This is a genomic window from Meiothermus hypogaeus, assembly GCF_003574035.1.
GTDB classification, from domain to species: domain Bacteria; phylum Deinococcota; class Deinococci; order Deinococcales; family Thermaceae; genus Meiothermus; species Meiothermus hypogaeus.
The window spans coordinates 1-53,928 of sequence record NZ_QWKY01000006.1 but is presented as its reverse complement, the minus strand read 5'-3'; the positions used below and the strand labels follow the sequence as shown (position 1 = coordinate 53,928).

The window sequence follows — 53,928 nt, the reverse complement described above, 5'->3', positions numbered from 1 at the left end:
CCATCTCGATGGCCTGCACGTGGTGGGGGATCATCCCCTGTAGGAAGGCCCGCTCCGGGCTGACGGGGGCCTGCGGGGCCTGCGTCGCGTTGCCCGTGGCGGGGTTTTGCATCATGCCGCCCGGGGCGGGGGCCTGCGTCATCCCCTGCATCATCCCGCCCGCCCCTTGGTCCGGCATCATGCCGCCCATGCCCTGGGTCATCGCGCGCTGAGCGGCCAGGTTGGTGCCCCCCAGGGCGACCAGCAGCGCCTTCATCTGGGTGATCTCGCGCTCCTGGTCGCGGATGATGGCGTTGGCCCAGCCGCGGATCTGCGCGTCCTGGGTCTTGCCCAGCACGTCGCGGGCCATCGTTACCGCCGCGCGGTGGTGGGGGACCATCATCGAGAGGAACGCTTGCTCGAAGGGGGCTCCCTCGAGCATCATCAGCCCCGAGCCCATCATGCCCTGCATCATCTGCATCATCTGCATCATCTGGGCCATCGGCATCTGAGCCGCCCCGCCGGGCATCGGAAGCGCCTGCGATTGGGTGGTGTTTTGCGTCGCAGGAGCCGTCTCAGGGTGGTGTGGGTCGGTCTGTGCCAGCGAGAAGCTGGCCAGGGCGGTGACTGCGAAGAGGGCTAGCTGTCGTTTCATTCCTATCACCTCGAGGCCGAGTGTAGCGGGTTGTTGTAAAGCCCTTGTAAACCCCCTAGGGGTATTTGTCCCTTGACAGGTGCTGAACAGCGGCACTGCTGGAGCATGGCCGATACCGACTTCGAAAAAGCGGTCACCTGGGCCGAAAACCCCGAGGAGCCCACCCCCCACCGCGTCCCCCCCGGCCGGGTGAGTTCCCCGCTGCCCGGTGCCGAACTGGCCGGATCCGGTACAAGATCTCCACCGAACGCGTTGGGGAGGGCGACGGTGGCGAGGACCTGCCCGCCATCGGCACCCAGGACTCGCACGCTCCGAACGACGCTGTTTTCCACGCGAGGGGTGACGGCGAGGTTTTGGGCCCGGAACAACCCCGGTAGCATCGGAGCCGACCAGAGGGTAGTGGGCGTAAAACGGAAACAGGGCGGGTTTTCCCTGGGTTCACCTTCGCGCTACAAGCCTCTCTTGGTCTTGTGCCGCCGTTGGCTAGGTGGCCCGGCTGGGTTTACCCCGGCCCCGGTGACCCGGGGAGACACGGCCGTCGCGGCCCACGCTCGCTCCCTCGCGCGGTTCGGGACGGTCGGCCTGGGCTAGGGGTCGCGAGGAGGCCAGGTTGGGGTGGCGGCGGAGGCGCTCTTCCAGCGAGGGGTCGTCACAAGCAATCGCCTCGAGGGCCTCGCCAGGGGTGTTCGGGTTGCGCAGCAGCGCCAGATGCAGCGGGCTTTCCTTGCTCTGGGCCAGCCGCCAGAGCAGGTGGGGAGGGGTGCTGGGGTTAAGGGCCACCTTCCTCCGCACACCCGGCTCAGGGTCGTGGACCAGCAGGGCCAGCACCTCGGCAGGGGTGTTGGGGTTCGCGGCCAGTGCCTGGCGGACGTCCAGGTCGCCGTCGAAGGCTAGCCCTTTCAATAGCTCGGCGGGAGTGCAGGGGTTAAAGGCCACCGCCAGCCGTCCGGCCCAGTTGCCCACCAAGGTGACCAGGGTAGAGGCGGGGGTGGACGGATTGCGAGCTACTGCCAGCCGTACTTCCTGTTCGAGGTCATGAGCCAGCCACTCCAACAAGGCCGTGGGGGTGCGGGGGCTCTCGGCCAGGGCCAGGCGGAACCGGGGGTCTGCGAGCAGGTCCGTCCATAGCCGCTCGAGCCCGGTCAAGGCGGCCTCGAGGGCCTCCAGATAGGCCCGGACCTGGCCGACCCGACCCCCGGCCCCCGCCCGCAGCTCCAGCAGCCGCTGGTAGTCTTCGATCAGGAAGCGTAACCCGCTCACCCCGCCCTCCCTCGCCGCCTATGGTTGCTCTCCTTTTGCCTCGGGCACCGCCTCAACGCCGGGCACGTAGCGGCGATGTGCGTAGCGGTTCATGAGCAGGCAGCCCACAAGCAGGACAAACGCGCCGATCAGCGCCAGATGAGGCCGGTGCTCCAGCACGGTGAAAAAGGCCGCTGCCGCCAGGAACCCGAGCAGCACCCAACTGCCGGGTCGCCGTAGCCAGCTCCGCCGACCGCCCGGGGTCATGGTCTGCTCCTCTCCCGTAGCCCGAGGCGGGCTCGGGCATCCGCCCGCAAAACGCGCACCAGTACGGCAACGCTGAAGGTAAAAATCAGGGCCAGCAGCACGCTCGTCGTGGCAATTCCTGCCGAGCCATGACCCTGGAAAAAAGCCGCGATGTAGCGTCCCAACAGCCCACCCGACAGCACAGCGGCAAAGAAGAACAGCCAGAAAACCTTGACCACGTGGGTCATACCTACCTCCGGTGGATCACTCCAGGTGTGCCGTACCTGGGGCAAACTTGGCGTAGAAGCCCAGGGCGACCATCGCCAGAGCCAGAAGAGCGTAGACGATCAGGAAGGCTATACGGCGTGAGGGGTGCAGGTAAGGGCTTCGGTCCAGCAACGGCACCAGGGCCAGGGCGATGAACAAGGCGGCGCTGGCCCACACCAGGCCGCGCAGGCCGATCCAGTTCTCCAGCGCAAACAGCGAAAGGAAGGGCCACCAGGGTCTGGTGATCTCCACCCCCTCTACCGGAGCCGGGCCAAGCTGGGCGGGTAGGGTGACCGACAGGAAGACCAGGACGCCCAAGCCCACCAGCGCATAGGCCCCCACCACGCCCATGTGCTGGAGGAAGGTGGCGTGGGTGGGCTCGCTCGAGGTCTTGCGGGTGGTGGCCTCGCGGTGGGCGAAGGCGTTGGGGGCCAGCCCGTGCAGCTTGATGAGCAGGAAGTGGGCCGTTAGCAGCAGCACCAGCAGTGCGGGCAGAACCGAGACATGGGCGGTGAAGACGCGGGTCAGGAGAGGGATGCGCTCGGCGAACTGGGGTGAGAAAAAGGTGCCGATGCCCCCCAGCAGTTGGGCGGCCTCGACGTTATGCTCCAGGGCTTCGATGGCTTCTTGGTCCCATTTCAGCACGGTGCCGGTGAACACGAAGCCCACCGTCACAGCCAGCAGTCCCACCCCCACCAGCCAGTTGGCCTCGCGGGGGCGTTTGAAGCCCCCGGTAAAGAGCACCCGCAGCATGTGCAGGAGCACCGTGACCATCACCACGTTAGCGGCCCAGTAGTGCAGGTTGCGCATGAAGAAACCGCCCGGAGCCTCGCGGAGGATGGACTGCATGGAAGCCCGTACGTGCTCGGGCATGGGATCATAGAACTGGGACAGCCAGATGCCGCTGAGCACCAGCACCACGAAGCCCACCAGGCTGACCCCACCCAGGGAGTACCAGATGCCCTGGGCATGCTCGGGCACGTCGTATTTGAGGGCGGAAATGCCCAGCCGTTCGTCCAGGGCTTGCCAAAAGCCTCTAGGGGCGTTGCTTGGAAGAACCGCCATGGCCTAGGTCTCCTTTCGCACCGGATGGACAGAACTGCGCCCCAGGGCGTAAGCGCCCAGGAACACCAGCACCCATCCGGTCGCGAAGGCCCAGTAGATGCCGGGGCCGAGGCGGACCTCGACAGCTTTGCTCCCCTCGACGGCTCCGGGGTCATCGCCCACCGCCTTGGCAACGAGCGGAGGAACGGCCTGGGGAACGCCCGCCTCGAGCGCCTTCTGGGCGAGTTCCAGGGCCTTCACGTCCAGCCCTTCTGGCTTTTCCAAGGCATCCTTGAGCCGGTCCAGGGCCATCTCGAGGTTGGGGGGTTCGGCTTGCAGGAAGCCCGTTGCCGACCGGGCCAGCTCCTCGCCGCTCATCTTTGCCTCGTCGGGAGAGTCGGCGAGGGCTAAGCCAGCCAGCAAAGCCAGGACTGCCATCCAGGCCCGCGCTCGTGTTAGCATGACTCACCTCCTTCTAAGATTCGACCTGTGCTTAGGAATTGAAGCCGCTGGTGGCTAATCTTTGTTCCTTAGCCCACGGCCCACCCCACTCTAAGTGGGGTGGAGCAATACGTCCTTTCATAAGCGCACTCAGCAACAGCGATTTGTTGGTGGATTCCAGGCTGGCGAGGCCAGAATATACCAAGGCTGTTAAGCTCGTGTAAAGCGGCTTCATCAGCCCGTGGAACTGCCAGGCGTGTTTTTACAGCGACGTGACCGGGTAGGGTGGGTCAATCTGCTCCCGGCAACGGTCGAGCGCTGGGCGTGGCTAAGGAGCGCTACGCCAGAGGCGAGATCAGCAGGGAAGAGGTTGGCGGGCTAAGAGGCTGTTCCCGCCGTTCACCTACAGCCCGGTAGGGTGGGGATAGGGCACGGCGCGGGTTTCAGGTTTTTACGTGCAGCAAGGACATCAGGGACTCGAGGGTCTGCTGCCGGGGCTTCTGGGGGGCTTGCTGCAGGCAGGTTCGCAGCCCTTCCCGTACCAGCAGCTCTTCAACGCGGTACAAGGCCCCGCGCAGGGCCCGCACCTGTTGGATCAGCTCCGAGGGAGACGCCCCGCTGGTCACCATCCGCCGCACCCCGGCCAGATGACCCTGCACGCTGTCGAGTCGGTTGAGGAGCTGGGGCTGGAGTTCTTCCATGGCAGCCCCTTCAGTGCGGGTGATTGTGGTGATGGACGTGGTCATTGCCTCGTACATACCTTTCCGGATCCGCATCAAAGGCCTTCTTGCAGCCGATACCGCAGAAGTAGTAGGTCTGGCCCTGATACACCGACTTCCCTGCAGCTTTCTCGGGGTCCACCATCATCCCACAGACCGGGTCCCGTACCTCCTGTGCCATAAACTTCACTCCTCTCCTCAGCTCCAGGCGCCGGGGCAATCGGCCGGGCAGGGGGTTGGCCAGCACCACCAGGGCTCGCCGCCGATGATCTTCAGGGTCTCCCGGGCAGGCCGGGTCTCCCTCACCTCCGCCCGGAAGAAGCGGGTGCCGTCGTTCACCGCCCCCGCCACCGCCGCGGCCAGTTGCTCCGGCTCGACCCGCTTGGGGTCAAAGGCGACCAGGGCTGCCCTTTCCCACAAGAACACCTCGGCCAGCCACACCCCGTCCAGGCTCAGTAGGGCGTTGTGTACGTGGGCGGCGCAGTTGCTGCAGCCCAGCCCGAAGAGGCTCAGATAAGCGCTGCTTCCCTTGAGAAGGGCTTGCAGGTCGAACGGCTTGTGCCGCCGCTCGACGTGTCCGAAGGGTTCGGGGTGTAAAACCATGCCTTGCCTCCGCTAACTCGTCACCACTACCTTGCCGCGCAGCATCCCCATCTGACACTGGAAGGGGATTTCGCCGGCTTGCTGGGGGGTGAACTCCAGCGTCACCGTCTCGCCCTCGGGCAGCTTGGCCGACCGGCCCAGCGTGTCGAAAACGACCATCTCGCTGCACAGGGCCGACTCCCGCCGGGTGAAGTGCAGCCGCACCGCCTTGCCCTTCTTGACCACGATCACGTCGGGGTCGTAGCCGCCTTTGACGGTAATGTTGATCTCCTGTACCCCTGCCACCTCGGTCACGGCCACCCCCTCCTTCTTGTAGAGCCAGAAGTACCAGACGATCCAGGCGACGAGCGCCAGCCCTAAGAGATTGACCAAGGTCAACATAGTTCCCTCCTGTTAAGCCCGCGTAAAGCTCCTGGCCCTGAAAAAGCGCAGGCGGTTGGCGTTGGAGACCACGGTGACGCTGGAGATGGCCATGGCCGCTCCGGCCAGGATGGGGGAGAGCAGGATGCCGAAGAAGGGGAAGAGGATGCCGGCGGCGACCGGGATGCCCAGCACGTTGTAGACGAAGGCCCCGAAGAGGCTCTGCTTGGCGTTTTGCATGGTGGCCTTGGAGACTTCGATGGCGTAGGCCACCCCTTTCAGGCTCCCGCCGATCAGGGTGACGTCGGCGGCCTCGATGGCCACGTCGGTGCCGGTGCCGATGGCGAAGCCCACGTCGGCCTCGACCAGGGCGGGGGCGTCGTTGATCCCGTCGCCCACCATCCCCACCTTCTTGCCCTCGGCCTTGAGGGCGTGCACCTGGTTGGCCTTCTCTTCCGGCAGCACCTCGGCCAGCACCCGCTCGATGCCGACCTGGCGGGCGATCGAGCGGGCGGTGCGCTCGTTATCCCCGGTGAGCATAACCACCTCGAGGCCCATCTGCCGCATCACCCGGATGGCCTCGACGGAGTCCTCCTTGAGGGTGTCGGCTACGGCGACCACCCCGGCGGCCTGGCCGTCCACCGCCACGTACATGGCGGTCTTGCCCTCGCCCTGGAGCCGCCCTACAGCCTCAGCCAGGCTCGTGGTGTCCACTTTTTCCCGCTCCATCAGCTTGCGGTTGCCCACCAGCACGCGCTTTCCATCCACGGCCGCCTCCACCCCGTGCCCGGGAACGGCCTTGAAGGCGCCGGGCTCCAGGGGTTCCAGCCCCCTGGCCTGGGCCCCCTTGACGATGGCCTGGGCCAGGGGGTGCTCGGAGGGCCGGTCCGCGCTGGCAGCCAGGTGGATCAGGGTCTTCTCGTCAAAACCGGGCGCGGGAAGCGCGTCGGTGAGCTCGGGCTTGCCCTTGGTGATGGTGCCGGTCTTGTCCAGCACCACGGTCTTGAGGGCGCTGGCGGTCTGCAGGGCCTCCCCGTTGCGGATGAGCACCCCGTGCTCGGCGGCCTTGCCCAGACCCGCCACCAGCGACAGCGGCACCGCCATGCCCACCGCGCAGGGGCAGGCGATGATCAGCACGGTCACCGCCGTCACCACCGCGTAGGCCAGGGCCGGGCTGGGGCCGAAGTTGAGCCAGGCCAGGAAGGTCAGGACGGCGATGATCATCACCGCAGGGACGAAGTAGCCCGAGACCACGTCCACCAGCCGGGCGATGGGGGCCTTGGAGCCCATCGCGTCCTGCACCATCTTGATGATCTGGGCGAGCGCGGTGTCCTTGCCCACCTTGGTGGCCCTGAACTTGAAGCTTCCGGTGGTGTTGACCGTGGCCCCGATCACCTCGTCGCCGGGCTGCTTGTCCACCGGCAGGCTCTCGCCCGTGACCATGCTCTCGTCGAGCGCGGACTGTCCCTCGATAATCACCCCGTCCACGGGGATCTTCTCGCCGGGGCGCACCACCACGACGTCACCCACCTCGACCTCCTCGACCGGGATCTCCAGTTCGCGCCCCTCGCGCAGTACCCGGGCGGTCCTGGCCTGCAGGCCGATCAGCTTCCTGATGGCCTGGCTGGTCTGTCCCTTAGCCCGCACCTCCAGGGCCTGCCCCAGCACCACCAGTGCCGTTACCACCGCGGTCACGTCGTAGAAGGGCTCGGCGGTGCCCGCGGGGAAGAGCCTCGGGAAGGTCAGCGCCGCCGTGGAGTAAAGCCAGGCCGCGCCGGTGCCCAGGGCGATGAGGGTGTTCATGTCGGCGGCGTGGTGGCGGAAGGCCGAGGCGGCCCCGGTGAAGAACTGCCGTCCGGAGTAGAACATCACCGGCAGGGTCACGAGCCCCGACAGCACCCACAACAGCCAGATGACCCCCTCGGAGATCGCTGAGGAGAAGAGGTAGGGGGCGTAGAGCCAGCTCACGTTGGGGTAAGCTACCAGCACGGTCGGGACTGAGACCGCGGCGGCGAACCAGAACTTGGCCATCAGGCTCTTGTACTCCCGGGCGTGGGCTTGAGCCTCCTCGTCGGGGGCCGGGGGCTGCTCGAGGGGGTGGGCGGTCTGGTAGCCGACAGATTCCACCGCGGCCTGGATCGACCTGAAATCGGCGGTACCTGGAACGTACTCGACCGTGGCCACCCCGGTGGCCGGGTTGACGCTGGCGTCCAGCACCCCGGGCACGGCCCGCAGGACGTCTTCGATGCGGGCCACGCAGCTCGCACAGTGCATCCCGGCGATGTGGGCCCTGAGCTCGGCCCGGCCCACCGAGTAGCCCGCGCGTTCTACGGCCTCGACCACACCGGCCACGCTGATGGCGCCGGGGTTGTAGGTGAGGTGCGCCTCCTGGCGGGCCAGGTTGACCTGCACCGCCTCGATGCCCGCGACCTGTCTTAGAGCGTGCGACAGGGCTCGCGCCCGCGCGGTGTCCTTCACCTGCGGCAGGGGCAAGCAAAGCGAAGCGGCACCAGGCCCAGGTGGTTGCTTGTTCCGGGTCACCTCCATGACGTTGACCTCCTGTGGCGATCATAGCCCACCCCACCTGGGGTGGGTATAGGACAAAAGCCCTGGCCGGGAGCGGGCCTTGCTGGGGGCAGGGCCCCCAACCTTCGCGAGCCGAGGCTTTACCGGAGCTTAACGCGCCGGGGCTAGCCTGGCACTCAGAGGTGGCCGCGATGACGTGGAACTGGGGACATGGCATGGGGGCAGGGATGTGGCTTTGGGGCTTGCTCGAGCTGGCTGTCCTGGGGTTGCTGGTCTACGCCTTGGTGCGGCTGATCGGTCCGAAGGATAAACCGCAAGACCGTGCGCTTTCGGTCCTGCGCGAGCGGTACGCGCGCGGGGAGATTGACGGCAGCACCTATGAGCAAATGCGGCGGGAGTTAAGCGGGTAGCGAGTCGCCCGGAGCGAGGGTTTAGAGAGCGAACTGCCGCTAGCCCCTCAGCTCGCTTGCGAGGCACGAGACATGGCGAACGTGTTGATTGTGGATGATGACCCGGCGATCCAGCAGATCCTGCGGGCCTATCTCAGCCACGAGGGTTACGGACTGCTCGAGGCCGGCGACGGCCAAGAGGCCCTGGATAAAGCCTCGCAAGCCGACCTGGTGGTGCTTGACCTGATGCTGCCCAAGCGTTCGGGCTGGGAGGTGGCCCAGATCCTCCGGCGGCAATTCCCCAGCCTGCCCATCCTGATGCTCACCGCGCGCAATGAAGAGCAAGAACGCATTCAAGGCCTGGACCTGGGGGCCGACGACTACGTGACCAAGCCCTTCAGCCCGCGCGAGGTGGTGGCGCGGGTGCGGGCCCTGCTGCGGCGCAGCGGGCTCAAGGACGAGCTGGTCTTCGGCGACCTCAGGATTCGCGTGCGCGAGCACGCCGCCTACCTGAAGGGCGAGGCCCTGCCGCTGTCCAAGCTCGAGTACGACCTCCTCCTGACCCTGGCGCACTATCCTGGCATGGTCTGGAGCCGGGAACGGCTGATGGAGCGGGTCTGGGGGAGCGATTTCCCGGGGGTGGACCGGGTGGTGGACGTGCACATCGCGGGCTTGCGCAAGAAGCTGGCGGAGGACAGTGACAATCCCCGCTACATCGAAACCGTCCGGGGGGTAGGCTATCGCTTCCGGGAAGTGACCCCTGAGGAGTCACCCTGAGGTTTTAACAAGCCCGGGGCGCAAAGTGGCTGAAGCTGTGTCCTACGAAGCCAGGCGCATTGTGTACAGCTGAGGAGGGGGATCCATGCGGGTCGTGCCCAGAGGGCTTTTCGCGCGGCTGCTGGCGGCCAATCTGGTGGTGGCGGGGGTGGCGACCACGGTGATGCTGGTGGTGGCCGATCTGCTCAGCCCGGCGTTCTACCGGGGGCATCTCGAGCACATGATCGAGGTCATGGGGCCCATGGGTCTTAGCCTGCGGGCCGACCTCGAGGGCGGCCTGCACGACACCCTGACCCGGGCCCTGTTGGCCGCCTTTCCCATCGCCTTGGCGCTCTCCGCGCTCCTGGCGTACCTGCTCGTCGGCCGTATCAGCCAGACGGTCAATCTGCTGGTTCGTGGGGCCCAGGAGATCGCCAGGGGCCACTACAAGCTACGCCTCAGGGAAACGGGAGAGGACGAGCTGTCCGAACTGGCGCGGCAGTTTAACCGGCTCTCCCAGGCCCTCGAGCAGGTTGAGCAGCGCCGGATCGAGCTCATCGGCAGCGTGGCCCATGAGTTGCGAACCCCCCTGGCGGCGCTACAGGGCTACAGCGAGGCCCTCGCCGACGGGGTGTTGCCGCCTGAAGTAGCCGCCCAGAGCATCGCCCGCGAGGTTCGGGCGATGGGACGGCTGGTAGAGGATTTGTCGCTGGTCTCGAGGGTTGAAGCAGGTGCGGTGGTGGTTCATCCCGAGCCTCTGTCGCCACAGGTCATCTTGAACGAGGCCCGCGAACGGCTGGCCCCAGCCTTTAGCGAGAAGGGCCTGACCCTTGAGCTGGAGGTCGGCGCCGACTTACCCAAGGTTCAGGCCGACCCGGAGCGGCTGCATCAGGTGCTTTCCAACCTGCTCTCCAACGCCCTGCGCTACACACCGGAGGGCGGCCGGGTGATCCTGGGGGCGACACTCAAGCCTGAAGGGGTCTGCTTCTTCGTCCGTGACACCGGGAGAGGGATCGCGCCCGAGCACCAGGAGCGGATCTTCGAGCGCTTTTACCGGATCGACCCCGCCAGAAGCCGCAAGGATGGGGGGACGGGGGTGGGTTTGACCGTGGCTAAGGGTTTGGTGGAAGCCATGGGAGGACAGATGAGCCTGCACAGCGAAGTCGGCGTCGGCAGTGTGTTCTGGTTCAGCCTGCCGGCGGCGAAGGGGACTGCAAGGACGGGTTAGCCGAGGCGGCGGGCCAACGACTCGATGGCCTTGAGGCCCGTTCCGAAACGGGCGATCACCTCTCGGTGGCGCTCGAGTTCGCCGTAGGGCAGGTAGCGCACGTGCAGCCGAGCCACCTGCTGGAAAGCGGGGCGGCTGAGTTGGTCGCGTACCTCCTTCTCGCGGGCATCGGGGGCCACCAGGTAGAGTCCTTGAACTGCCTGGTCGGGCGCACCCAGGGCCAGATCCAGCATCCGCACGATGCCAGAGTAGATCGAGGTGCTGTGTTCGACCTCGAATGCCGCGACCACCCGCGCCCCCTCCGGCTCGAGCCACAACACGTCGATCAATCGCACCGCATCGGCCCCGGGCATACCGGCAACCGAAGCGGGAAGGCTGTCGATACAACCATCGCTCAGCTTGCCTCCGGCGTACTCACGGCTACGATCGTTGGCGGCGACCCACACCGCAAACCCCAGCGCTCGCCCCAGGTCACGCAGCCAGCCCTGCACCTCGGTATGGGTGCGGTCACTCTCCCGGGCCTCGGTCTGTGCCCTGGCTTCCTCCCGCGCCCGGGCCAGATCGGCTTCCCATGCCTGTATGGCGGATGGATCATCGGTGGGTGGTGGGGCGTACCGCCCCGAACCGATGTCGAACAGCAGCCCGGCCAGCGCTCCGAGGTCGTTGGAGAGCAGGGCGCGATGCTCCTGGTTGAAGCGCACGATCCCTGAACGCATGGCCAGGTACTCGTCCCAGCGCCCCAACTTGACCTTGGTGCCCATCAGCGCGTTGTACCCCTTGACTATCGCGGTGTTGAAGGGTGGTGTGTGAGTCGGATGGAGGAAATACATCAGGTTGGCTACGGCAGGCCCCAGACCCTTGATGCTTTGGGCATCCAGCTGGTGTACGGCCGCGATAAGCTCGGCCTCGGTATGACAGCAGACACAGGTGTCCAGGAAGCGCCCGAAAGCAAGCTGGTTTTCGCGGTTCTCGTAGATGTCGGGGATACGCAGCTTGGGCTTCCACAACAACGCATGGTCGGCCCCCTTGAACATCTGGCGCTGCTCGGCGATGGAGTGCACCACGGTCTCGAGGCTCGAACCCCTGTACTGGTTGCCGAAAGTATCCCGCTCGATCTCCTGTACCACCTGCTGCAACCCACGTCGGATGGAGCGGAAATTCTTCAGCCGCTCCTCCCACAAGAACCAGGTGCGGTAGGTGCCGCCGGGGTCGTTTTTCCACCGCGAGATAAGGGTTTGAACCGGGGTCATGGACAGAGTCTAAGGGAAGCCACCCAGGCCGCAGCGCCCAGATGCACCAATCGCCAATTCCCCTTTGTCACCAGACACGCAACCCCGACCAGAGGGCGTAAAGGGGGTGCTCGCGATCCGAGTGCATAGCACCCCCTTTTTTCACACCTCGGGGGTCCAGATCAAGTAGCACACGAAGGAAGTTGTTAGAGACTGTCCGAAAACCCTCCCGGGCGATATAGTTGCTTATGGAGTCTAGAGAAAGCCGCTACCCGACTGATCTTTCGGACAAGGAATGGGCGGTGCTAGCGCCGCTGATGCCGCAGCCTTCGCCCTCTCCCGGCCGCCCCAGAGAACATAGCTGGCGGGAAATCCTCAATGGCATCTTCTACATCACGCGTGGAGGCTGTTCCTGGCGCAGGTTAGCCGCACAGCGGCTATGGCCTACGGCCACCCCCTGCATGATGCCGAGTGACCTGCCGCACTGGAAAACGGTGTACCACTACTTTCGCTTGTGGCGCAGGAGTGGTTTTCTCGAACGCGTTCACGCCACTTTGCGGGAGAAGACCCGGCTGAAGATGGGTCGGGAAGCTGAACCCAGCGCGGGGAGTGTGGACAGTCAGAGTGTGAAGACCGGTGAAAAGGGGGGATACGCGGTTATGACGCTGCGAAAAAGGTGAAAGGCCGCAAGAGGCACCTGCTGGTGGACACCCAAGGGCTGGTATTGAAGGTCAAGGTGTTGCCCGCTAACCTCACCGATGCCCAAGGAGGCCAGGTCGTATTACAAGCGGCCCGGGCTGCGTTCAAGCGCCTAACTCACCTGTTTATCGACGGCGGCTACAAACGCCAGTTCGAAGACTGGGTCAAAGAAACCCTGGGCTGGACGCTACAGGTCATGCAAAGACCCGATGCTAACTTTAGGGGTATCTGGTGGCCGGAGGGCGTACCCATGCCCCCCGATCTGATCGAGGAGCTTGGCAAAAAGACCCGAGGCCGTCGCTCTTTCGTAGTCATCCCCCGCCGCTGGGTAGTGGAGCGTACTTTCGCCTGGCTCAGCTTCAACCGCAGGCTCAACCGGGACTACGAGCTTCTGCCCGAAACCACGGAAACCTTCATCTACGTCGCAATGATCCGTCTTATGGCTAGAAGATTGGCTTCCTAGAGCCTTCTCAGACAGTCTCTTAGGCTCCCTGGATCTCCGGGTGCAGGGACTCAAGCTGGAGGTAGTCGCACAAGAACGCGCTCTTCCGCACTGCCCAGGTTTGGTCTGGGCGCGGTAGGTGGGGTAGAGCCCTGCCCGCACCCCTCCCTCGAGGGTGTGGAGGAGAGCTGCGAGGGCGATCAGGGCGCTGGGGGTGTGAGCCCTGAGCCCGCCGTTCGCGTTGTGCTACCTTATTGATATGGCCGTCTCAACACCCACCGTCCCTGATCCGGCAGTCTGCGAGGTCAAGGTCGTCCACGCCGAGGCCGTGGCCCGGGCCCGTCAGGGGATGCCCGCCCCAGGGGCCATCGCCGGAGCCTCCGAGCTGCTTAAGGCCGTCGCCGACCCCACCCGCATGCGCATCCTCTCGGCGCTGTGGTCGGTCGAGGAGTTGTGCGTGTGCGACATCGCGGCGGTGGTAGGCATGAGCGAGTCGGCAGTGTCGCATCAGTTGCGTTTCCTGCGCTCCATCAACCTAGTAACCTTCCGCAAGGAGGGGCGGCAAGCCTTCTACCGCCTCGTAGACGCCCACGTTACCTCGATCCTACGGTGCGCCCTCGAGCACGCCGCCGAGTAGGGCGTAGCACCGACCTGGCCAAGGACACCGGAGGGCCGCCACTCGGCGGCCCTCGTGTTCTCCTTCCGCGTCTATTGTTGAACAGTTGCTCATATGTTATCCTCGGGGCAGTGGTTGAATGATCGTTCATGTGTTGAATGGTTATTCCCGACAGGAGGCCCGATGAACCCCAACCCCCGCCGAACCGCCCCCGCCCCCGTGCAGGACCCCGCCCCGGAGGCCCCCGAACTGTGCTACCTCGTCGAGGGCATGGACTGCGCCGACTGCGCCAACAAGATCGAGGCCCTGGTGAACCGCACCCCCGGAGCGTCTAACCCCCGCGTGGCCTTCACCACGCAGGTGCTGCGGCTCAACCTGGACGAGTCGGTCACGCCGAGGGAAAGCCTGGAGGCCAGGATACGCTCCCTGGGCTATAAGCCCACCCTGCGGGTCCCGGACGGTACCAAAAGCCATACCCACCCGGAAGAGGCCGCCCATCACCCTGACCGGGGTGAGGCTAGGGCCCAGGACGGCGAACGCGTCCACGAGCTGGAGGACAAGCCCTGGCACGCCACCCGCCAAGGGCGCGAGGTGATCACTACCGGCGTATTGCTGGTGGCGGCCCTCGTCTTCGGCTTTATCGAGCCGCAGCTTTCACGCTGGGGCTACATCGCTGCCACCCTGATCGGGGTCTGGCCGCTGGCCCGCAAGGCCTGGGCCGGGGTGAGGCTGGGCAACCCCTTCAGCATCAACACCCTGGTCACCATCGCCGCCATCGGCGCGGTCGTGATCGACGAGGCCCCCGAGGCCGCGGTGGTGGTCTTCCTGTTCGCGGTGGGCGAACTGCTGGAAGGCATCGCTGCCGGAAGGGCCAGGGCAGGGATCAAAGCCCTGGCCGCCTTGGCCCCCAAGACCGCTTTCCTCCTCGAGGGGGAAGGGGAGGACATCCGCACCCGCGAGGTCCCCGCCAGCAGCCTGCGGGTCGGGCAGGTGGTGCAGGTGCGCCCGGGCGGGCGGGTCCCCGCCGACGGCACCATCCTGAGCGGGTTCTCGGCCCTGGACGACTCGCCGGTGACCGGAGAATCGGTCCCGGTCAGCAAGGGCCCCGGTGACAGCGTGTTTGCTGGCTCCATCAACACCGACGGGGTGCTCACCGTGCGGGTGGACAAGGACCCCTCCGACAACACCATTGCCCGCATCATCCACCTCGTCGAGGAGGCCCAGGGGTCCAAAGCCCCCACCGCCCGCTTCATCGACCGCTTCAGCCGCTACTACACCCCTGGGGTCCTGGCGATCGCGACCTTGATCGCGGTGGTGCCCCCCCTGTTCCTGGGCGGAGCCTGGCACGAGTGGCTCTACAAGGCGCTGGCGCTGCTGCTCATCGGCTGCCCCTGCGCGCTGGTGCTCTCGGTGCCGGTGGCCATCACCTCGGCCATCTCGGCGGGGGCGCGGCGGGGCCTGCTGATCAAGGGGGGCGCGGTGCTGGAGACCCTCGCCCGCGTCCGCACCGTCGCCTTCGACAAGACCGGCACCCTCACCGAGGGGCGGCCCCGGGTGACCGATGTGGTTGCTCTGGAAGGCTCCGAGGCCGAACTGCTGGGCCTCGCCGCTGCGGTCGAACAGGGCTCCTCCCACCCCCTGGCCAAAGCCATCGTGGAGAAGGCCGACGAGGTGGGGGCCACGCTGCCCCCTTCCAGCGACCAGCAGGCTGTCCAGGGCAAGGGGGCACAAGCCATGGTGCAGGGCCGAACCCTGGTGGTCGGCTCGCCCAGGTACGCAGCCGAGCTCGCTCCCCTGGCCGCAGAGGTGGCCGGGCAGATCGAGGCGATGGAGCTCCAGGGCAAGACCGTGGTGCTGCTCCTGGACCCTCCTGCCTTGCTGGGCTTGATCGCCATCCGCGATGAGCCCCGTCCCGATGCGCGGGAGGCCTTGAGCCAACTCAAGCAGCTGGGCGTGGAGGGTGTGATGCTCACCGGGGACAACGCCCGCACCGGCCAGGCCATCGCCGAGGGGCTGGGCCTGGAGGTGCGGGCCGAGCTGATGCCGGAGGACAAGCTCCGCATCATCGGCGAGCTCAGGCGAGCGGAGAAGGGGAATCAGAAGGTGGCGATGGTGGGCGACGGCATCAACGACGCGCCCGCCCTGGCCCAGGCCGACGTGGGCATCGCCATGGGAGGGGGCACCGACGTGGCCCTCGAGACCGCCGACGCCGCGCTGCTCAGGAACTCCGTAACGGGCGTGAGCGACCTGATCCGGCTCTCGCGGGGCACGATGCGGGTCGTGGCGCAGAACATCGCCTTCGCGCTGGGCCTGAAGGCGGTGTTCCTGGCCACCACCCTGCTGGGCGTCACCGGGCTGTGGCCCGCCATTTTGGCCGACACCGGGGCCACCGCGCTGGTCACGCTGAATTCACTGCGGCTGCTGCGCTTCCGGTGATCCTGATGGCCGGCTTTGCACCATGCTTCCGGCGCCGCCCCCGACTGGTCGGGCCCCGGGCGCGGGCGGCCCGCGGGGAGGGGGGCGAATGAGCCGCGGCACGCGCTGGCTCCCGCTGGTCCTGGTGGGGCTGTGGGTGGGCCTGGACTTTGCCCTCAAGGGGTGGTCGCTGGGCCACCTCGAGCCCGGCCACCCCCAGCCGCTAGCCCCCGGGGTGCTCTCGCTGGCGCTGGGCTTCAACCCCGGCGCGGCCTGGGGGCTGCTGTCGGGCCAGACTGGGTTGCTGGTGCTGGTCCGGCTGGGGGTGGGGCTGGCCCTGCTGGGCTACCTGGCCTGGAAGGCCCCGCCCCCAGCCGCCGGCGTGGCGCTCTCGCTGATCGCGGGCGGGGCCTTGGGCAACGGGCTGGACCAGCTGGTCGACGGCACGGTGGTGGACATGCTCTACTCGCACACCCTGTCCGTGCTGACCCGGTCCCTCTATGGGCAGGACTACCCGGTCTTTAACCTGGCCGACGTGTGGCTGGTCTCGGGGGTTGTCCTGCTCTTGGTCCCGCGGGCGCGTCCTGTACGCTGGAAGGAGGATCGGCATGGGCGGTAGCCCTGGCGCTAAACCCGTTGGCCCCCGTTCGCTCCGTCCTCGATGCCACGCTCCTCGTTGCCGTGCTGGCCCTGGTGGCGGTGGCGGCGGTACTCTGGAAACGGGTTGGGCGCGGGAGGTAGGCGCATGAGCCGGGGCCACGAGCACGGCAAGGCCGCCCGTGAGGTGCCCGAAGCCCGGCTGCGCTGGGCTTTAGCCCTGACCGGGGGTTATCTGCTGGCCGAGGTGGTGGGCGGGCTGGTCTTCGGCAGCCTGGCGCTCCTGTCCGACGCCGCCCACATGTTCACCGACGTGATGGGGCTGCTGATCGCGCTCCTGGCGATCCGGCTAGGCCAGCGGCCGGCGGACCCGAAGCGCACCTTCGGCTACCGCCGCCTCGAGATCCTGGCGGCGGCCGTGAACGCCGCGGTGCTGTTCGTCGTGGCCTTTTACATCCTCCTCGAGGCCTACCAGCGCCTGCGCGAGCCCGCCGAGGTGCAGAGCCTGCCCATGCTCCTGGTTGCCGTCGGCGGTCTGGCGGTGAACCTGATCGCGGCCCGCCTCCTGATGGGCGGGAGCCGGGAGAGCCTCAACGTGCGGGGAGCCTACCTCGAGGTGCTCTCCGACCTGCTGGGTTCGGTGGCGGTGATCGCCGGGGCGGTGGTGATCTTCTTCACCGGCTGGGGCTGGGTGGACCCGCTGCTGGGGGCGCTGATCGGTCTGTGGGTGCTGCCCCGCACCTGGGTGCTGCTCTCGGCCAGCGTGAACGTCCTGCTCGAGGGGGTGCCCGAGGGGGCGGACCTTTTAAAGCTGCAGGCCGAGCTGGAGGCGCTGCCCGGCGTGCAAGAGGCCCACGACCTGCACGTCTGGGCCACGACCGGCGGGGAGCACAACCTCTCGGTGCACTTGGTGATGGACACCCCAGACGTCAACGTGATCCCCCTGGCCCGGGCGGTGGCCGAGGGCCACGGGATCGGGCACGTCACGGTGCAGCTGGAGACCCCGGCCCTGCGCGCGGCCGAGGAGCACGCCCACCCGCGCTGGGAGTAACCCTAGGAGGTAAAGGGGGTGCTCGAAAATGCGCTTTCGAACGGCGGCATCACCGCCGGCGGGGATCTACGGAATACGGATACCTCACCGTGGGGGCCTTTGCGGAAACTTAACACACCGCCGCTACCCTTGTCTTCGTGCCCTTTTGTGCCTCCGGAGGTAAGCATGTTCATGCGAGTGTGGATGCTGCTGTTGCTGGGGGGTTTGTCACTGGCCCATCCCTTTCCGGCTCAAACTGCACAGACTCAAGGCGGTCGCTGGGGTCTGCTAAGCCCACAGGGGCTTGAGCGCCAACTCGCGGACAAGGATTTCGTCCTGATCAACACCCATATCCCCTATGAGGGGGAAATTCCCGGCACGGACCTTTTCATCCCCTTCGACCTCATCGCTAAGGCCAGCAATCTGCCCAAGGACAAAAACGCCGAGATCGTGGTCTATTGCCGGTCTGGGCGGATGAGTGCGCTATCGGCACAGGCCCTGGTCAGGCTGGGCTATACCAACGTGAGGGAGCTCAAGGGGGGTTTTGAAGCCTGGAAAGCGGCAGGTTTTGCCCTTTTGATCAAGCCTCGCTAGCGGGTGTGTCATGCCAGATGCTCTACAGATCGGTCCCTTCCTGATCGCCACGGTGCGGCTGGTGCTCTTGACCGGGCTACTGGTGGCTTCCTGGTGGGCTGCACGGGTGGCCAGACGGGCGGGGCTGGATGTCAATTGGGTGACGAACACAGCCGGTAACCTGGCCATAGCCGGTTTGTTGGGGGCGCGGCTGGGGTTTGTGTTGCTCAACTGGGATGGCTACCAGGCCAACCCGATTACCGCACTGTATATCTGGCAGCCGGGGTATCTACCCTGGGCCGGGGCGATGGGGGGGATGGCCTATGGGCTGTGGGCCCTGTCGCGCCGTGTACAGCCTGAGCGCTTAGCCTACGCCCGACCGCTGCTGATGGGCTTCGCGGTGGGTGGTGCCTGGTTTGCCCTGGGGTACGGGAGCATGGGGCTGCGACTGGGGGATGGGGCTGCTGTCAAAATCGGCGACCAGGTTCCGGAGATACGGCTGATGAACCTCGGGGGCCAGCCGGTCACGCTCTGGAGCCTCAGGGGTAAAGCGGTGGTGCTCAACTTCTGGGCCACCTGGTGTCCCCCTTGCCGCCGCGAGATGCCGCTGCTGGACAGCGTGCAGGCCGAGTTCAAAGATAGAGGGCTGGTCGTCGTGGGGGTGAATCTGAACGAAGCCCCCCAGACGGTCGCGGCCTACACCCGACAGGTGGGGGTGAGCTATCCCATCTGGCGGGATGCCCCTGTGGGTCAGAGCGGCTTTGACCGCACCTCCGCGCTCTATGCCCGTTTTGGCGGGGTGGGGTTACCCACTACCCTGTTCATCGCTCCTGACGGCACCCTGCGCGGCCGGCTGATCGGTGAACTCAACCGAGGGGCTTTGCTCAGTAACGTACGGGCCGTCTTGCCCTAGACCCGCGGAGGCTCCCTTGTTCACGTTATTGCTTGAGCGTTCGCCGGTTCGGTGGCGCGCCCACCTGGTCTACCGCCCGCCCACGGACGGTCCCACTCAGCCCCAGACCCGACCGGTCCACTGGCTGTTCAGACTTTCAGACCCAGCCACACCTGCGAGGTCGGGGGCTGTACAAGGCCGCCCTGCGCTATCTGGCCGGCCTTGCCCTGAGCAGCCCGCCCACCGGCGGCATTTACATCGACACCTACGCTGCCAACCTGGCCTCGAGGCGGGGCATCCTGTCGGTGGGCTTCCAGCCTTGCGGGGTTGCCCGCACCTATATCGCCGGGGTGCCCAAGCTGCGGTGGTGGAAGTGGGGGTACTGGCAGGCCGGTCGACCACATCCGGGGCTTCCACCCAGGGACTTTACACGCATTTAACACAAACTGGGTACCGTGCGGGCACGCGGGATGGTGGCCGCGGGCCGAGGTCGGGTCGATGGGGAAACGGGTCAAAACCTCCTGGTGGATCGCCGGTCTTGGGGCACTCCTGCTGGCCGGGTTGGTGGGGCTGCTGGCGCGCTCGACCGTACCCCGCCTGCCCGGAATGCCCATCACGGGCGGGATACCCATGGGCACGGCGGCGAGCGGGGCCGGCAGCCCCAAGGGGAGGATGGCCGGCATGACCATGCCCCTGGCCCCGGTGGCCACGCGAGACGCCCACTCCCTGGTACTTTTGCCTACTGGGGAGATACTCTTCGGGCACCACGACGGCATCCAGCGCTTCGACGGGGATAAGCAGGGCTGGCTTAACGTGGTGCAGCGCAGCGGCTGGGATGCCATGAATCTGGCCTGGGATGGCAGGCGGCTAATTGTAGCTGGCCATGAAGTCTATGCCGTGAGCGACGATCTCAGGACATACCGTGACCGCCGTCCGAGTGGGCTCGGCGGCATGGACATTCACGGCTACGCGATAAGCCCTGTTGACCCTCAGCGGCATTACCTTTGGGAAGCCCGCAGCGGTCTGTACGTCAGCCAGGACGGGGGTCTGAACTGGAGAGCGGCCGGGGGGGTAGGGCTGTCCCGGTGGGTTCACGTGCTGGCGGTCGCGAGGGACGGTAGCGTCTACGCCGGAGGCGTGGGGGCAGGGCTCTACCGCAGCCTGGATGGCGGCGGGCATTTTGAGCCCGCCGGGGCGCCCGAGGCCGACGTCTTCGCGCTGGGCGTGGACGGGGGCGGCAAGCTCTATGTCGGCGGACGGCAGGGGTTGTATGCCCAGGGTCCCGAGGGATGGCAACGCCTGGAGCCCGCCTCCGTGATCGCGCTGGCGGCGAGCCCCGACGAGGCTGGATACATCGTATGGATGGACGATCAGGGCCAGGTTTGGCAACGATGAGCACCTGGCACGTGGAGCGACGTATGGCAAAGAATCCGAGCAACCGAAAGGCCTTGACGTCAAGCACCCGGCGTGGTGCGAGGTACACCTCCAAATCTAAAGCCTTTCCCTGGACTGCAGTACTCCTCACCGCCCTGGCCGCCCTGGGGGTCGGCTGGGCCGGCTGGTCGTGGTGGCAGGGGCGGCAGGTGGGGGGCGACTTCGCCCGGTTGGCCGAGCAGGGCAAACCCCAGCTCGGCAGGGTGATCGAGCGCCCTGACGCGGGGCGTTTGCACGCGGCGCTGGGACAGCCGCTGGGCTTCAGGGACGATCCGCCGACCTCGGGCACCCACTGGCCGAGCTGGACCAGCGCCGGTTTCTACACCGCTGCCGAACCTAAAGAGAAGCTGGTGCACTCGATGGAACACGGGAACGTGGTGATCTACTACGACCAACCCGGCGACGAGGCCCTGCGCACCCTTAGGGCCTGGGCAGGGCGGTTCCGGGGTCAGTGGGACGGCTTGGTGGTGGTCCGTAAGGCCGGGATTGGGCGCGGTATCGAGCTCACCGCCTGGAACAGGCTGCTGCGCCTGGAGGGGTGGGACGCCGCGGCGGCAGCGGCGTTTGTGGACGCCTACCGTGGCCGGGGGCCGGAAAACCCGGTGAGGTGACGTGAGCGCTCGAGCCGGCGGGCGGCTGGGTGTGATGGTGGGTTTGGCCGTTCTGCCCGCCTCCGGTTCCCGGCTCTCCGGGTAGCCTCACATTTTCTACGGCTGGGCCAGCCTGCTTTCCCCTGGCTTTCAGGGCCGCTCAGGCGCAAGAGTGAGGTACAGGTACGTACGGGCATGTGCCGAAGTGGACGCCGGGCCAGTTTGTTTGCAGGTGGTGGGCTGGCGCTAGCCGGGCTCTACGATACGCTGGTGTGCTGGTTCAAGGAAGGGAACAAGGACAACAGGAGAATATGCGCTTCTGGGCCGGAATCCTGGTGGTCGTTCTGTTGGGTGGGCTGTTCTGGTGGGGTCTGCGCCGCGGCCCCTCCCCTCGGCCCTGCCCTCTCAGGTCGCCCAGGGGAACAACCTGCCCCGGACTTCATCATGCCCACCCTGAAGCCCTACCGGGCGGAGGAGGGGGATCGCCTCACCCTCTCCAGGCTGGTGGGCCCAAGCCCGTCGCGCTCAACTTCCGGGCCAGTTGGTGCCCCTCCTGCCGCCGTGAAGCGCCGATGCTCGAGGCAGCCTGGCGCAGGTACAAGGACCGGGTGCTGTTCGTGGGAATCAACTTCGTTGCGCCTACTTGAAGGCGGGCAGCCCAGCAGGGTCACGCCAAGCTCTGCCGGGTGTCCTCGCCGGGCTTGTTGAGGATGGTGGTGACGTGGAACTTGGCGGTGCGCTCGGCAACGCCCGGATCATCGTGCGCGATCGGTTTTGCTGAGCCTGGCAGGGTCGGAGCGTGCAACCGCTACCCGTCGGGGAACTTGACCATCGGGGGGGAGGATGGGGGAACTTGACCATCGGGGGGGTGAAGCCGGGGTCGCGGCTGGATCGAGCGGCCCTGCTCCTCCTGTCTGCCGGTCGTCAAGCGCCATGCGGCAAAGGTGCATGCTCCACCCGGGCGGGATGGCCGAACCGCGTGGCTTGCGCCTGGAGGGTGCGCAGGCGGGTTAGCCACTAGCTTTACGCAGATTTAACATGGGGTCTTTACACTACACGCTGTAGTGTAAAAGGGGGTCCCCGCCATGAATCACTTTCTCGTCGACGTTCTTCCCTGGGAGCAGCAAGTCTGGATCGTCCCCCCGGAGCAGCTTTCGCTCAGCCAGTACGTGCGCTACCGCTGGTGGAAAGCCCGCACTTTCCGGAGCTCGCTCAAGCTCTCCCGGCCTCAGTGGTACGGCTTCTTGAGCCATGAAGGCCGGTGGGTGAGCATGCTGGAAATCGTCCACCGCCCGGCGAAGGTCGGGGTGGAGGACGTGCGGCTGGGCTTGGTAGGGGCGGTGACCACTCTCCCGCAAGCGAGGGGCAAAGGCTACGCCTCCGTGCTGCTGCGGGAGAGCGTCGGGTTCATCGGCGACCGGCTTAAGTGCGATTTCGCCTGGTTGATGTGCGCGGAGGATCTGGTCCCCTTCTATGAACGCCTGGGCTGGCAGCGCGTGCAAGGGCCGTTTTACTTCCAGCAGCCCGGCGGCAGAGTGCAGGGCGAGTTGGCGGCAATGGCGTTCGCCTGTCAGGGCAGGTCCTGGCCGGAAGGGGAGCTCGACCTGTGCGGCCTGCCCCTCTAGCAGCTCTGACCCGGGCCGTGGGGTAACCAGTCCCGCAGATGCCACTCCAGAGGCGCGGCGTGCAGCAGGAGTGGTACGAGAGACAGTGCCGCCAGGATGAGCGCGCTTTTCACCACAGCCGCCCGCCAGGAGCGCCCCTCAAAAAGAGGCGCCGGTTGCCCCAAGACGGCCTGCACCCGTAGAGCCAGGCTCGAGCCTAGAATTTCAGCATTCGGGGCCGACTCTGCATGGGCATGCCGTGCGAGGCGCAACAAGGCCAAGGCCACCACGTCACCGCCCACCACCGCCGCCGCCCGGTCGGCGTCGAGCTCTTCCCGTAACCACCAGGCCCGCTGCAGGAGCGGTGCGACGGGCAGGAATGCCGTGGCGGCGGTCAGACCGGCCACCCACAGGCCACGTTTGACCGAGCGGCGTATCAGATGGTACCGCTCGTGCAGCAGGACAGCTTTGAGCTCCTCGCGGGGCAGCAGCTCGACCAGACCCCGGCTCACCACCACCTCGGAGAGCTGGGTGAAGGCGAACACGTCGGGCCGGTCCACGTATACCACCCGCCTCAAGCCCAGGCTCTGCGCGAGCTCGCTGAGATCGGGAGGCTGGGCGGTCCCGCTGACCTCACGGCGCAGCGAGGCCAGCAGAGCCCACCTCGTGACCAGCTCGCGCAGCATCCGGAAAGCCGCGAGAGCCCCTGGACCCAGCGCGGCCAGCAGAACCAGCCCGACGGCCGCCTCTCCTGCCCGGAGGGCGAACCAGCAGTCCCCGAGCCAGTCCAAGGCCCCACTCATGCCCGGGTGACCGCTGGTGCCTGCCACCAGCAGCAACGGCGCCCCCAGCAGCAGCAGCAAGGTGAGCAGGCTGGCCTCGATGGCGCGACCCATAGGCTCACGAGCCTTCCCGTTTGCGCCGCAGTAGGGCCTCGAGCTCGGCGATGCGCCGGGGATCCTCGCGCTCGAGCGCAGCGACGAACTGGGCCACCGCGTAGTCCCCGAAATCGCGCACCAGACCTACCACAACGTCGTGGGTCAACCCCTCTACGAAGGCTTCCCTGGACAGGGCCGCTCCGTAGACCGAGCGCCTCCCACCCGGTTGGCGGCGGGTCACCAGCCCTTTGGCGACCAGGCGACTGAGCACCGTCATCACCGTGTTGAAGGCTAGCCGCTGCGGCAACAAGGCCTTCTGCACCTCCGCGATCGTCTGGGGCCCATGCTTCCACAGCACTTCCATCACCGCCGCCTCGAGGCCGCCCAGGACCCGCTGCAACCCCTGCTCGTTGAGGTGGAACGAGCGCACCTCGCCCATAGGCTCAGTGTACCTGTCGGAGGACAGGTTTTACATGGTCGTGACTGCCTTAGCTGCACTCCGTGTGCGCGTTCGGGCCAATCAAGGTCTTGAAACCTCGTCAAAGTACCGTGGGCACTGCGTAGCGGGTGACGGGTAGCTAAATGCCCACTTCAAGGACGCTCGAGGCCTGCTCGGTAGAGGTGATGGCCGCAACCTTAGCCTGGCCGCGGAGGGCTTTACGGAAACTTAACCGTAAAACCTTAACTTGACAGGCATGGTCAGAATCCTGCCATCCCTTGGCATCGCAGCGCTCCTGTCCAGCGGCCTCGCCCTGGGCCAGAGCAAGCAGCCTGACCCCCTCAGCATCGAGGCCCTGCGTGCCCGCAGTTACCCGGGCAGCGCCATCACCGTCGAGCGTACCCTCACCTCGGGCGCGAACTACCGGCGCTACATCGCCTCCTACCGTTCCGACGGCCTGAAGATTTTCGCCCTCTTGACCGTACCCTCGGGCACCAAGCCGAAGAGCGGCTGGCCCGCCGTCGTGTTTAACCACGGTTACATCCCGCCCGAACAGTACCGCACCACCCAGCGCTACGAGGCGTACGTGGACGCACTGGCCAGGGCGGGCTATGTCGTGTTCAAGCCGGATTACCGGGGGCACGGCAATTCCGAGGGCCAGGCCGAGGGAGCCTACTGGTTTCCGGGCTACACCATCGACGTGCTCAACGCAGTCTCCTCGCTGGCGAAGCTTAAGGAAGTCGATGCCGGGCGTCTGGGCATGTGGGGACACTCGATGGGTGGCTACCTCACCCTGCGGGCCATGGTCGTCGACAAGCGCATCAAGGCCGGGGTGATCTGGGCGGGAGTGGTGGCACCCTACACTGACCTCGTCAACAATTGGCGGCGACCGTACATGGGTGGGCAACCCTCAACTCGGGTACAGCAGCGCAGGCGGGAGATCTTCGATCGCTTCGGCACTCCCGAGCAGAACCCCGGGTTCTGGAACGCTATTTCGGCCAACAGCTACCTGGCAGAAGGCATGGCGCCGATCCAGCTTCATCATAGCCCTGCCGATACCCACGTCCCCTACGCCTTTTCGCAGACCTTGGCGCGGCAACTCAAGGCGGCCGGGCAGCCGTATGAGTTCTATAGCTACGCCGGAGACGACCACAACCTGAGCAAGAACTTCGCCCAGGCCATGCGGCGCTCGGTGGCGTTCTTCGACCGCTACCTGAAAGGGGGATCGTGAACCGGCGGATCGTGCACCTCCTGTTGCCCGTGCTTCTGTCCACGGCCGGGGCCGTGCCCGGGGCGGTGCGGCTGGAAGGCGTTCGCCACGAGTACCAACGCCTCAACAACTGCGGCCCCGTCACGATCGGGATGGCCCTGAGCTTCTGGGGGAGCAAGCTGACGCAGTACCAGTCCGCTCCTGTGTTGAAGCCCAACCGGGCCGACAAGAACGTCTCGCCCGATGAGCTGGCAGCTTATGCCCGCAGCCAGGGCTACGCCGTGCACGGGGGCGCAGCCGGCGATTTGGCGTTGATCAGGCGGCTGGTGGCAGCGGGTTACCCGGTAATCGCCCAGACCTGGTTCGTCAGCGACCAAGGCGGCATGGGTCACTACCGTCTGATTACCGGCTACGACGAACGAGGGGGCTATTTGTGGGCCTACGACTCCTACAACGGCCCCAACATACGCCTCGAGTACACGGAGTTTGACAGCCTGTGGCAGGTGTACAACCGCACCTATCTAGTGGTTTATCCCAAAAGCCGTGAGGGGGAAGTGCGCAAGTTGCTGGGTGATCGGGTGAACGCGGGATGGGAAGACCAGCACGCCCGGGCGGTAGCCCTCCAGGAAACCCGGACCCAGCCCCGTAACGCCTTCGCCTGGTTCAACCTGGGCACCAGCCTGCTTAAGCTGGGCGACGCCGTGGGGGCTGCCCAAGCCTACGACCAAGCCCGCGGCCTGCCGGTCAACCGGGCCTATGACCCCGACCGGCCCGGCGGGATGCTGGGTAATTGGCCTTGGCGTACCCTGTGGTACCAGTTTGGTCCCCTGGAGGCTTACTACAAGGTGGCCCGCCATGGCGAGGTGGTTTCCTTAGCTAGTGAGACCCTGCGGTGGGCTCCCGACCATGAGGAGTCGTACTACTGGCGCGGCAAAGCCCGGGCTGCGCTGGGACAGCGTAATCTAGCCCTGGCTGACTTCCGGGCAGCCCTGCGCTATAGACCCGGCTATGCCGAAGCCCGGGCTGCGCTGCGGGAATTGCAGGCGAAAGCCGCACGCTAGGCTCAAAACTGGATCGTGCCAGTCCCCTCGCCGAAGCGGCGGGGTATCATGCCGATGATCCAGTCGGTAGCAGCCACGTAGGTCCAGGGCGACCCCTACGATCACCGCGATCCCGGAGAGGCCAATTAGCGTTGCTGCGGTCAAGATGAGGGTTTCATACCCGATTCGGTTAGTTCGTCACCGTTCGGTGACGAACTGACCCGACCGAAGTTATCCGCGTGGCGGAGGGCGGTAGCGCCCCTCGGGAGGGATACGCTTGCTTCGCCGACCGTCAGGGAGGGGTATGCTCTGGGACCCGAAAAGATAGCCTCCGGGGCTCTTCGGTTTGGAAGATTATCTTTTTGAATCCGGTATCGTATAGGCTCCAAGGGCAGCTAAGGTCGTGGATCAGAGCAACCGTTCCAACCGAAAGGGGAACTGATGCCTGAACGCCTCGGCCATGGTGGCCCCGGCATGGCTCAGCAGTCCGTGATAGAGCGCCGACGACTTGTCCATTTCGCGATGCAGCGAGCGCCCCAGCTCGAGGTCGGACAGGTGGGCATATCCAGGAACAATGGTCTCCAGTGACTCTGGGTTAAGCCTGCTGCGCAGCACCTGTGCAGTGAAGGCCATCTGCCCCTCGAGCACCCCCAGGGCCTGTTGCTTGAGGGCAAAGGTGGATCCGATCTCGACCACACAGTTGGGGTTGTGCGGCGACATGTAGTAGAGGTCGCGGATCAGGTGGCGCTCAAACCCGCCACACTCCTCGATGCGCCAGTCCCGTCCGGCCAACGAGGCCGCCTCGAGATACAAGAGCATGAGCAGTCTGCGGTCGGGGTCGAGGTCGGCATAGGAATGCTCGGGGTCTTGCGTGATCAGGATGTCCGGGCGGGTCTCCCGGATCAGTCGCACCAGCTTGATTTTGGAGGGGGTGTCGAGCTGGGTCTCGCCGACCTGAAACTCCAGGAACCGCACCGACCGTACCCCCAAGATCTTCGCGGCTTGCTCGATCTGGGGGCGGGTCTGCGGCCTGGACAGCACCACGGCAGCGTGTACGGCATCGCCCCCCTGGGCGTGCAGGGCCAGCGTACCACCCACTTCCACGATCTCCAGGCCATAGGTCGCCAACATCAGAATGCTTTTGGGCATACGATCAACCTTTGCGCAAGCGCGGGAACAGATAGCCTTCCAAAGCGCGGCCGGTAAGGGCGAAACCCAGCACCGCTAACGTGATCATCACCCCCGGGGGCACCACCCACCAGGGCCACGAACCGTTGAGAAAAGCCCCGCGAATCTGGGCGTAATAGAGGATGGAACCCCAGCTCTTGCGCACCGGGTCACCCAAGCCCAAGAAGGAGAGTGAGGCTTCGATCAGGATGCTGCCGGATGCCACCAGAATGAACTGCGAGACTGCGATGGGCAGCACCCCGGGCAGGATGTGGCGGAAGAGGATGTGGAAGTCGCTAGCCCCCAGGGCCCTGGCCCCTTCGACGTAGGTCGCCCCGCGCAAGGCCAGCACCCCGGAACGGATCACTCGAGCGGGTCGCGCCCAGATGACCAGCATGATGGCGGCAATCAGGTTGCCGGTGCTTGGTCCTAGATAGGCGGCCACCACGATCATCAGCGGGATGAAGGGCAGCACCAGCATCACGTCCACCAGGCGCATCAGCGCCCCGTCCAGCCAGCCACCGCTGTAGCCCGCTACCAGACCCACCAACGTACCGATCAAGATGGCGCCTGCCGCAGCGCTAAAGCCGATCAGGAGCGAAACCCGCGTACCCACGATTAGCTCGGAGAGAATGTCCTGACCCACGTCGTTGGTGCCCAGCAGATGGGCGCTCGAGGGTTGCTCAAAGGGTTTGCCGCTGGGCAGGGTGGGGTCATAGGGGGCGATCAGCGGGCCGAACAGGGCTAAAAACAACATCAAGGTCAGCAAGCCCAGGCCCGTAACGCCGACAGGGCTAGCCAGAAGCATCTTCGAAAGCTCGCGCCAGCGTCTTGATCGGGCCGAAGCAACAGCAGAGCTAACCATGTGAACCCCGTACCCTGGGGTCAACCAGGGGATAGAGCAAGTCTGCCAGCAGGTTGAAAAGCAACACCGAAAGCGTCACCAGGAAAAAGGCCCCCTGCAGCAAGGGGTAATCGCGGTTGGTGGCCGACTCAAACAGCAGCCGCCCCACCCCTGGATAGGAGAACACCGTCTCGATTACTGCGGCCCCGCCCACCAGCGTTCCCAGGTTGAGCATGAACACCGTGAACACCGGGAGGATGGCGTTGCGCAGGGCGTGCTTGTAAAGCACCTGGCGCTCGGCCATTCCCTTGGCCCGGGCGGTGCGGATGTAGTCCTCTCCCAGCACGGCGAGCATCGCGTAGCGCATCACCAGGTAGGTGCCGGAGAGGCTGGCGATGGTGAGGGTGGTGGCGGGCAATACCAGGTGACGCGTCACGTCTACCACCGCCGACCAGCCCTGGTAGTTGGCCCACGCAGTTCTGGCCCCGAAAACCGGGAAGATCTGTAGCTGCACGGCGAAGATCGCCACCAGCATCATCCCCAGCCAGAAGGTGGGCACCGCGTCAAGGGCGATCGAGCCGGCCAGGGTGGTGTTGTCCAGCATCCCCCCACGCCGCCAGGCGGCCAGGGCCCCTACGATGACGCCGAAGAGCGAGGAGAGGAGCAGGGCGGTTGCAGTGAGCAGAAGAGTCCAGGGTAGGCGCTCGAGCAGGATCGAGCGCACCGGACGATTTTCCTGGTAGCTGTAGCCGAGATCGCCACGGGCCAACTGGCCCAGGTAGCGCAAGAACTGCACCAGCAGCGGCTGGTCCAAGCCCGCGCGCTGGAGGATGGCCTGGCGCTGCTCGGGGCTCAGCGTGGCCACCTCATCACCAGCGAGGAACTGCAACGGGCTGCCCGGCATAGCCCGGGGCAGGAAGAAGTTCACCGTCACTGCGACCAGCAGCACCAGGAGGTATTGGCCCAGGCGATTGAGCATCGACTGCCCTTTACTGCCCTTGCAAGAAGGAGCGCTTGTTGATGATGCCCTGGCCCTTCTGGAACTTCCATCCGTCATAGGCCTCGGGCCGGTAGGCGTAGACCCCGTCGGCATACCACAAGGTGATAAAGGGTAGATCGCGCGCGATGATGGTCTGAACCTGTGTCGCGAGCTGCTTGCGCTGGTCGAAGTCCACGGTGGTGACCATGCGCTCCGTGAGGCTGTCCACCGTAGGGTTCTTGTAACCGCCGATGTTGAGCGTCCCGGCAGCAGGGTTGGAGTTAAACAGCCCGCGCAGGTTGAGCTGCGAGGTCACCGGGGCGGACCATCCCCACATGGCCAACTCGAAGTTGCGGCCTTTGGCCACGTCGAAGTCCGGCCAAACTGCCTGTTGCACCGTGGTGGGGTCGAGCGAGCGTACGTTGAAGACGATGCCTGCGGGCCGAACCTGCTGGGCGATCAGCTCCGCGGCACGGATGCGCAAAGGGTTGTTGGACTGCACCAGAAGCGTGAACTCCAGCCGCTTGCCGTCCTTGCCCACGCGTACACCCCCCGCGCCGGCCCGGTAGCCCAGCGAGTCCAGCACCTTCCCGGCCTCGGCTACGCTCAGGCGCTTGTACTCACGGGTGGCCGCACTGTAGAAGGGCGACTGCGGGTGCACGAAGCCGGCGTTGCCGGGAGTGCCGTAGCCGAGCAGCAACGTCTCGACCAAGCCCTTGGTGTCGATCAAGCCGGCCACCGCCTGGCGGAAGCGGACTTCGTTGAACGGCGGGATCGTGGTGTTGAACTGCAGCAGGGTGCTGGCATACCCTGGCCCCCGCACCACCTTGAGCCGTGGGTTATTGGAGAACTGGCCGATCAGTTCGGGCAACACCTCGCGGCTGGTCGCGCTGATCTGCCCGGCCTGTAGGGCCTGGAAGGTCGAGGTGGCGTCTTTGATGATGCTCAACACCACCTCGTCCGCACCGGGTTTGCCGCCAAAGTAGCTGGGATTCTCCACCAGCCGGTACGACTGGTCCGGGCGGTGCTCCACCAGCTTGAAGGGGCCGCTGCCCGTGGCGTTCTTGAAAGCCCTGGGGTCGGTGACGTTCTGCCAGAGGTGCTGGGGCAGGATGGGCACGTCGGCCAGCGTGACCTGCTGGAAGTTGGCCTCGGGCCGGGGAAGGGTGATGACTACTGTGCGTTCATCCGGCGTGCGGATGTCGGAGATGCCGCGCACCGCGGTAGCGAAACGTCCGATCAGGGGGTACTTCTTGTAGTACTCGTAGGAGAACTTCACGTCGGCGCTGGTCAGGGGTTTGCCGTCATGCCACACAGCGCCCTCGCGGAGCTTGATGGTCCACTGCCGGCCCCCGTTCGTGCTGGTGACGCTCTCCGCCAGCCAAGGGCGGGGCACGTCGCCTAGGTCGTTGAGCATCAGGGTGTCGAACACCAGGGACAGCATGTTGTAACCGGGGTAGCCGGTCACGTACGTGTAGGGAGTTAGCTCTCCCTCATCCTGGGGTATGGCGAGAATGATGCGCTGGCCAGTGTGACCGGCCAGTGCGGCACCTGTCAGCAGCGCGAAGGACACAGCCAGGACTAACGACAGCACGTTGAATCGCTTCATTTCCCCTCCCGTACACAGCCGCAATCCCCACCCTCAGAATAAGCCGAGCGTTGAGCGAAGTGGGCGAGGTTGCGTGGTGTTAATGGGAGAACGATGGCATTGAATTGTTAAGCTAATGTAAAGCCGCCCACGGAGGAGTCAGGAAACCGCTTCCCGGCGAGGGCAGGACGCGCATCAGGGCGGTGAGCCGGGCATTGCCCCGCCGTTAGGTGACCCCACGCTCCGCAGACCCGGCCCCGCTCCTACCCGCCACACCGGCGGGTCTTTCGGGCGACGGTGGTTCGCCAAAACCACCGTCGCCGCCGGCCTACAGCTCGAGCGGTTTATATATTTGTCTATCCGGATAAAAGGATATAATCAACGGCATGGAGCGCCACGGCGTTTCGTACCCACCCCCCCAGCAAGACTTCGAGCGAGTCCTGAGGACATTCCAGGCCCTGGCTGAGACCGCCCGCCTGCGCATCGCCCTGGGCATGATCGAGGGGGAGCAGAGCGTGGGTTGCCTGGTCGAGCGCCTCGACCTGCCCCAGAGCACCGTCTCGAGGCACCTCGCGGCGCTACGGGCGGCTGAGGTGGCGACGGCCCGCCGCGAGGGGACCAAGGTGTTCTACCGCCTCAAGAGCCACATCGCCGACCTGCTGACCCAGGCCTTCGCCCACGCCGAGCACCAGCGGCTGGGGCTTCCCGAACACGGGGCTTCGCGGTGAAGGTCCTCCTCCCCTTCCGGAGTCTGCGCAACCCGCTTTTCGCCCGGCTCTACGCCGCGCAGACTACCAGCCTGTTGGGCGACGCCTTTACCTGGGTGGGTCTGGCTCTGCTGGCCTTTGAGGTGGGTGGGGCACGGTCGGCGGCGATTCTGGCCGGGGCGCTCACGCTGCGGGTTACGGCCTTCGTGGCTCTCTCGCCGCTGGCGGGAGCCTTGGCCGACCGGATGGACCGCAAGACCCTGATGGTCGCTGCCGACCTGGGGCGAATGGTGGTCATCGGGCTGATGCCCCTGGTAAGTGAGGTCTGGCAGGTCTACGTGCTGATGTTTGCCCTTAACGCGCTCACCGCCTTTTTCACCCCCGCGTATCAGGCAGCCCTGCCTCAGGTGACGCGGCAGAAGGACTACGCTCAGGCCATCGCGCTTTCTGGAGCGACCTACGAGGTGCTGGGGGTGCTCGGCCCCGGGGTGGCGGGTGCGATCGCCGGGCTGATCGGGGCACGGAACATTTTCTTCTTGGACGCGGGGACCTTTTTGATCTCGGCCCTGCTCATCTTGACCCTGCCGGTGAGGCTGCGGGTGGATCGGTCGTCGGACACGGCACAGGCCACCACGTTACGCGACGTTCAGGACGGAACACTGCGGTTATGGCAGGACGCCCCGATGCGCTACGCGCTGCTGCTGGAGTTGGTCGCGGCGGTATCGGGTGCGCTGATTTTGGTGGGCACGGTAGGGCTGGTGCGGGGGCAGCTCGAGCTGGGCGACCTCGAGTACGGCTGGGGGATGGCGGCCTTCGGGGTCGGGGCCACGCTGGCGGCCCTGGCGGTGGGCGCCCTGGAGGGGCGCCTGCCCCGCACCACCTTCGTGCTGCTGGGGGCGCTGGTCTCCACACTGGCGGTGCTGCCCGCCAATTTCGTTCCGTTCATCCCTTTGCTGCTCCTGTGGATCCTTGCCGGGGCGGGCCAGAACTGGGTTAACCTGCCTACTCAAACACTCATCGCCGACCGCACCCCTGAAGCGTTCCAGGGGCGGGTCTACGGGGCACACTTCGCCTGGAGCCACCTGTGGTGGGCGTTGACTTACCCCCTGGCCGGCTGGCTGGGGAGCCGCTTCGCCGAGCAGTCCTTCTTATACGGCGGTTTCGTGGCCGTAGTTCTGCTCGCCGGAGTGATGCTCCAGCCCAGGCTCAGGAACCGGGCGACGCCGGGGTGAGTCGGCAAAACGTCCCCGCCCGGCTCTGCCCCTCTAGGGCAGTCGCCGCCGCAAGGGCGAGCCCTCGGGGCGACCGAGCGCCCCGAACGGGAGCGGGGCGGGAGGCCGGTGATGGGATTAAATCCCTTCGGCGGCCAGGAGGGTTGACCCGTTGGGCCTATGGGCTCTTGGCCAGTTTGCCCAATACCCGCCTCGAGAAACGGTCGGTGGCTCCCTCCCAGTTGCCTTCGAGGGCCTCCAGGGCTTTGCGGCTTTTGCCCGTGCGGAGCGACTCCACGATGACTTGATGTTCTTTTACGGACTCCATCGCGTCCTTGGAGTCGAAGTGGGCCAGCTCGAAGCGGCGTAATTTAACCTTCAAATCCGCCAAGAGCTGTGCCAACTCGCGGTTGCCCGAGCGCTCGATCCAGACCTGGTGGAAGGCGTTGTCCGCCGCCAGCGCCGCCTTGGCGTCGTGGCGTTCGATGGCCTGAGCCAGACGGGCGTTGGCCGCTTCCAGGGTCAGGAAATCGGCCTCGGTCAGCTTGAACTGAGCCAGCTCCAGGGCGTAGACCTCCAGGCGCTGCACGATGCCGTACAACTCATCGGCCTGCTCGGGGTCGAGCCGCGCTACCCGGGTCCACTTGTGCGAGGCGGTCTCGATCAGGCCCTCGTCCTCGAGCCGGCGTAGCGCCTCGCGAACCGGGGTACGGCTGACCTCGAGCGCTTCCGCCAGTTCGACATCCTTGATGACCTCACCCGGCCTGAGTGTGCCGTCGATGATCCAATCCCGCAGCTGTTTGTACACCTGTTCCCGGGCCAGCTCCCGCTTGACCTTACGAACCTGTGATGGCAGTGGCACACGTGAAGTATACCTCAACCCTTGACTTGTAGTATCAAATATGCAATATATTACTGTGTCGCCAGCCCAAGCCCAACCCCCTGCTGCTCACAGGGTTCGGCTACCCAAGTTAAGGGTTCGGCCACCGGAGTTAAGCGTGTTTGACCTCGACAAAGCCCGCAGGGAGACTCCTGGGGTGAACCATGTGGTTCACCTCAACAACGCCGGGGCGGCGCTGATGCCCCAAGCTGTGTTGGATGCAGTCAAGGCCCACCTGGAATTGGAAGCGCACACCGGCGGTTACGAGGCGGCCCGTGCGCGGGAGGGGGAGTTGAGCGCAGTGTATACCTCGCTGGCGCGGCTGCTGGGCTGCCATCCCGATGAAGTGGCGGTGGTGGAAAACGCCACCCGGGCTTGGGACATGGCCTTTTACAGCATCCCCTTCCGGGCGGGAGACGTGATCCTCACCAGCCAGGCCGAGTACGCCAGCAACTACATCGCCTACCTCCAGGTATCCCGGCGCACCGGGGCGGTGGTCGAGGTCATCCCTGACGATGAGCACGGTCAGGTAGACGTCGAGGCCCTTTCAAGGATGCTCAAGAAGCGGGTCAAGCTGGTCTCGATCACCCACATCCCGACCAACGGGGGGCTGGTCAATCCCGCAGCCGAGATCGGAAGGCTCACCCGAGCGCACGGGGTGCTGTACCTGCTGGATGCCTGCCAGTCGGTGGGGCAGATGCCCGTAGACGTACAAGAAATCGGCTGTGACCTGCTTTCAGCGACCAGCCGCAAGTACCTGCGGGGCCCGCGTGGGGTGGGCTTCCTCTATGCTCGCAGGGAGGTGTTGCAGCGGCTCGAGCCACCCTTCCTCGACCTCCATGCCGCGACCTGGGTAGCACCCGACCGCTACGAGATCGAGCCCGGCGCCAGGCGCTTCGAGAACTGGGAGTGCAACGTCGCGGGCAAGCTGGGCCTTGGAGCCGCGGTCGATTACGCGCTGGCCTGGGGGCTGGAGAACACGTGGCCCAGGGTGCGGGCCCTGGCCGAGCAAGTGCGCAGGGGCCTGGGCGAGGTTCCCGGGTGCGAGGTGCTCGACCTGGGTCGCGAACGGTGTGGCATCATCTCGTTCACCCTCGAGGGCTACGCCCCCGACCAGATACGCGACTGCCTGCGGCGGCAAGGCATCAACGTCAATGTCTCCCGCGCCCCTTCCACATTCTTGGACATGACCCGGCGGGGCATCAAGGAATTGGTGCGGGCGAGTGTCCATTACTACAACAGCGAGACCGAACTTGAGCGGTTTCTGGTCGCGCTCGGGCGACTCGAGCAGGAAGTGCGGGCTTAGGCGGGCTTAAGGAGGTAGGCATGCGGAGCAATTTCCCGAACAGCGGTTGGCTCACGGTCGCGGTGCTTGGGCTGTTGGCGGTAGGGGGTATCGGCCTGTGGCAAAGAGGTGGTGCCCAAGCCGGCGATCTGCTGTCGCGGGTCAGGGCCGCCGGGGTGCTGCGGGTGGCCAACACCCAGGCCAGCCCGCCCTGGAGCATGATCGACGACAAAAAGCAGCTCGTGGGCTTTGACGTTGACGTGGCTTATGAATTGGCCAAGCGCCTGGGCATTCCCAAGGTGGAATTCGTCGCCGGGCGTTTCGCCGACTTCATCGCGGGCATCGAAGCGAACAAGTACGACATCGTAATCTCAGGACAGACCGTCACCGAAGAACGCAAGAAGGTGGTGGATTTCTCCATCCCCTATCAGGCCATCAGCGTGTCGGTGTTCACCCGTCCGAGCCGGGTGGGCCAGTTCAAGAGCTTGGAGGACCTGAGCGGTAAGCGGGTGGCGGTGACTTCGGGCTCAACCCAGGAGAAGTTCGTCCGCGAGAAGGTCCCCGGGGCCATCCCTAAGACCTACGAAAACGGCACCCTGGCGCTCATGGACGTGGCCTTCGGCCGTGCCGACGCGGGGCTTTTCAACCGCTTCGTGGGCGCTTATCTCGCCCAGAAAAACGGGCTGCTGGTGGCCCCCGCCTTCGACCTGGGGGTGGAGCTCAACGCCATGAGCTTCCGCAAGGGTGAGGCCGCGTTCAAGGCGGCGGTGGATAAGGCGCTGGCCGACATGATTGCCGACGGCACGCTCACCGCCATCTCCAAGAAGTGGCTCGGCGGGCAAGACATGGCGGCGGCGCTGGCGAAGTATGCCAAATAAGCAGCAGGGGAGGCTGGTAGATGCTCGAGCTACTCCAACAGGCCGCACCCTTCTTGCTCCAAGCTCTGTGGACAACCATCTGGCTGGGTGTGGTTTCGTTCGTCCTCAGCCTGGCGGTGGGGCTGGTGGTGGCGGTGGCTCGGATGTACGGCCCCTGGCCGCTGCGGGCCCCAGCCGTCGCGTTCGTTTCACTCGTCCGTGGCACCCCTTTACTCACCCAAATCCTGCTGGTCTATTACGGCCTGCCACAACTGGGATTCACCATTGAAGCCATCCCGGCGGTCGTTTTGACCTTGGCCCTGCACGCCGGAGCCTACACCAGTGAGGACATGCGCGGCGGCATCCAGTCGGTGGACAAGGGGCAGTGGGAGGCAGGCTATTCCAGTGGCATGACCTTCGCCCAGGTGATGCGGCGGATCATCCTGCCGCAGGCGATACGTGTGATCACGCCCTCGCTGGGCAACCGCTTCATCACCATGATGAAGGACACCTCGCTGGCCTCGGTGGTAACGGTGGTGGAGCTGACGCGGGTGGCCGAGCAGATCGGTTCGGCTACTTTCCGCTACATGCAGATGTTCGTGATCGTGGCCCTCATCTACTGGGTCGTCAACTCGCTCTTGTCGCTGGGCCAGGCCAAACTCGAGGAGCGGATGCGGAGGGCCTACCAATGAACCACCAGGAAATGCACGTGCACGGAGTGCCGCACGCTCACGGTGGGGTCTGCCAGATTCGTGCCGAAAACATCCACAAGCGCTTCGGTTCGCTCGAGGTGCTCAAGGGGGTCTCGCTTACGGTCCACAAGGGCGAGGTGGTGGTGATCATGGGGCCTTCGGGTTCAGGAAAGACCACCTTCATCCGCTGTCTGAACTTCCTTGAGGAGCCCGATCAAGGCCGGGTGGTCGTTTGTAACGTGGAGGTGGACTGTGGGGTGAGGGCTGCTAGCCGTGAGCGCAGCGGCAAGATCCGCCAACTGCGCACCCGGGCGGCGATGGTCTTCCAATCCTTCAACCTCTTCCCCCACATGACCGCGCTAGGCAACGTGATCGAAGGACCGATCCAGGTGCTGGGTATGAAGCGCGAGGAAGCCGTAAAGTTGGGCGAACAGCTCTTGGCCAAGGTGGGGCTGGCTGAAAAACGTGACGAGTACCCGTCGAGGCTTTCTGGGGGACAAAAGCAAAGGGTGGCCATCGCCCGCGCCCTGGCCATGAACCCCGAGGTGGTGTTGTTCGACGAGCCCACCAGTGCCCTGGACCCGGAGTTGCACGAGGAGGTCCTGCAAACGATGCGGCAGCTCGCCAGGGACGGGATGACCATGATCGTCGTCACCCACGAGGTCAAGTTCGCCCACGACGTGGCCGATCGGGTAGTGTTCATGGCGGACGGGACGGTGGTCGAGGAGGGGGTGCCCCAGGAAATCCTGGTCAATCCCAAGCACCCGCGCACGCGAGCCTTCCTCCGTTTGGTCGAGCACTGAGCGGAGGCGGTATGGCTCGGCCGGTTGGTGGTCGATGGCGGTCGAGAATCGCCGCCTTCCGTTCGCAAGCCTCCTGGGCAGTGCCTCGTGGGTTCGGGGCCGGGGAAACGGCTGCGGCTCTCGAGCATGGTCCCAGAGGCGCACTGTGCGTAGCGTACCGTCATGGTGTCCTGTCCCTCGCCCCCCGTTTTGCTAGCGGTTGACGGCTTTTTCGGCTTCTCCCTCCTACCTTCCGCGTCAGGCCCATCAGGTACATTTGGTACATTTATGCCCTGGCTTTTGCCCAAGCCCATCCCTGAAAGCTCCGACCGGCTCCTCCAGCGCTGGCTGGGCGGGCTGGCCGAGCGGCTGTCGGACCCCTCCACCGACCGCTACGCCCTGGTGCGGGACGAGCTCGCGCGCATCCTGCACGCGCGGCCCTACGACGAGCTGGCCGAGGCGGCGCCCATGGCGGCCTTCGCCCTCGACGCGCGCAACGCCACCTTCGAGGCCGAGCACTACGTCGCCACCGACCCCGAGAGGTTCGACCGGGTCAAGCCGCTGCTGTGGCTGTGGAAGGCCCTCGACCTCACGCCGCTGGGGCAGTCGGTGCACTCGGGCGTGGCCATCCGCCGGGCGCTGGCCCCCTTCATCTTCAGGCGCGTGGGGCGCAACCCCAAGTTCTTCCAGAACGTGGAGTTCAGCGTGGGGTACAACCTCGAGCTCGGCGACGACGTGGTGGTGCACCGCTACGCCCTCCTCGACGACATCGGCGGGCTGGTGATCGGCGACCGCTCGTCCGTCTCCGACTACGTCAACCTCTACAGCCACACCCACCACGTGCTGGCCTCGCCCGACGTGACCCTCAGGCAGACCCTCATCGGCTCGGGGGTGCGCATCACCTACCACGCCACCGTGCTGGCCGGGGTGTGCGTCGGCGACGACGCGCTCATCGGCACCGGGGCCGTGGTCACCAAGGACGTCCCGCCCCACGCCGTCGCGCTGGGCGTCCCGGCCAGGCCGGTGCGCTACAAGGTGCGCCACGACTGCCCCTACTGCCGCCGCGGCGAGCCCCACCCCTCGCAGTGCCAGGACCGCCTCCCCGACCGCAAGCCCAACCCCGACTACCCCGACTTCCTCAAGCCCGGCTTCGGGACGCGGGAGGCGTGAGAGCCGCCCGCGGGGGCGGCCAGCCCTCAGCCCTCAGCCGTCAGCGGGAGGCTAATCGCTAGTGGCCTGTGGGGAACCTCTCCTGGTGGACGGTGGCGAACTGACTGGGTCTGGTACTCCTCACGAGAGGAGTGGGGGTCCGGGGGCTTCCCAGCGGGCCCCCGGCTGCCGCATGCCGGCATAGTTTGACCCTCGGCACTTCAGGGACAATCTTCCCTTATCCCACCCCATCTGGGGTGGGATACTCGAGGCTATAGGGTGCGCCCTGGCCCTGGGACCACCGAGCCAACCGGCAAACCCGAGGAGGGTGTTTGACGTGCAAGGCAGAGCCAACATCCGAACCGTTGCCTGGGTTGTCACCCTGCTTCTGGGCGTAATTCTCTACCTGCTGTACCCGGCGTTGCTGCCCTACCTGCTGGCGGGCGCCATGGTGCTGATGCACCTGGGGGGTCACGGAGGGCACGGCCACGGCACGTGTCAGCCCGACACGGACCCCGACCGAACGGATCAGCCGAAAGAGCGCAGGCCTCACCAACACTGAAGACGAGCCCGGCGCCGGCGGGCGCCGGCGGAGCCCGACATGAACACGTTCAACCGCAACCTCGACCACCTTCCCTTAGGCGTGCGCAGCTGACTTGAAACCCTGTTGAGCCGGACGGGGGGCCGCCTTGCCGTGTTGCCCATCGACCAGGGTCTGGAGCACGGCCCTATCGACTTCCTCGACTCCCCCGAGGCCGCCGACCCCGAGCACCAGTTCCGCCTGGCGGCCGAGGCCGGCTTTTCCGGCATCGCCGCGCACCTGGGCTTGGCCGAGAAGTACCTGCCCGATCATGCCGGCCAGGTTCCGTTAATCCTCAAGCTCAACGGCAAGACCGGCATTCCTCCGGACGAGGAGGCCTTCAGCCCCCTCACCGCCGGCGTGGAGGACGCCCTCCGGCTGAACGCACAGGCGGTCGGTTATACCCTCTACGTCGGCTCACCCGCCCAGGACCGCGACATCGCTCAATTTCAGCGGGTACGGGCGGAGGCCGGGCGCTACGGCCTTCCCGTCATCGTCTGGGCCTACCCGCGGGGCCGCTGGGTTGACCAGAAGGGGGGTAAGGATTCGCCCTACGCCGTCGAATACGCCGTGCGGGTCGCCCTTGAGCTCGGGGCGGACGTGGTCAAGGTCAACATCCCGCGCTACGACCCCGCCCGTAAGGAGCAATACCCCGGTGAATACAAGAACCTGGAGCTTTCGCCTCACCAGGCCCTGCGGCGGGTGGTGGATCTGGCGGGGCGAGCGCTGGTGATCGTCTCGGGCGGGGCACGCCTGTCAGAGGACGCCGCCGTTGCCCAGGCCCGGCTCGCCCTCGAGGCCGGGGCGGCGGGGTTGATCTTCGGGCGCAACATCTGGCAGCGCCCCTTCCCCCGGGCCCTGGAGCTTTCCCGGCGGCTGCTGGATCTGGTCAGAGGCCGGAACTGAGGTGGGAGATGTACCTGTGGCACCTCACCCCCGACGCCCCCCGTACCCCTGTGAGGGTAAGCCCCGGTGAGGCGGTACGCCTGGTGATCGGAAGCTGGCCCATCGAGCCGGGGCAGCGGGTTTGGCTCGAGCTCCAGGGCCCGGCCGGCGAACCCACGCGGCTCGAGGCCCGCTGGGCACACAACCAGGGTGAAAACAGCTACTGGCAGGTCGAGCTGGGGCCATTCACCCGGGGTGAGCGGGTGCGCTACAGGGTCTTCGGCGCATCCCCCGCGGGTGAGGTCTCGGGGCCGGAAGGGGGCTTCACCGCCGGGCCCAAGCTCTACCTGGCCCTGCTGTGGCACCAGCACCAGCCGCTGTACAAGGACAGCGCCCGCCCGGGGGCAGCGGGCAGCCACCGCCAGCCCTGGGTACGGCTCCACGCCCTGCGCGACTACTACTCGATGGCGGCCCTGGTGGCCCAGCATCCTGGGGTGCACCTCAGCGTCAACCTGACCCCGGTGCTGTTGTGGCAGCTCGAGGACTACCTGGAGCGAGGGGCCACCGACCGGGCCCTCGAGCTCTCCTTAAAGCCCGCCGAGACCCTGAGCGTGGCCGAGCAGGAGTTCGTGCTCTCCTACTTCTTCGAGGCCGACTGGCACCACCAGATCTACCCCCACCCGCGCTACCGCGAGCTCTTCAGCCGGCGGGCGGAGGGGAAGCCCTTCAGCGCTCAGGATCTGCGCGACCTGCAGATGTGGTTCAACCTGAGCTGGTTCGGCCTGGAGTTCCGCGAGGGCGAGGTGGCGCTCCCCACCGGCGAGACGGCCTCGGTGCGGCGCTTCGTGGAGCAGGGGCGGGGCTTTAGCCAGGCCGACCTCGAGGCCATGCTGGCCGAACAGTACAAGGTGATGCGGGCGGTGATCCCGCTGCACCGGCAGCTTCAGGAGCGGGGCCAGGTCGAGGTCTCCACCACGCCCTTTTACCACCCCATCCTGCCCCTGCTGCTGGACAGCGACGGCGCCACCCTCGACCGCCCCGGCGCCGCCCTCCCGGCCCGCTTCGCCCGCCCCGAGGATGCCGCAGCCCAGGTCGAGCGGGCGGTGGAGTACTACACCCGCCACTTCGGACGGCCTCCCCGGGGGATGTGGCCCGCCGAGGGGGCGGTGAGCCAGGGGGTGGTTCCCCTCTTCGCCCGGCAGGGGGTGCGCTGGATCGCCAGCGACCAGGGGGTGCTGGCCCGCAGCGGACGATACGGGTACGACACCGGCGACCCCGACGTGCTGGCCCAGCCCTACCGCGCCGAGCAGGACGGGCAGAGCCTGAGCATCTTCTTCCGGGACACCGCCCTTTCCGACGACATCGGCTTCCGCTTCCAGGGCTGCAAGGACTTCGCCGCGGTGGCGAGGGCCTTCCTGGACGAGGTCAAGCAGCGCTTCGCCCGCCGTTTCCAGGGCGACGAAGACCGGGTCCTGAGCGTCATCCTGGACGGGGAGAACGCCTGGGGGGCCTACTGCGAGGACGCGCGGCCTTTCCTGCACGCGCTGTACGGCCTGCTCGAGCAAGACCGCGAGGTCGAGACCGTGACCTACAGCGAGTACCTCGAGGGCAACCCCGCGCGGGGGATCGCGCCCCACCCGGCAGAAGGTCAGGGCAAGGTCTACGACCTCTTCACCGGGTCCTGGATCGACGAGAACGGCTCCGCGCCGGGGGTGGACCTGGGCACCTGGGTAGGGGAGGCCGAGGAGAACCGGGCCTGGGGGCTCTTGAAGGAGGCCCGGGAAGCCCTCGAGGATGCGGGAGCCATCCCCGAGACCCACCCCGCGGCCTTCACGGCCCTCTACGCCGCCGAGGGCTCGGACTGGTTCTGGTGGTTCGGCCAGGACCAGGACTCCGGCGGCGATGCCGAGTTCGACGAGCTGTTCCGCACCCACCTGCGGAACGTCTACCGGGGTCTGGGCCGGGAGCCGCCCGAGGGGCTCTCGAGGCGCATCGTCTCCAGGGCCGAGACCTGGAGCTTCGCCCGGCCCGTTTCGCAGGTCCAGGCCGGGGACCGGCTCGCCGTGCAGACCAACTGCCCCGGCCGGCTCACCTGGTGGCGCGAGGGCCAGCAGGCCCAGAGCGCCGAACTCTCCCCGGTGGGCGGGGTGATGGCCGGGCTGCGGCGCTACCGGCTCACCCTGGGGCCGCTGGAGCGGGGGAGGCTTCTCTTCCGCTTTGGCTGCACCCACCCCGACTGCGACCGCAAGGACCTCTGCTGCCAGGGGGAATTGCAGGCCGTGGAGGTCGTGTAGGAGGCCGGTGTGAAGCCCATCCGAACCTTCAACGTGGTCCCGTCGCTGCCAGGGCCCCTCGAGGGCCTCAGGCGGCTGGCCTATAACCTGCGCTGGAGCTGGAACCATGACACCATCGAGCTTTTTCGCCGCCTGGACCGCGAGCTGTGGGAGGAGGTCGGCCACAACCCGGTGCTGCTGCTGGGGCGCATCGACCAGGCCCGCCTGGAGGCGGCGGCTGCCGACGCGGGCTTCCTGGCCCACCTGGAGCGCGCGTTAGCCGACCTGGAACGCTACCTCTCCGGCGAGCTGACCTGGTTCACTCGAGCGGGCGGTCGCCGGCAGGGGACGCTGGTGGCTTACTTCTCCGCCGAGTTCGGCCTGACCGAGAGCATTTCGGTTTTCGCCGGAGGACTGGGGATCCTGGCCGGGGATCACCTCAAGTCCGCGAGCGACCTGGGGGTGCCGCTGGTGGGGGTGGGCCTCCTGTACCAGCAGGGCTATTTCCGCCAGTACCTCAACGAGGCGGGCTGGCAGCAGGAACGCTACGAGGACAACGACTTCCACACCCTGCCGCTGACTCTGGAGCGGGGCCCCGACGGAAAGCCCCTCGCCGTCGAGGTGGCCTACCCCGGCAGGGCGGTACGGGCCCAGGTCTGGCGGGTCCAGATAGGCCGGGTGCCCCTGTACCTCCTCGACGCCAACCTGGAGGTCAACCGCCCCGAGGACCGCGACCTCACCGACCAGCTTTACGGCGGCGACCCGGAGATGCGCCTCAAGCAGGAGATCCTGCTGGGCGTCGGCGGCTACCGGGCGCTGGAGGCCCTGGGCCTCAACCCCAACCCCCCGGTCTACCACCTGAACGAGGGCCACGCGGCCTTCGTGGCGCTCGAGCGCATCCGCCGCCTGATGCGAAGCGAGGACCTCTCCTTCGCCGAGGCCCGCGAGGCCGCCTCGGCGGGGCTGGTCTTCACCACCCACACCCCGGTGCCCGCCGGGCACGACCACTTCCCGCCCGAGCTCCTGGGGCGCTACCTGGGGGAGTATGCCCGCGAGCTGGGCCTGAGCCTGGAGGGTCTTCTGGCTCTGGGGCGCAAGAACCCCGCCGATGGCCGCGAGACCTTCGGCATGACCACCCTGGCCCTGAAGCTGGCCGCACACTCTAACGGGGTGAGCCGGCTCCACGGCCAGGTCACCCGCAGGACGTGGCGGGAGCTGTGGCCCGGCGTGCCCGAGGAGGAGATCCCCATCGGCCACGTGACCAACGGGGTGCACTTCCAATCCTGGATCTCCCTGGAGATGAACCAGCTCTACGAGCGCTACCTGGGGCCCTCCTGGCGCGAGGAGCCCGCCGACCGAGCCCTCTGGCAGGGGGTGTACTCCATCCCCGACGAGGAACTCTGGCGCACCCACGAGCGCCGCCGCGAGCGGCTGGTGGCCTTCACCCGCCGCCGCCTGCAAGGGCAGCTCTCCCGGCGGGGGGCCAGCGAGGCCGAGCTCGAGGCGGCCCGAGGCGTGCTCGACCCGGAGGCCCTGACCATCGGTTTCGCCCGGCGCTTCACCGGCTACAAGCGGGCCACGCTGATCCTCTCCGACCCCCAGCGCCTTGCACGCCTCCTCAACGACCCGGCCCACCCGGTGCAGCTCATCTTCGCCGGCAAGGCCCATCCGCGTGACGAGGAGGGCAAGCGGCTCGTCCAGCGGGTGGCCGAGCTGGCCCGCCAGCCCGCCTTCGCCAGGCGGCTGGTGTTCCTCGAGGACTACGACATGGCCGTGGCCCGGGCCCTGGTGCAGGGAGCCGACGTGTGGCTCAACACCCCCCGCCGCCCCCTGGAGGCCTCGGGCACCTCGGGCATGAAGGCCATGGCCAACGGGGCGCTCAACCTGAGCACCCTGGACGGCTGGTGGGACGAGGCCTGGCAGGGCGCCGACCCCGACGAGCCCATCGGCTGGGCCATCGGGCGCGGCGAAGACTACCCCGACCCCGCCCTGCAGGACCGCCTCGAGGCCGAAGCCCTCTATGGCCTGCTGGAACAGGACGTGGTGCCCGCGTTCTACGAACGCCCGGGCGGCTTGCCCCGGCGCTGGCTGGCTCGCATGAAGGCCTCGATCGCCACCCTGGCCCCCCGCTACAACACCCACCGCGTGGTGCGCGAGTACACCCAGCGCTGCTACCTCGTGGGGGCGGAGCGCTTCCGCGCGTTGGCGGAGACGGGCTGGGGCCGGGCCAGGGCCCTGGCGGCCTGGAAGGAGCGCCTCCAGGCGGCCTGGCCCCAGGTGCGCGTCGAGGCGGTAAAGGCCGACCTCGAGGGAGACCTGCGGGTGGGTCAGGCCCTGGACGTGTGGGCCTGGGTGAGCCTGGGCCCGCTCACCCCTGAGGAAGTGCGGGTCGAGGTGTACCTGGGCCGCTTGGACCCGGGCGGCGAGCTGGCGCAGGCCGGAGCCACCGCCATGCGGCCGGTGGAGGCGAAGGGGCCCGGCCGCCACCTCTTCCAGGCCGAAGCCGTGCCCTGCCAGATGAGCGGGCTGCACGGCCTTACCGTGCGCGTGCTACCCCAGCACCCCGATCTGCCGGTCCCTTTCCTGCCCGGCCTGATCGCCTGGGCTGGCCCGGAGTCGGTGGCCCAGCAGACGAGCGGGTAGGGCCGTGAACCCTAAGCGGACCCTGGGCTGGAGGCGGCTTGGAGGCGGCTATGTCGAACCGGAACATCCTGGTCTTAGGCGGGCTCCTGGTGATCGCTGGGGGCGTGCTGTGGTGGGGGATGAGCCGTACCCAAGCTCCCGGACCAGCTCGATTGCTTCCAGAACCCGTCTCCGCAGCACAGGCCCTGTTGCAGGACGAGCAAAACACTGCCGAGGTGGTGCGCCGGTTTGGCGAGGGGGTGGTCTACGTCCCGGTCGGCCTGGAGTTTACCGTCACCGAGGGCATCGTCTCGCCGGTACGGCGGAATCATGGCGCGGTGGGGGTGAACTGGCCCTCAGGGTGACGCCCCAGGTGATCCGATAAGGAGGCTTATGGAAAAGCCAGGCTAGCACACTTACAGCGCGGCGATCCTTCGGCCAAAGAGGCACAAACCTCGCAAAGGAGAACTCCATGGAAAAAGTCACCGATCCTGTGTGCGGGATGCAGATCGACCCCGAAAAAGCCGCTGGTCGATCGGAGTACCAGGGCCAGACCTACTACTTCTGTAGCGAAGGCTGCAAGAAAAGCTTTGATGCCGACCCCAAGAAGTACGTCAAGCCCGGCGATAGCCACCACGGCCACCCCTAGCCCGCGAGAGCCACTCCCGTGACCCACATCCGCCCGGCCCCCGTATCCCCTCCAGCACTGCGTGTATTGGTCATAGGGGGGATTTTGCTGGCGACGGCGTTTTGCTTCGTGCTGATCAAGGCTGGCCTGGCCTATGCCCCGCCCTTCTTGTTCGCGGCCTTGCGCCTGGGGTTGGCTGGCCTGGCACTGGTGATGCTGCTGCCGCTCCTGGGCCAGCCCCTGCTGCCCGCGCGACGGGATTGGGCATGGCTGTTGTTGCTGGCCCTGGCTTCGGCGGCTTTCGCTTACGGGGCGATGTTCTCCAGCCCGGGTCTAGCAGGGGCTGGCCTGGCGGCGGTGCTGGGCAACGTCCAGCCGCTGATCGTGGCTGGGCTGGCCAGTTTCCTGCTCAAGGAGCGTTTCACCCCGGCCAAGAGGTGGGCCCTGGTCCTGGGGTTTGTGGGGGTCAGCGGAATGGCCCTGCCCGCCCTCGCTGCGCCCGGCGGCCTGGGGCTGCCCGGGGCAGGGTTGGCCCTGGCTTCCTCGCTGGGCTTCGCGGTGGGCAGCGTGGTGATCAAACGCCTCGAGCCCCCCCACCTCTTCACCCTCATCGCCTGGCAACTTCTGCTGGGCAGCCTGCCGCTGTTTGCGGGCTGGCTGCTGTGGGAGGGTGGGGCAGCCCCGCGCTCGAGCCTGGAGTTTGTCGGGCTGTTGCTGGTGCTGGCCCTGGCGGGCACGGCTTTTGTCACCGCGGGGTGGTACTGGTTGCTGCAGGGCAGCGACCTCGGGCGGCTCTCGCAGGTGTTTTTCCTGGTGCCCGCCGTGGGCTTGGGTTTGGCCGTCGTGTTGTACGGCGAGCGGGTGACCCTGGTGCAGGGGTTGGGGCTGGTCTTGATCGCGGGCGGGCTGAGGGTGCAGGCCCTCGAGCCCCGCCCGATGGACCGAATTCCGAGAGGAGACCCATGAAGCGAATCGCGGTGCTCACCAGCGGGGGTGACGCCCCCGGCATGAACGCGGCCATCCGGGCGGTGGTGCGCGGCGGCCTGGAGCAGGGCTGGGAGGTCTTCGGAGTGCGCCAGGGCTACGCGGGCCTGATGGGTGGTGATTTTGTCTCGCTCTCGGCCCGTGACGTGGGCGGCATCATCCAGCAGGGTGGCACCGTGCTGGGCAGCGCTCGGGCTCCCGAGTTCAAGACCGAGGAGGGGCGCAAACAGGCCCTCGCCAACCTCGAGGCTCGAGGCGTCGAAGCCCTGGTGGTGATCGGCGGGGGTGGCTCCCAGAGCGGGGCCTACGCGCTCTCGAGGATGGGCTTCCCGGTGGTAGGGGTGGCCTCCACCATCGACAACGATCTCTACGGCTCGGAGACCACCATCGGGGTGGATACCGCCCTCAACATCGCCCTCGAGGCCATTGACCGCCTCAAGGTCACCGCCTCGAGCCATCACCGGGCCTTCCTGGTCGAGGTGATGGGCCGCGACTGCGGCTATCTGGCCCTGATGGCGGGCATCGCCGGCGGGGCCGAGGTGATCGTGCTCCTCGAGGTGGAGAGTGACCCTGAGGAGGTCATCGAGACTCTCAAGGCAGCCTACCGCCGGGGCAAGGCCCACGCGATCGCGGTGGTGGCCGAGGGAGCCACCAACAACGCCAATGAGTTGATGCTCTACGCCCAGGAGAATCAAAAGCGCATCGGCTTCGACCTGCGGGTCACCATCCTGGGTCACGTCCAGCGGGGCGGGATGCCCGGGGCCTTCGACCGCCTCCTGGCGACCCGTTTGGGAGTGGGGGCGGTAGAACGGCTGGCGGGCGGTGAACATGGCGTGCTGATGGGCCTCATCCGGGGCGAGATCCTCGCCACGCCCCTGGACGAGGCGGCGGGGCGGAAGAAGCCCCTGGATTTGGGTTTGCTCGAGATGGCCCGGGTGCTGGCCAAGTAAATCAGGAGGTAACTATGGCGCGGGAGAAAGTGCGGGTAGCGGTAAACGGGTACGGGGTGATCGGAAAGCGGGTAGCCGGTGCGGTGCTGGCCCAGCCGGACATGGAGCTGGCGGGGGTGGCCGATGTGGTCTCGGACTACCGCATCAAGGCTGTGGCGGAGGACATCGCGGTCTACGCCTCGCTCCCCGAAAAGCTTCCCGAGATGCGGGCCGCCGGGGTTCCGGTCAAGGGCAACCTGCACGAACTGCTGGAAACGGTAGACGTGGTGGTGGACTGTACGCCCGCAGGGATCGGCGCCAAGAACCTCGAGCGCTACCGCGAGCACGGGGTCAGGGCCATCTTCCAGGGCGGGGAGAAGCACGCCCTGACCGGCCACTCCTTCGTAGCCAGCGAGAACTACGCCAGCGCCCTGGGGCGGGACAGCACCCGGGTGGTCTCCTGCAACACCACCGCCACGGTGCGAACCCTGACCGCGCTGAGGAACGCGGGGCTCCTGAAGAAGGCACGCGGGGTGCTGATCCGCCGGGCCACCGACCCCTGGGAGTCCGACCACTCCGGCGTCATGAACACCGTGGTGCCCGAGGGCAGGATTCCCAGCCATCAGGGCCCCGACGCCCAGACCGTGGCCCCGGATTTGGACGTGGTCACCATCGCCGCCAAGGCCGCCCACACCCAAAGCCACAGCCACTACTGGATCGTCGAGCTGACCCGCCCCGCCAGTGGGGAGGAGGTGCTCGAAGCCTTCCGGGCCAACTCGCGCATCGCCTTCATCCGCATGTCGGACGGCATCGTGGCCCTCAACAGCACCATAGAGCTGATGAAGGACCTGGGCCGGCCACGGGGCGACATGTACGAGGTGGCGATCTGGGCCGACGTGCTCAAGGCCGAGGGGAACGAGCTCTTCTACACCTACCAGGTGGACAACCAGGCGGTGGTGATCCCCGAGACCATCGACGCCATCCGGGCCCTCAGCGGCCTCGAGCCCGACCCCCTGGCCTCGATCCGGCGCACCGACGAGGCCCTGGGCGTGCGCCAGGAATTCCTGCAGGGGCCGGGGGCGGCATGAGCCCACAAACCCCCGCCCACGAACAGGTTCGGGCCGTCACCTTGGCCTTCCCGGAGAGGCTGCTCCCCCAAGGGCGCGACTTCGCCGTGCGGCGGTGGGACGGTGCGGTGTTGCCCGCCACCCGGGAGCCGGCCCGGGCCACCCCGGTGCTGCCCTCGAGCGAAGGTCTGGGGCGGATGCTGCACCCTCCACCGGACGTGTTCCTGGGCGAGGCTTTCTTGCAGATGACCTGTACAACGCGGTCCTGGTACAGCCCCTTAAGGTGCTGGCGGGCCTGCTCTTTGGTGGCGAACGCGGCCTGCTTGCGGGATATTGGGGTCTGGGACGGCTGATGGCGAGTCTGGGGGATCTGTTGGTCAAGGTGGAAAGCGGCTACGTTCGCCTCTACGCGTTTGGCTTGGGGTTGGGGGGGGTTTTGTTATTGCTGTGGGGGGTACTACGCTAGGGGATGGCTCATGCAACAGTCTCGTACTCACCTTCCCTTCGCCCTGGTGCTTTCCGGTGGCGGAGCAAGGGGGCTGGCTCATGCTGGGGTGATCCACGCCCTCGAGCACTATGGCTACTACCCCAGCGCCATCGTGGGGGTCTCGATGGGGGCCATCGTCGGGGTTACCTATGGCCTCAACCCGGACTGGTACGGGGCGCTGTTGCACATGGACACCACCGACTTCCCCGAACCACCTGCTCCACGGAGTGCCGCCTTGCGCGAACGGCTACGCCTACTACCCACCTATTTCCAGGCTGCCTGGAGCTTGCTGGTGGGCTGGGGCATGGGGCAGAGGGCCTTGCCCTATGGTCGGGCGCTGCTGCGGCAACTCACCCTGGGACGCGAACTCGAGGAGTCCCGTATCCCGGTAGCCGCCGTCGCCAGCGACCTGATCACGGCGGAGCGGGTAGTGCTGCGCGAGGGCCTGGCGGCCGATGCCCTCTATGCCAGTGCCGCCCTGGCCGGAATCCTGCCGCCCCTGGAGCGGGATGGGAAACTCCTGGCCGATGGAGCCTATGCCGATATCGCCCCCATTGACGTGGCTCGTGAGTTGATGCGGGGTTCAGGGTCTTTGCTGGTCATCGCGGTCAATCCCCACGGGTCCCGAAGCGGGCGGTCCCCGCGCAATGGCCTACAAACCCTGATGCGGGCGCTGGAGGTCTGTCACCACCAGCACGCGCATGTGCGTTTTGCCGAGGCCGACCTGGTGCTGGAACCCCGTTTTCCCTTCCCGATCGATACCCTTGACTTCACTCACAAGGCGGTCTGCGTCGCAGCAGGTATCCGGGCGGTGCGAACGGCGCTGCCCCGCCTGCACGAGCTGCTCGGAGCCGATGCCGTGTCGACCTGATCTCACGATCCTCTCCCGTGTCGCTCTCCTGCACCGCTGCCGCCAGATCGCTGCCGCGCTGGCCCGCCACGGACTGGGCTATCTGGCGATGGAACTGGGTCTGGGGCGCTATCTGCCCTTCAATCGAGGCCTTTTCGGCCATCGCAGGAGGCTCGAGTCTTACACCCGCGCCGACCGCCTGCGCATGGCGTCGGAAGACCTCGGCCCCACCCCCGTCAAACTGGGGCAGGTGCTCTCCACCCGGCCCGATCTAGTGCCCCCGGACTGGTCGGAGGAACTGGCCAAGTTGCAGGAGCGGGTGCCGCCCGTACCCTGGCCGCGGGTCTGGCTCAGGCTCGGGCGCGAGCTGGGCCGCCCCCCTGAGGAGGTCTTCGCCCACCTCGAGCTCGAACCACTGGCCGCAGCCTCCGTCGGGCAGGTGCACTGGGGCGTGCACCGGGGTTCGAAAAGATGGCCTCTCGGGTTTTGGTGCAAAAGGACGGTCGTCTTTCTGAGTCCCGTATAAGTTTCTCCAAGGCTCGCGCGAATCTATCCATGGCCCAGGTTTTATACAGGCTTAACATCACCTCCCCACCATAGGCGGGGTGATGGGGTGGGCGCTTGCCACGGCAGCCGGGGTGGGTCTGGCTTTCGCGCTCCCCCCGTTTCAGCTCGGCTTCCTGGCCCCGGTTCCCCTCGCAGTGCTGCTGCGAGCCGGGGGCTTCAGGGAAGGCTTCTTCGCTGGGTTGGGGTTTTGGGCCTTACACCTGGTGTGGCTCCCTCAAAGCTTCGCCCAGCTCTTCGGCACCCCTCTGGGGGCCGTGCCGTTCGTGCCCCTGATCGTGCTCAAGGCACTGAGCTGGGGGGTTCTGTTCGGGCTGACCCGGGGCCGCCCGGTGGCCCGGCTAGGGGGCTGGGTGGTGCTGGAGTACCTCACCAGCCTCGGGCCCCTGGCCTTCCCCTGGGGCTTCGTCGGCTACGCGCTCGTGGAGGCGCCGGGGCGGGTACTGGCCGGCCTGGGCGGGGTCTACCTGCTCTCGTTGGTGGTCCTGGGGTTCGCGGTCGCCCTCGGGCGGCAGCGGTACTGGCTTTTGGCAGGGTGGGCTTTGCTGTGGGTGTTGCCCTTGCCGCCAGCCGACCCCGACCGGTACGCGCTGATCGTGCAGGGGGCTGTTCCTCCCCTCGACAAGCTCAGGGGGACCGCGTCTGAGGGGCGCTACCTCGAGCTGACCCGTCAGGGGCTCGCGAAGTACCCCCGGACCGATCTGGTGGTCTGGCCCGAGACGGCCGTGCGGCAGATCCCCCCGGAGGCGGAGGCGGTGCTGGGCGGGCGCGAGCTGGTGAGCGGCATCCCGGCCTGGGATGAAGGCTACCGTAACCGGGTCGTCCTGGTGAAAGACGGGGTGGCCGTCGCCAGCTACGATAAGAGCCGCCTGGTCCCCTTCGGGGAGTTCTTCCCCTGGCGCGGCGTGCTGGGAGGGGTGTACGGCTTCTTTTTCCAGGCCCTGGGCCTGGGCAATCTGACCGACACCCGGCCGGGCGACGCCGGTCGACCTGCTGTGGACTACGGCGCCTACATCTGCTACGAGTCGGTGTTCCCGGAGGTGGCCCGCGCCCAGGCGCGAGGCGGCGCCCGGCTGCTCGTCAACGTCTCCAACGACGCCTGGTTCGGTCCTAGCTTCGGTGCCCTTCAACACTTCCAGATGGGCCGGCTGCGGGCCGTCGAGACCGGGCGGTGGCTGCTGCGGGCCGGGAACGACGGGGTGAGCGCTTCTATCGACCCCTCCGGCCGGGTGGTGGCGAGCATCCCCCGTTCACAGCCGGGGTTCCTCCAAGCGCCCTACCGCCAACAGGACTACGCCACGCCCTACAGTCGCTTCGGGGACTGGGCGGTGGCGGTGGCAGCGCTGCTCTTCCTGGCGGGATCGCGCCGGACCACCCTGACGTTCCGGAAGAGCCCGGGGTCTTTTACGCAGGCTTAACCGGGGCGGGGTAGCCTCGAGCGGGCGAAGGGGTGGCACAAACCCTACAACCCTCGAGGGGTACAGTCATGGACACTGCGGGAATCAAACTCGGCCCTTTGTTCATAAGCTGGCACGGACTCCTCATCGTGCTGGCGATTCTCGTGGGGGTGGAGGTCGCTAAACGCCTGCTCCGGCGCTGGGGCCACGACCCGGCTAATTTCGAGCGGACAGCCTTCTGGGCGGTGCTGTGGGGGGTGGTGGGGGCCCGGGTGGCTTACGTGATCACCAACCCGGATGCCTTTCTCGCCAGCCCGTGGTCGGTGCTGGAGGTCTGGCGCGGGGGGCTTTCGTTCCACGGCGGCATGGCCGGGGGGCTACTGGCCTTCTGGTATTACCACAGGCGCCACGGCCTGCCCTTTTACCCCTACCTCGAGGCCGCCCTTCCTGGGGTGGCGCTGGGCATCATCGGCGGGCGTATCGGCAATTTCTTGAGCGCCTGGGACAGTGCCGGGCGGCTCACCACCCTGCCCATCGGCTATACCTTCCCACAGGGTTCGGGCTTCCCCGGCGTCTGTACCAGCACCTTCGACCTGGCGTACGGGGCCTGCGCGGGGCCGGTGGTGATGGGGCCGTTGCACCTGACCCAGATCTACGGCGCGGTCATCGGGCTGGCGTTGCTGGTCGCGACAGGGTTCTGGCTGCGCCCTGGGCGGCCATTCGGCTACGCCTTCTGGCAGTTCGTGCTGTGGTACAGCCTGTTGCGCTCGGTGCTCGAGGAGCCCTTCCGGCTCAACCCCCTGTGGCTGTCGGCGTACCAGAACAACCAACTGGGCATTGGCTTCTTCACCGCTACCCAGCTTTTCTCCGTACCGCTCATCCTGCTGGCAATTTGGATGCTTAGGCGGTTGAAGCGAAAGCCTCCGGAAGGCACGCGGGTCACGGCTTGGGTAACCTCCCGAGGGTGAAGGCCAGCACTTCGGCCGCGTTGGAACACCCATGAGGCTAACCTCTTATACGGGATTCAAGAAGATGGCCACCCTCGCGCCAAAACCCGAGAGGCCATCCTTCTGAGCCCCGGGGCACGCCCCTCACCGCGCCCGGCGAAACCCGCGTCCCCCGGCCGGGTGAGTCCGGTGTCGAACCGCGGCGGGCTGACCGAATCCGGTACGAGGGGTGTGGGGTGCTAAGTTTCTCCAGGGCGACTTTGTCGAAAGTCGCCCCCTCCGCCGCACGGCCACGACGTTGCTATCGACGACACGGAGGTCATTCCGGCTGGAAAAAACTTCGAGAAGGCTGCTCTACACTGCCCGTGCCGTCGCTCCCCGAGGGCGCGCAGGGGCCAAAGCCCCACGAGGTGGGCGGGGGCGACACGGAGAAGCGGTTGGTCAGGGGGCCTAATGGACGCAACCTTCCCCTCGAGCCATGCTGCTGACGCAAGCTCCGAACTGGGCCCCGTGCTCACGCGGATGCTCGGGGGCCATGCCGGAGACGTGTTTGCCGAAGTCCGGCCCCCCTCCGGGGCTGGGCATGTCTTGAGCGAAGCCGGAAGTGAAAAGCAGCATGGACAATACCAACATCGGAGTAAGAATTCTCTTTCTCATGTTTTTTACCTCAAGACCTAGCGTAGGCCGGCGAGGTTAAGCCTGTGTAAAGCCCGCCTTTATCCTCAGGACCGGACGAGAACATCCGCCGCCGGACGCTGCACGGGCCGTCGTCACCGCCGTGCCGCGGTGTCTCGCGGGCTGACGGTGCTTGTCGCGGTCACCCCCTGAGGCCCGGAGGTCGCGGCAACGGGCCGCGACCGACCCCGGGTCAGGGGCGGGTCGGTTGCCCGGCCCTGTGAGCCTCACCCCCCGGGGGGTGGGGTTGACAGCTCAAACCTGGGCTTGATAATCTAAAGCGACCCACCCCCGGGGGGGTGGATTAAGGGAGACCCGATGACCGAACTTAAAGTCGAAGGCATGAGCTGCGGCCACTGCAAGATCTCCGTCGAGAAGGCGCTGAAGAGTGTCCCGGGCGTACAGAAGGTGGAGGTTTTCCTGGACCAGGGGCGCGCGGTGGTCGAGGGCGACGCCCCGGTGGACCGGTTGATCGAGGCCGTACAGGAAGAAGGTTACAGCGCCCAGGTGGCGCGGTAGCCGGCCGGGAAGGTCAGGAGAAGCGATGAGCCTGGTTCAAGAACATACCCTCCATCTCGAGCCCCGCGTCCGTGAGGACGCCCGGCGGCGGCTGCTGTCGGTCAAGGGTCACGTCGAGGGCATCCTCAAGATGCTCGAGGGTGAACCCTACTGCGTGGACGTGCTCAAGCAGATCAAGGCCGTGCAGGGCGCCTTGGACAAGGTGGGCGACACGGTGCTGCAAAGCCACCTGAGGCACCA

61 protein-coding genes (1 of these 61 only partly in view) are annotated in these 53,928 nt (G+C 66.6%); 41 read left to right on the top strand and 20 right to left on the bottom strand.

The genetic code is table 11. The features are described 5' to 3' along the window. The 11 genes from Mhypo_RS02790 to Mhypo_RS02735 form a co-directional block, all read right to left on the bottom strand. Window positions 1-634, bottom strand: partial view of a DUF305 domain-containing protein gene (locus Mhypo_RS02790; RefSeq protein ID WP_206074887.1) — the 5' portion only. It extends 119 nt beyond the left edge of the window; 634 of the gene's 753 nt are visible here — the first part of the coding sequence; its start codon is at window positions 632-634; its stop codon lies off the left edge, out of view. A 483-nt stretch (window positions 635-1,117) separates the two neighbouring features. Next, window positions 1,118-1,894 (bottom strand): variant leucine-rich repeat-containing protein, encoded by a 777-nt coding sequence (locus Mhypo_RS02780; protein ID WP_119339808.1) that lies wholly within the window; start codon window positions 1,892-1,894, stop codon window positions 1,118-1,120. Between the two features lie 18 nt (window positions 1,895-1,912). Beyond that, on the bottom strand, window positions 1,913-2,140 hold the full coding sequence (locus tag Mhypo_RS02775) for a DUF2933 domain-containing protein (protein ID WP_119339807.1): 228 nt from the start codon (window positions 2,138-2,140) through the stop codon (window positions 1,913-1,915). After that, on the bottom strand, window positions 2,137-2,367 hold the full coding sequence (locus Mhypo_RS02770; RefSeq protein WP_119339806.1) for a hypothetical protein: 231 nt from the start codon (window positions 2,365-2,367) through the stop codon (window positions 2,137-2,139). The genes Mhypo_RS02775 and Mhypo_RS02770 overlap by 4 nt, the downstream gene beginning before the upstream one ends. A 16-nt stretch (window positions 2,368-2,383) precedes the next feature. Beyond that, window positions 2,384-3,451, bottom strand: a complete 1,068-nt coding sequence (locus Mhypo_RS02765) for a cytochrome b N-terminal domain-containing protein (protein WP_119339805.1) — start codon at window positions 3,449-3,451, stop codon at window positions 2,384-2,386. A gap of 3 nt (window positions 3,452-3,454) precedes the next feature. Then, a complete protein-coding gene (locus tag Mhypo_RS02760; RefSeq protein WP_147075277.1) occupies window positions 3,455-3,892 on the bottom strand; it encodes a hypothetical protein in 438 nt (145 codons plus the stop codon). Between the two features lie 422 nt (window positions 3,893-4,314). Next, window positions 4,315-4,647, bottom strand: a complete 333-nt coding sequence (locus tag Mhypo_RS02755; protein WP_027893343.1) for a metal-sensitive transcriptional regulator — start codon at window positions 4,645-4,647, stop codon at window positions 4,315-4,317. Next, window positions 4,583-4,735, bottom strand: coding sequence for a YHS domain-containing protein (locus tag Mhypo_RS02750; protein WP_240637087.1), 153 nt, complete (start codon window positions 4,733-4,735; stop codon window positions 4,583-4,585). Before Mhypo_RS02750 ends, Mhypo_RS02755 begins: the two co-directional genes overlap by 65 nt. Before the next feature lie 53 nt (window positions 4,736-4,788). Beyond that, window positions 4,789-5,193 carry a heavy-metal-associated domain-containing protein gene (locus tag Mhypo_RS02745; protein ID WP_036271000.1) on the bottom strand — a complete coding sequence of 135 codons (405 nt, stop codon included), beginning with the start codon at window positions 5,191-5,193 and terminating at the stop codon, window positions 4,789-4,791. Between the two features lie 12 nt (window positions 5,194-5,205). Continuing rightward, entirely contained in the window at window positions 5,206-5,574 is a 369-nt protein-coding gene (locus Mhypo_RS02740; protein WP_027883476.1) for a cupredoxin domain-containing protein, read from the bottom strand. A 12-nt stretch (window positions 5,575-5,586) separates the two neighbouring features. After that, window positions 5,587-8,100 (bottom strand): heavy metal translocating P-type ATPase, encoded by a 2,514-nt coding sequence (locus Mhypo_RS02735; protein ID WP_119339803.1) that lies wholly within the window; start codon window positions 8,098-8,100, stop codon window positions 5,587-5,589. 170 nt (window positions 8,101-8,270) lie between these two features. Between Mhypo_RS02735 and Mhypo_RS02730 the strand changes: the two genes are divergently transcribed. The 3 genes from Mhypo_RS02730 (at window position 8,271) to Mhypo_RS02720 (ending at window position 10,452) form a co-directional block, all read left to right on the top strand. Further along, window positions 8,271-8,489 carry an SHOCT domain-containing protein gene (locus Mhypo_RS02730; RefSeq protein WP_119339802.1) on the top strand — a complete coding sequence of 73 codons (219 nt, stop codon included), beginning with the start codon at window positions 8,271-8,273 and terminating at the stop codon, window positions 8,487-8,489. 72 nt (window positions 8,490-8,561) lie between these two features. Continuing rightward, entirely contained in the window at window positions 8,562-9,245 is a 684-nt protein-coding gene (locus tag Mhypo_RS02725; protein WP_119339801.1) for a response regulator transcription factor, read from the top strand. Window positions 9,246-9,330: 85 nt separating this feature from the next. Beyond that, window positions 9,331-10,452, top strand: coding sequence for a sensor histidine kinase (locus Mhypo_RS02720; RefSeq protein ID WP_119339800.1), 1,122 nt, complete (start codon window positions 9,331-9,333; stop codon window positions 10,450-10,452). Here Mhypo_RS02720 and Mhypo_RS02715 read toward each other — a convergent pair. Next, the gene (locus Mhypo_RS02715) at window positions 10,449-11,702 is read right to left on the bottom strand and encodes a type II restriction endonuclease (RefSeq protein WP_119339799.1); all 1,254 of its coding nucleotides are present in this window, start codon (window positions 11,700-11,702) and stop codon (window positions 10,449-10,451) included. The genes Mhypo_RS02720 and Mhypo_RS02715 overlap by 4 nt on opposite strands. 227 nt (window positions 11,703-11,929) lie before the next feature. On the opposite strand from Mhypo_RS02715, the gene Mhypo_RS18845 reads away from it, so the two are divergent. The 13 genes from Mhypo_RS18845 (at window position 11,930) to Mhypo_RS02655 (ending at window position 22,594) form a co-directional block, all read left to right on the top strand. After that, window positions 11,930-12,361 (top strand): transposase, encoded by a 432-nt coding sequence (locus Mhypo_RS18845; protein WP_420845992.1) that lies wholly within the window; start codon window positions 11,930-11,932, stop codon window positions 12,359-12,361. Further along, window positions 12,331-12,843: a transposase gene (locus tag Mhypo_RS18840; protein ID WP_420845993.1), complete on the top strand. Its 513-nt coding sequence runs from the start codon at window positions 12,331-12,333 to the stop codon at window positions 12,841-12,843. Before Mhypo_RS18845 ends, Mhypo_RS18840 begins: the two co-directional genes overlap by 31 nt. A 238-nt stretch (window positions 12,844-13,081) precedes the next feature. Then, the gene (locus Mhypo_RS02705) at window positions 13,082-13,459 is read left to right on the top strand and encodes an ArsR/SmtB family transcription factor (protein ID WP_119339798.1); all 378 of its coding nucleotides are present in this window, start codon (window positions 13,082-13,084) and stop codon (window positions 13,457-13,459) included. A gap of 162 nt (window positions 13,460-13,621) precedes the next feature. Then, complete coding sequence (locus Mhypo_RS02700; RefSeq protein WP_119339797.1) at window positions 13,622-15,874, top strand: heavy metal translocating P-type ATPase; 2,253 nt, start codon at window positions 13,622-13,624, stop codon at window positions 15,872-15,874. Between the two features lie 88 nt (window positions 15,875-15,962). Further along, window positions 15,963-16,472 (top strand): signal peptidase II, encoded by a 510-nt coding sequence (gene lspA / locus Mhypo_RS02695; protein ID WP_051304424.1) that lies wholly within the window; start codon window positions 15,963-15,965, stop codon window positions 16,470-16,472. A gap of 42 nt (window positions 16,473-16,514) precedes the next feature. Continuing rightward, window positions 16,515-17,501, top strand: a complete 987-nt coding sequence (locus tag Mhypo_RS02690; RefSeq protein WP_240637083.1) for a cation diffusion facilitator family transporter — start codon at window positions 16,515-16,517, stop codon at window positions 17,499-17,501. A gap of 165 nt (window positions 17,502-17,666) precedes the next feature. After that, window positions 17,667-18,074, top strand: coding sequence for a rhodanese-like domain-containing protein (locus tag Mhypo_RS02685; RefSeq protein ID WP_119339796.1), 408 nt, complete (start codon window positions 17,667-17,669; stop codon window positions 18,072-18,074). Between the two features lie 10 nt (window positions 18,075-18,084). Further along, window positions 18,085-18,966 (top strand): TlpA disulfide reductase family protein, encoded by an 882-nt coding sequence (locus Mhypo_RS02680; protein WP_119339795.1) that lies wholly within the window; start codon window positions 18,085-18,087, stop codon window positions 18,964-18,966. Window positions 18,967-18,998: 32 nt separating this feature from the next. Next, complete coding sequence (locus Mhypo_RS02675; RefSeq protein WP_119339794.1) at window positions 18,999-19,385, top strand: GNAT family N-acetyltransferase; 387 nt, start codon at window positions 18,999-19,001, stop codon at window positions 19,383-19,385. A 58-nt stretch (window positions 19,386-19,443) separates the two neighbouring features. Continuing rightward, on the top strand, window positions 19,444-20,340 hold the full coding sequence (locus Mhypo_RS02670) for a WD40/YVTN/BNR-like repeat-containing protein (RefSeq protein WP_119339793.1): 897 nt from the start codon (window positions 19,444-19,446) through the stop codon (window positions 20,338-20,340). Between the two features lie 23 nt (window positions 20,341-20,363). After that, window positions 20,364-20,990, top strand: coding sequence for a DUF3105 domain-containing protein (locus tag Mhypo_RS02665; RefSeq protein WP_119339834.1), 627 nt, complete (start codon window positions 20,364-20,366; stop codon window positions 20,988-20,990). Window positions 20,991-21,280: 290 nt separating this feature from the next. Further along, window positions 21,281-21,616 (top strand): TlpA disulfide reductase family protein, encoded by a 336-nt coding sequence (locus Mhypo_RS18835; protein WP_170148193.1) that lies wholly within the window; start codon window positions 21,281-21,283, stop codon window positions 21,614-21,616. Between the two features lie 438 nt (window positions 21,617-22,054). Further along, window positions 22,055-22,594 (top strand): GNAT family N-acetyltransferase, encoded by a 540-nt coding sequence (locus Mhypo_RS02655; RefSeq protein ID WP_119339792.1) that lies wholly within the window; start codon window positions 22,055-22,057, stop codon window positions 22,592-22,594. Here the strand turns inward: Mhypo_RS02655 and Mhypo_RS02650 are convergent. After that, window positions 22,591-23,469 carry a M48 family metalloprotease gene (locus Mhypo_RS02650; protein WP_119339791.1) on the bottom strand — a complete coding sequence of 293 codons (879 nt, stop codon included), beginning with the start codon at window positions 23,467-23,469 and terminating at the stop codon, window positions 22,591-22,593. The two genes, Mhypo_RS02655 and Mhypo_RS02650, sit on opposite strands and share 4 nt — an antisense overlap. A 4-nt stretch (window positions 23,470-23,473) precedes the next feature. Then, window positions 23,474-23,890 carry a BlaI/MecI/CopY family transcriptional regulator gene (locus tag Mhypo_RS02645; protein WP_119339790.1) on the bottom strand — a complete coding sequence of 139 codons (417 nt, stop codon included), beginning with the start codon at window positions 23,888-23,890 and terminating at the stop codon, window positions 23,474-23,476. Window positions 23,891-24,146: 256 nt separating this feature from the next. Between Mhypo_RS02645 and Mhypo_RS02640 the strand changes: the two genes are divergently transcribed. After that, the gene (locus tag Mhypo_RS02640) at window positions 24,147-25,121 is read left to right on the top strand and encodes an alpha/beta hydrolase family protein (RefSeq protein ID WP_119339789.1); all 975 of its coding nucleotides are present in this window, start codon (window positions 24,147-24,149) and stop codon (window positions 25,119-25,121) included. Continuing rightward, window positions 25,118-26,161 carry a C39 family peptidase gene (locus Mhypo_RS02635; protein ID WP_223299774.1) on the top strand — a complete coding sequence of 348 codons (1,044 nt, stop codon included), beginning with the start codon at window positions 25,118-25,120 and terminating at the stop codon, window positions 26,159-26,161. Before Mhypo_RS02640 ends, Mhypo_RS02635 begins: the two co-directional genes overlap by 4 nt. A gap of 387 nt (window positions 26,162-26,548) precedes the next feature. Here Mhypo_RS02635 and Mhypo_RS02630 read toward each other — a convergent pair whose 3' ends face one another. Genes Mhypo_RS02630 through Mhypo_RS02615 form a run of 4 tightly spaced genes read right to left on the bottom strand, consistent with a single transcriptional unit; the run spans window position 26,549 to window position 30,739 of the window. Beyond that, window positions 26,549-27,289 carry a PIG-L deacetylase family protein gene (locus tag Mhypo_RS02630; protein ID WP_027888521.1) on the bottom strand — a complete coding sequence of 247 codons (741 nt, stop codon included), beginning with the start codon at window positions 27,287-27,289 and terminating at the stop codon, window positions 26,549-26,551. 4 nt (window positions 27,290-27,293) lie between these two features. Beyond that, the gene (locus Mhypo_RS02625; RefSeq protein ID WP_043983037.1) at window positions 27,294-28,172 is read right to left on the bottom strand and encodes an ABC transporter permease; all 879 of its coding nucleotides are present in this window, start codon (window positions 28,170-28,172) and stop codon (window positions 27,294-27,296) included. Continuing rightward, window positions 28,165-29,130, bottom strand: a complete 966-nt coding sequence (locus tag Mhypo_RS02620; RefSeq protein WP_027888523.1) for an ABC transporter permease — start codon at window positions 29,128-29,130, stop codon at window positions 28,165-28,167. Before Mhypo_RS02620 ends, Mhypo_RS02625 begins: the two co-directional genes overlap by 8 nt. A 10-nt stretch (window positions 29,131-29,140) precedes the next feature. After that, window positions 29,141-30,739 (bottom strand): ABC transporter substrate-binding protein, encoded by a 1,599-nt coding sequence (locus Mhypo_RS02615; RefSeq protein WP_081698415.1) that lies wholly within the window; start codon window positions 30,737-30,739, stop codon window positions 29,141-29,143. A gap of 365 nt (window positions 30,740-31,104) precedes the next feature. Between Mhypo_RS02615 and Mhypo_RS02610 the strand changes: the two genes are divergently transcribed. Then, on the top strand, window positions 31,105-31,446 hold the full coding sequence (locus Mhypo_RS02610) for an ArsR/SmtB family transcription factor (protein WP_027888524.1): 342 nt from the start codon (window positions 31,105-31,107) through the stop codon (window positions 31,444-31,446). Continuing rightward, complete coding sequence (locus Mhypo_RS02605) at window positions 31,443-32,657, top strand: MFS transporter (RefSeq protein ID WP_043983040.1); 1,215 nt, start codon at window positions 31,443-31,445, stop codon at window positions 32,655-32,657. The genes Mhypo_RS02610 and Mhypo_RS02605 overlap by 4 nt, the downstream gene beginning before the upstream one ends. A 157-nt stretch (window positions 32,658-32,814) precedes the next feature. On the opposite strand, the gene Mhypo_RS02600 is transcribed toward Mhypo_RS02605, so the two are convergent. Beyond that, a complete protein-coding gene (locus Mhypo_RS02600) occupies window positions 32,815-33,498 on the bottom strand; it encodes a GntR family transcriptional regulator (RefSeq protein WP_051349844.1) in 684 nt (227 codons plus the stop codon). A 175-nt stretch (window positions 33,499-33,673) separates the two neighbouring features. Here Mhypo_RS02600 and Mhypo_RS02595 point away from each other — a divergent pair, with 175 nt between their 5' ends. From Mhypo_RS02595 to Mhypo_RS02505, 19 genes are all read left to right on the top strand, one after another. Beyond that, window positions 33,674-34,822: an aminotransferase class V-fold PLP-dependent enzyme gene (locus Mhypo_RS02595; RefSeq protein ID WP_198525959.1), complete on the top strand. Its 1,149-nt coding sequence runs from the start codon at window positions 33,674-33,676 to the stop codon at window positions 34,820-34,822. A 20-nt stretch (window positions 34,823-34,842) separates the two neighbouring features. After that, entirely contained in the window at window positions 34,843-35,679 is an 837-nt protein-coding gene (locus tag Mhypo_RS02590; RefSeq protein ID WP_027888525.1) for a transporter substrate-binding domain-containing protein, read from the top strand. 20 nt (window positions 35,680-35,699) lie between these two features. Further along, window positions 35,700-36,350 (top strand): amino acid ABC transporter permease, encoded by a 651-nt coding sequence (locus tag Mhypo_RS02585; protein WP_027888526.1) that lies wholly within the window; start codon window positions 35,700-35,702, stop codon window positions 36,348-36,350. Continuing rightward, complete coding sequence (locus Mhypo_RS02580; protein ID WP_275052626.1) at window positions 36,347-37,153, top strand: amino acid ABC transporter ATP-binding protein; 807 nt, start codon at window positions 36,347-36,349, stop codon at window positions 37,151-37,153. Before Mhypo_RS02585 ends, Mhypo_RS02580 begins: the two co-directional genes overlap by 4 nt. A gap of 267 nt (window positions 37,154-37,420) precedes the next feature. Beyond that, a complete protein-coding gene (locus tag Mhypo_RS02575; protein WP_027888527.1) occupies window positions 37,421-38,302 on the top strand; it encodes an acyltransferase in 882 nt (293 codons plus the stop codon). A gap of 316 nt (window positions 38,303-38,618) precedes the next feature. Continuing rightward, entirely contained in the window at window positions 38,619-38,843 is a 225-nt protein-coding gene (locus Mhypo_RS02570; RefSeq protein WP_147075287.1) for a hypothetical protein, read from the top strand. Between the two features lie 132 nt (window positions 38,844-38,975). Then, window positions 38,976-39,767: a class I fructose-bisphosphate aldolase gene (locus Mhypo_RS02565; RefSeq protein WP_206074886.1), complete on the top strand. Its 792-nt coding sequence runs from the start codon at window positions 38,976-38,978 to the stop codon at window positions 39,765-39,767. A gap of 8 nt (window positions 39,768-39,775) precedes the next feature. Continuing rightward, complete coding sequence (locus Mhypo_RS02560; protein WP_119339788.1) at window positions 39,776-42,040, top strand: glycoside hydrolase family 57 protein; 2,265 nt, start codon at window positions 39,776-39,778, stop codon at window positions 42,038-42,040. 9 nt (window positions 42,041-42,049) lie between these two features. Next, window positions 42,050-44,662, top strand: a complete 2,613-nt coding sequence (gene glgP / locus Mhypo_RS02555; protein ID WP_036197322.1) for an alpha-glucan family phosphorylase — start codon at window positions 42,050-42,052, stop codon at window positions 44,660-44,662. 50 nt (window positions 44,663-44,712) lie between these two features. Next, the gene (locus Mhypo_RS02550) at window positions 44,713-45,006 is read left to right on the top strand and encodes a hypothetical protein (protein WP_027893328.1); all 294 of its coding nucleotides are present in this window, start codon (window positions 44,713-44,715) and stop codon (window positions 45,004-45,006) included. Window positions 45,007-45,113: 107 nt separating this feature from the next. Beyond that, the gene (locus Mhypo_RS02545; protein WP_081698418.1) at window positions 45,114-45,290 is read left to right on the top strand and encodes a YHS domain-containing protein; all 177 of its coding nucleotides are present in this window, start codon (window positions 45,114-45,116) and stop codon (window positions 45,288-45,290) included. 84 nt (window positions 45,291-45,374) lie between these two features. After that, window positions 45,375-46,235, top strand: a complete 861-nt coding sequence (locus tag Mhypo_RS02540) for a DMT family transporter (protein WP_162147922.1) — start codon at window positions 45,375-45,377, stop codon at window positions 46,233-46,235. Beyond that, window positions 46,232-47,203, top strand: a complete 972-nt coding sequence (gene pfkA / locus Mhypo_RS02535) for a 6-phosphofructokinase (protein WP_119339787.1) — start codon at window positions 46,232-46,234, stop codon at window positions 47,201-47,203. Before Mhypo_RS02540 ends, pfkA begins: the two co-directional genes overlap by 4 nt. A 14-nt stretch (window positions 47,204-47,217) precedes the next feature. Next, window positions 47,218-48,270: a type II glyceraldehyde-3-phosphate dehydrogenase gene (locus Mhypo_RS02530; RefSeq protein ID WP_027888532.1), complete on the top strand. Its 1,053-nt coding sequence runs from the start codon at window positions 47,218-47,220 to the stop codon at window positions 48,268-48,270. Continuing rightward, entirely contained in the window at window positions 48,267-48,602 is a 336-nt protein-coding gene (locus Mhypo_RS02525) for a hypothetical protein (RefSeq protein WP_027888533.1), read from the top strand. Before Mhypo_RS02530 ends, Mhypo_RS02525 begins: the two co-directional genes overlap by 4 nt. A gap of 123 nt (window positions 48,603-48,725) precedes the next feature. Continuing rightward, on the top strand, window positions 48,726-49,607 hold the full coding sequence (locus Mhypo_RS02520) for a patatin-like phospholipase family protein (protein WP_081698420.1): 882 nt from the start codon (window positions 48,726-48,728) through the stop codon (window positions 49,605-49,607). Beyond that, on the top strand, window positions 49,591-50,112 hold the full coding sequence (locus Mhypo_RS02515; protein ID WP_027893324.1) for an AarF/UbiB family protein: 522 nt from the start codon (window positions 49,591-49,593) through the stop codon (window positions 50,110-50,112). The genes Mhypo_RS02520 and Mhypo_RS02515 overlap by 17 nt, the downstream gene beginning before the upstream one ends. Window positions 50,113-50,194: 82 nt before the next feature. Then, a complete protein-coding gene (gene lnt, locus Mhypo_RS02510; RefSeq protein WP_036197325.1) occupies window positions 50,195-51,568 on the top strand; it encodes an apolipoprotein N-acyltransferase in 1,374 nt (457 codons plus the stop codon). A 68-nt stretch (window positions 51,569-51,636) separates the two neighbouring features. Further along, window positions 51,637-52,515, top strand: a complete 879-nt coding sequence (locus Mhypo_RS02505) for a prolipoprotein diacylglyceryl transferase (protein WP_027888537.1) — start codon at window positions 51,637-51,639, stop codon at window positions 52,513-52,515. Window positions 52,516-52,944: 429 nt separating this feature from the next. Here Mhypo_RS02505 and Mhypo_RS02500 read toward each other — a convergent pair whose 3' ends face one another. Then, a complete protein-coding gene (locus Mhypo_RS02500; protein WP_147075285.1) occupies window positions 52,945-53,151 on the bottom strand; it encodes a hypothetical protein in 207 nt (68 codons plus the stop codon). A 336-nt stretch (window positions 53,152-53,487) separates the two neighbouring features. Here Mhypo_RS02500 and Mhypo_RS02495 point away from each other — a divergent pair, with 336 nt between their 5' ends. After that, window positions 53,488-53,688: a CopZ family metallochaperone gene (locus tag Mhypo_RS02495; RefSeq protein ID WP_027888012.1), complete on the top strand. Its 201-nt coding sequence runs from the start codon at window positions 53,488-53,490 to the stop codon at window positions 53,686-53,688. A gap of 25 nt (window positions 53,689-53,713) precedes the next feature. Next, a partial coding sequence (locus Mhypo_RS02490) for a metal-sensing transcriptional repressor (protein WP_119339786.1) occupies window positions 53,714-53,928 on the top strand: 215 nt, incomplete at its 3' end.

Bases quoted from the DNA above. Each gene is read 5' to 3' on its own strand.
- Mhypo_RS02775 (WP_119339807.1), bottom strand. From the start codon at position 2,140: ATGACCCCGGGCGGTCGGCGGAGCTGGCTACGGCGACCCGGCAGTTGG.
- Mhypo_RS02770 (WP_119339806.1), bottom strand. From the start codon at position 2,367: ATGACCCACGTGGTCAAGGTTTTCTGGCTGTTCTTCTTTGCCGCTGTG.
- Mhypo_RS02765 (WP_119339805.1), bottom strand. From the start codon at position 3,451: ATGGCGGTTCTTCCAAGCAACGCCCCTAGAGGCTTTTGGCAAGCCCTG.
- Mhypo_RS02760 (WP_147075277.1), bottom strand. From the start codon at position 3,892: ATGCTAACACGAGCGCGGGCCTGGATGGCAGTCCTGGCTTTGCTGGCT.
- Mhypo_RS02755 (WP_027893343.1), bottom strand. From the start codon at position 4,647: ATGCGGATCCGGAAAGGTATGTACGAGGCAATGACCACGTCCATCACC.
- Mhypo_RS02750 (WP_240637087.1), bottom strand. From the start codon at position 4,735: ATGGTGGACCCCGAGAAAGCTGCAGGGAAGTCGGTGTATCAGGGCCAG.
- Mhypo_RS02745 (WP_036271000.1), bottom strand. From the start codon at position 5,193: ATGGTTTTACACCCCGAACCCTTCGGACACGTCGAGCGGCGGCACAAG.
- Mhypo_RS02740 (WP_027883476.1), bottom strand. From the start codon at position 5,574: ATGTTGACCTTGGTCAATCTCTTAGGGCTGGCGCTCGTCGCCTGGATC.
- Mhypo_RS02735 (WP_119339803.1), bottom strand. From the start codon at position 8,100: ATGGAGGTGACCCGGAACAAGCAACCACCTGGGCCTGGTGCCGCTTCG.
- Mhypo_RS02730 (WP_119339802.1), top strand. From the start codon at position 8,271: ATGACGTGGAACTGGGGACATGGCATGGGGGCAGGGATGTGGCTTTGG.
- Mhypo_RS02725 (WP_119339801.1), top strand. From the start codon at position 8,562: ATGGCGAACGTGTTGATTGTGGATGATGACCCGGCGATCCAGCAGATC.
- Mhypo_RS02720 (WP_119339800.1), top strand. From the start codon at position 9,331: ATGCGGGTCGTGCCCAGAGGGCTTTTCGCGCGGCTGCTGGCGGCCAAT.
- Mhypo_RS02715 (WP_119339799.1), bottom strand. From the start codon at position 11,702: ATGACCCCGGTTCAAACCCTTATCTCGCGGTGGAAAAACGACCCCGGC.
- Mhypo_RS18845 (WP_420845992.1), top strand. From the start codon at position 11,930: ATGGAGTCTAGAGAAAGCCGCTACCCGACTGATCTTTCGGACAAGGAA.
- Mhypo_RS02705 (WP_119339798.1), top strand. From the start codon at position 13,082: ATGGCCGTCTCAACACCCACCGTCCCTGATCCGGCAGTCTGCGAGGTC.
- Mhypo_RS02700 (WP_119339797.1), top strand. From the start codon at position 13,622: ATGAACCCCAACCCCCGCCGAACCGCCCCCGCCCCCGTGCAGGACCCC.
- lspA (WP_051304424.1), top strand. From the start codon at position 15,963: ATGAGCCGCGGCACGCGCTGGCTCCCGCTGGTCCTGGTGGGGCTGTGG.
- Mhypo_RS02690 (WP_240637083.1), top strand. From the start codon at position 16,515: ATGCCACGCTCCTCGTTGCCGTGCTGGCCCTGGTGGCGGTGGCGGCGG.
- Mhypo_RS02685 (WP_119339796.1), top strand. From the start codon at position 17,667: ATGTTCATGCGAGTGTGGATGCTGCTGTTGCTGGGGGGTTTGTCACTG.
- Mhypo_RS02680 (WP_119339795.1), top strand. From the start codon at position 18,085: ATGCCAGATGCTCTACAGATCGGTCCCTTCCTGATCGCCACGGTGCGG.
- Mhypo_RS02670 (WP_119339793.1), top strand. From the start codon at position 19,444: ATGGGGAAACGGGTCAAAACCTCCTGGTGGATCGCCGGTCTTGGGGCA.
- Mhypo_RS02665 (WP_119339834.1), top strand. From the start codon at position 20,364: ATGGCAAAGAATCCGAGCAACCGAAAGGCCTTGACGTCAAGCACCCGG.
- Mhypo_RS18835 (WP_170148193.1), top strand. From the start codon at position 21,281: ATGCGCTTCTGGGCCGGAATCCTGGTGGTCGTTCTGTTGGGTGGGCTG.
- Mhypo_RS02655 (WP_119339792.1), top strand. From the start codon at position 22,055: ATGAATCACTTTCTCGTCGACGTTCTTCCCTGGGAGCAGCAAGTCTGG.
- Mhypo_RS02650 (WP_119339791.1), bottom strand. From the start codon at position 23,469: ATGGGTCGCGCCATCGAGGCCAGCCTGCTCACCTTGCTGCTGCTGCTG.
- Mhypo_RS02645 (WP_119339790.1), bottom strand. From the start codon at position 23,890: ATGGGCGAGGTGCGCTCGTTCCACCTCAACGAGCAGGGGTTGCAGCGG.
- Mhypo_RS02640 (WP_119339789.1), top strand. From the start codon at position 24,147: ATGGTCAGAATCCTGCCATCCCTTGGCATCGCAGCGCTCCTGTCCAGC.
- Mhypo_RS02630 (WP_027888521.1), bottom strand. From the start codon at position 27,289: ATGCCCAAAAGCATTCTGATGTTGGCGACCTATGGCCTGGAGATCGTG.
- Mhypo_RS02625 (WP_043983037.1), bottom strand. From the start codon at position 28,172: ATGGTTAGCTCTGCTGTTGCTTCGGCCCGATCAAGACGCTGGCGCGAG.
- Mhypo_RS02620 (WP_027888523.1), bottom strand. From the start codon at position 29,130: ATGCTCAATCGCCTGGGCCAATACCTCCTGGTGCTGCTGGTCGCAGTG.
- Mhypo_RS02615 (WP_081698415.1), bottom strand. From the start codon at position 30,739: ATGAAGCGATTCAACGTGCTGTCGTTAGTCCTGGCTGTGTCCTTCGCG.
- Mhypo_RS02610 (WP_027888524.1), top strand. From the start codon at position 31,105: ATGGAGCGCCACGGCGTTTCGTACCCACCCCCCCAGCAAGACTTCGAG.
- Mhypo_RS02590 (WP_027888525.1), top strand. From the start codon at position 34,843: ATGCGGAGCAATTTCCCGAACAGCGGTTGGCTCACGGTCGCGGTGCTT.
- Mhypo_RS02585 (WP_027888526.1), top strand. From the start codon at position 35,700: ATGCTCGAGCTACTCCAACAGGCCGCACCCTTCTTGCTCCAAGCTCTG.
- Mhypo_RS02580 (WP_275052626.1), top strand. From the start codon at position 36,347: ATGAACCACCAGGAAATGCACGTGCACGGAGTGCCGCACGCTCACGGT.
- Mhypo_RS02575 (WP_027888527.1), top strand. From the start codon at position 37,421: ATGCCCTGGCTTTTGCCCAAGCCCATCCCTGAAAGCTCCGACCGGCTC.
- Mhypo_RS02560 (WP_119339788.1), top strand. From the start codon at position 39,776: ATGTACCTGTGGCACCTCACCCCCGACGCCCCCCGTACCCCTGTGAGG.
- Mhypo_RS02550 (WP_027893328.1), top strand. From the start codon at position 44,713: ATGTCGAACCGGAACATCCTGGTCTTAGGCGGGCTCCTGGTGATCGCT.
- Mhypo_RS02545 (WP_081698418.1), top strand. From the start codon at position 45,114: ATGGAAAAAGTCACCGATCCTGTGTGCGGGATGCAGATCGACCCCGAA.
- pfkA (WP_119339787.1), top strand. From the start codon at position 46,232: ATGAAGCGAATCGCGGTGCTCACCAGCGGGGGTGACGCCCCCGGCATG.
- Mhypo_RS02530 (WP_027888532.1), top strand. From the start codon at position 47,218: ATGGCGCGGGAGAAAGTGCGGGTAGCGGTAAACGGGTACGGGGTGATC.
- Mhypo_RS02525 (WP_027888533.1), top strand. From the start codon at position 48,267: ATGAGCCCACAAACCCCCGCCCACGAACAGGTTCGGGCCGTCACCTTG.
- Mhypo_RS02520 (WP_081698420.1), top strand. From the start codon at position 48,726: ATGCAACAGTCTCGTACTCACCTTCCCTTCGCCCTGGTGCTTTCCGGT.
- Mhypo_RS02515 (WP_027893324.1), top strand. From the start codon at position 49,591: ATGCCGTGTCGACCTGATCTCACGATCCTCTCCCGTGTCGCTCTCCTG.
- lnt (WP_036197325.1), top strand. From the start codon at position 50,195: ATGGGGTGGGCGCTTGCCACGGCAGCCGGGGTGGGTCTGGCTTTCGCG.
- Mhypo_RS02505 (WP_027888537.1), top strand. From the start codon at position 51,637: ATGGACACTGCGGGAATCAAACTCGGCCCTTTGTTCATAAGCTGGCAC.
- Mhypo_RS02500 (WP_147075285.1), bottom strand. From the start codon at position 53,151: ATGAGAAAGAGAATTCTTACTCCGATGTTGGTATTGTCCATGCTGCTT.
- Mhypo_RS02495 (WP_027888012.1), top strand. From the start codon at position 53,488: ATGACCGAACTTAAAGTCGAAGGCATGAGCTGCGGCCACTGCAAGATC.